Source organism: Burkholderia sp. BC1, from assembly GCF_052683555.1.
The window spans coordinates 55,953-113,623 of sequence record NZ_JBQYLP010000017.1 but is presented as its reverse complement, the minus strand read 5'-3'; the positions used below and the strand labels follow the sequence as shown (position 1 = coordinate 113,623).

At 68.3% G+C, this 57,671-nt stretch carries 48 protein-coding genes and 2 riboswitches (2 of these 50 cut by a window edge); of the genes, 17 read left to right on the top strand and 31 right to left on the bottom strand.

Annotated elements, in window-relative coordinates:
• Window positions 1-58, bottom strand: the start of a protein-coding gene (locus ACSHSS_RS11595; protein ID WP_012467743.1) for a UvrD-helicase domain-containing protein. The gene continues 2,030 nt to the left of window position 1, outside the view; only the first 58 of its 2,088 coding nucleotides appear in the window; it begins with the start codon at window positions 56-58; its stop codon lies off the left edge, out of view.
• Window positions 59-380: 322 nt separating this feature from the next.
• Here ACSHSS_RS11595 and ACSHSS_RS11590 point away from each other — a divergent pair, with 322 nt between their 5' ends.
• The 9 genes from ACSHSS_RS11590 to ACSHSS_RS11550 all read left to right on the top strand — a co-directional run bounded on the left by ACSHSS_RS11590 (window position 381) and on the right by ACSHSS_RS11550 (window position 12,936).
• Entirely contained in the window at window positions 381-1,433 is a 1,053-nt protein-coding gene (locus ACSHSS_RS11590) for an oxidoreductase (RefSeq protein ID WP_006401418.1), read from the top strand.
• Window positions 1,434-1,679: 246 nt separating this feature from the next.
• On the top strand, window positions 1,680-2,057 hold the full coding sequence (locus tag ACSHSS_RS11585) for a hypothetical protein (protein WP_006415625.1): 378 nt from the start codon (window positions 1,680-1,682) through the stop codon (window positions 2,055-2,057).
• Between the two features lie 111 nt (window positions 2,058-2,168).
• A riboswitch (glycine riboswitch) is annotated at window positions 2,169-2,271 on the top strand.
• 35 nt (window positions 2,272-2,306) lie between these two features.
• Window positions 2,307-2,438, top strand: a riboswitch (glycine riboswitch).
• 84 nt (window positions 2,439-2,522) lie between these two features.
• On the top strand, window positions 2,523-3,641 hold the full coding sequence (gcvT, locus tag ACSHSS_RS11580; RefSeq protein WP_253578497.1) for a glycine cleavage system aminomethyltransferase GcvT: 1,119 nt from the start codon (window positions 2,523-2,525) through the stop codon (window positions 3,639-3,641).
• 114 nt (window positions 3,642-3,755) lie between these two features.
• Complete coding sequence (gcvH, locus tag ACSHSS_RS11575; RefSeq protein ID WP_006401422.1) at window positions 3,756-4,136, top strand: glycine cleavage system protein GcvH; 381 nt, start codon at window positions 3,756-3,758, stop codon at window positions 4,134-4,136.
• Between the two features lie 141 nt (window positions 4,137-4,277).
• Window positions 4,278-7,205 (top strand): aminomethyl-transferring glycine dehydrogenase, encoded by a 2,928-nt coding sequence (gene gcvP, locus ACSHSS_RS11570; protein WP_105809802.1) that lies wholly within the window; start codon window positions 4,278-4,280, stop codon window positions 7,203-7,205.
• Between the two features lie 146 nt (window positions 7,206-7,351).
• Window positions 7,352-8,494 (top strand): alginate lyase family protein, encoded by a 1,143-nt coding sequence (locus ACSHSS_RS11565; protein WP_212161092.1) that lies wholly within the window; start codon window positions 7,352-7,354, stop codon window positions 8,492-8,494.
• A gap of 26 nt (window positions 8,495-8,520) precedes the next feature.
• Window positions 8,521-9,909, top strand: a complete 1,389-nt coding sequence (locus ACSHSS_RS11560; protein ID WP_006401425.1) for an L-serine ammonia-lyase — start codon at window positions 8,521-8,523, stop codon at window positions 9,907-9,909.
• Between the two features lie 238 nt (window positions 9,910-10,147).
• On the top strand, window positions 10,148-11,851 hold the full coding sequence (locus tag ACSHSS_RS11555; protein ID WP_105765206.1) for a thiamine pyrophosphate-binding protein: 1,704 nt from the start codon (window positions 10,148-10,150) through the stop codon (window positions 11,849-11,851).
• Complete coding sequence (locus ACSHSS_RS11550) at window positions 11,848-12,936, top strand: ADP-heptose--LPS heptosyltransferase (protein WP_212161089.1); 1,089 nt, start codon at window positions 11,848-11,850, stop codon at window positions 12,934-12,936. Before ACSHSS_RS11555 ends, ACSHSS_RS11550 begins: the two co-directional genes overlap by 4 nt.
• A gap of 118 nt (window positions 12,937-13,054) precedes the next feature.
• On the opposite strand, the gene ACSHSS_RS11545 is transcribed toward ACSHSS_RS11550, so the two are convergent.
• The 3 genes from ACSHSS_RS11545 to exaC form a co-directional block, all read right to left on the bottom strand.
• On the bottom strand, window positions 13,055-14,086 hold the full coding sequence (locus ACSHSS_RS11545) for a helix-turn-helix domain-containing protein (RefSeq protein ID WP_212161084.1): 1,032 nt from the start codon (window positions 14,084-14,086) through the stop codon (window positions 13,055-13,057).
• Between the two features lie 163 nt (window positions 14,087-14,249).
• Complete coding sequence (locus tag ACSHSS_RS11540) at window positions 14,250-14,792, bottom strand: hypothetical protein (protein ID WP_212161074.1); 543 nt, start codon at window positions 14,790-14,792, stop codon at window positions 14,250-14,252.
• Window positions 14,793-14,967: 175 nt separating this feature from the next.
• Window positions 14,968-16,494, bottom strand: coding sequence for an acetaldehyde dehydrogenase ExaC (gene exaC / locus ACSHSS_RS11535; protein WP_006401434.1), 1,527 nt, complete (start codon window positions 16,492-16,494; stop codon window positions 14,968-14,970).
• Window positions 16,495-16,632: 138 nt separating this feature from the next.
• Between exaC and ACSHSS_RS11530 the strand changes: the two genes are divergently transcribed.
• Window positions 16,633-17,229 carry a pyridoxamine 5'-phosphate oxidase family protein gene (locus ACSHSS_RS11530; RefSeq protein WP_212161137.1) on the top strand — a complete coding sequence of 199 codons (597 nt, stop codon included), beginning with the start codon at window positions 16,633-16,635 and terminating at the stop codon, window positions 17,227-17,229.
• A 45-nt stretch (window positions 17,230-17,274) separates the two neighbouring features.
• Here the strand turns inward: ACSHSS_RS11530 and ACSHSS_RS11525 are convergent, their stop codons facing one another.
• Window positions 17,275-18,867 (bottom strand): MFS transporter, encoded by a 1,593-nt coding sequence (locus ACSHSS_RS11525; protein WP_212161070.1) that lies wholly within the window; start codon window positions 18,865-18,867, stop codon window positions 17,275-17,277.
• Between the two features lie 143 nt (window positions 18,868-19,010).
• On the opposite strand from ACSHSS_RS11525, the gene ACSHSS_RS11520 reads away from it, so the two are divergent.
• A complete protein-coding gene (locus ACSHSS_RS11520) occupies window positions 19,011-19,895 on the top strand; it encodes a LysR family transcriptional regulator (protein ID WP_212161066.1) in 885 nt (294 codons plus the stop codon).
• On the opposite strand, the gene eutC is transcribed toward ACSHSS_RS11520, so the two are convergent.
• The 4 genes from eutC to ACSHSS_RS11500 form a co-directional block, all read right to left on the bottom strand.
• Window positions 19,888-20,694: an ethanolamine ammonia-lyase subunit EutC gene (gene eutC / locus ACSHSS_RS11515; protein ID WP_059784627.1), complete on the bottom strand. Its 807-nt coding sequence runs from the start codon at window positions 20,692-20,694 to the stop codon at window positions 19,888-19,890. The genes ACSHSS_RS11520 and eutC overlap by 8 nt on opposite strands.
• Entirely contained in the window at window positions 20,691-22,088 is a 1,398-nt protein-coding gene (locus ACSHSS_RS11510) for an ethanolamine ammonia-lyase subunit EutB (protein WP_006414705.1), read from the bottom strand. Before ACSHSS_RS11510 ends, eutC begins: the two co-directional genes overlap by 4 nt.
• Window positions 22,089-22,178: 90 nt before the next feature.
• Window positions 22,179-23,564 carry an ethanolamine permease gene (gene eat / locus ACSHSS_RS11505; protein WP_006401441.1) on the bottom strand — a complete coding sequence of 462 codons (1,386 nt, stop codon included), beginning with the start codon at window positions 23,562-23,564 and terminating at the stop codon, window positions 22,179-22,181.
• 207 nt (window positions 23,565-23,771) lie between these two features.
• The gene (locus ACSHSS_RS11500) at window positions 23,772-25,235 is read right to left on the bottom strand and encodes a mechanosensitive ion channel (protein ID WP_006401442.1); all 1,464 of its coding nucleotides are present in this window, start codon (window positions 25,233-25,235) and stop codon (window positions 23,772-23,774) included.
• Between the two features lie 317 nt (window positions 25,236-25,552).
• Between ACSHSS_RS11500 and ACSHSS_RS11495 the strand changes: the two genes are divergently transcribed.
• Window positions 25,553-26,032, top strand: a complete 480-nt coding sequence (locus ACSHSS_RS11495; protein ID WP_088924998.1) for an AraC family transcriptional regulator — start codon at window positions 25,553-25,555, stop codon at window positions 26,030-26,032.
• Window positions 26,033-26,056: 24 nt separating this feature from the next.
• Here the strand turns inward: ACSHSS_RS11495 and ACSHSS_RS11490 are convergent, their stop codons facing one another.
• Window positions 26,057-26,401, bottom strand: coding sequence for a zinc ribbon domain-containing protein (locus ACSHSS_RS11490; RefSeq protein ID WP_206380833.1), 345 nt, complete (start codon window positions 26,399-26,401; stop codon window positions 26,057-26,059).
• Window positions 26,402-26,415: 14 nt separating this feature from the next.
• Window positions 26,416-28,944, bottom strand: coding sequence for a heavy metal translocating P-type ATPase (locus tag ACSHSS_RS11485; protein WP_212160881.1), 2,529 nt, complete (start codon window positions 28,942-28,944; stop codon window positions 26,416-26,418).
• An 83-nt stretch (window positions 28,945-29,027) separates the two neighbouring features.
• Here ACSHSS_RS11485 and cadR point away from each other — a divergent pair, with 83 nt between their 5' ends.
• Entirely contained in the window at window positions 29,028-29,459 is a 432-nt protein-coding gene (gene cadR, locus ACSHSS_RS11480) for a Cd(II)/Pb(II)-responsive transcriptional regulator (RefSeq protein ID WP_105779327.1), read from the top strand.
• Between the two features lie 68 nt (window positions 29,460-29,527).
• Window positions 29,528-30,100 carry a PadR family transcriptional regulator gene (locus ACSHSS_RS11475; RefSeq protein ID WP_212160876.1) on the top strand — a complete coding sequence of 191 codons (573 nt, stop codon included), beginning with the start codon at window positions 29,528-29,530 and terminating at the stop codon, window positions 30,098-30,100.
• Window positions 30,101-30,128: 28 nt separating this feature from the next.
• On the opposite strand, the gene ACSHSS_RS11470 is transcribed toward ACSHSS_RS11475, so the two are convergent.
• The 4 genes from ACSHSS_RS11470 to ACSHSS_RS11455 form a co-directional block, all read right to left on the bottom strand.
• Window positions 30,129-31,553, bottom strand: coding sequence for an FAD-binding oxidoreductase (locus ACSHSS_RS11470; RefSeq protein WP_394853697.1), 1,425 nt, complete (start codon window positions 31,551-31,553; stop codon window positions 30,129-30,131).
• A gap of 19 nt (window positions 31,554-31,572) precedes the next feature.
• Window positions 31,573-32,361: an ABC transporter substrate-binding protein gene (locus ACSHSS_RS11465; protein ID WP_059784610.1), complete on the bottom strand. Its 789-nt coding sequence runs from the start codon at window positions 32,359-32,361 to the stop codon at window positions 31,573-31,575.
• A gap of 42 nt (window positions 32,362-32,403) precedes the next feature.
• On the bottom strand, window positions 32,404-33,558 hold the full coding sequence (locus tag ACSHSS_RS11460; RefSeq protein ID WP_006401450.1) for a pyridoxal phosphate-dependent aminotransferase: 1,155 nt from the start codon (window positions 33,556-33,558) through the stop codon (window positions 32,404-32,406).
• 215 nt (window positions 33,559-33,773) lie between these two features.
• Complete coding sequence (locus ACSHSS_RS11455) at window positions 33,774-34,442, bottom strand: TetR/AcrR family transcriptional regulator (RefSeq protein WP_212160868.1); 669 nt, start codon at window positions 34,440-34,442, stop codon at window positions 33,774-33,776.
• A gap of 89 nt (window positions 34,443-34,531) precedes the next feature.
• Here ACSHSS_RS11455 and ACSHSS_RS11450 point away from each other — a divergent pair, with 89 nt between their 5' ends.
• On the top strand, window positions 34,532-36,184 hold the full coding sequence (locus ACSHSS_RS11450; RefSeq protein ID WP_060039198.1) for an acyl-CoA dehydrogenase family protein: 1,653 nt from the start codon (window positions 34,532-34,534) through the stop codon (window positions 36,182-36,184).
• 217 nt (window positions 36,185-36,401) lie between these two features.
• On the opposite strand, the gene ACSHSS_RS11445 is transcribed toward ACSHSS_RS11450, so the two are convergent.
• The 4 genes from ACSHSS_RS11445 to hemE all read right to left on the bottom strand — a co-directional run bounded on the left by ACSHSS_RS11445 (window position 36,402) and on the right by hemE (window position 45,710).
• Window positions 36,402-37,541, bottom strand: coding sequence for a branched-chain amino acid ABC transporter substrate-binding protein (locus tag ACSHSS_RS11445; protein ID WP_006401453.1), 1,140 nt, complete (start codon window positions 37,539-37,541; stop codon window positions 36,402-36,404).
• 84 nt (window positions 37,542-37,625) lie between these two features.
• A complete protein-coding gene (putA, locus tag ACSHSS_RS11440) occupies window positions 37,626-41,558 on the bottom strand; it encodes a trifunctional transcriptional regulator/proline dehydrogenase/L-glutamate gamma-semialdehyde dehydrogenase (protein WP_212160864.1) in 3,933 nt (1,310 codons plus the stop codon).
• Window positions 41,559-41,889: 331 nt separating this feature from the next.
• Window positions 41,890-44,163 carry a primosomal protein N' gene (locus ACSHSS_RS11435; RefSeq protein ID WP_212160860.1) on the bottom strand — a complete coding sequence of 758 codons (2,274 nt, stop codon included), beginning with the start codon at window positions 44,161-44,163 and terminating at the stop codon, window positions 41,890-41,892.
• A 452-nt stretch (window positions 44,164-44,615) separates the two neighbouring features.
• Window positions 44,616-45,710, bottom strand: a complete 1,095-nt coding sequence (gene hemE, locus ACSHSS_RS11430) for a uroporphyrinogen decarboxylase (RefSeq protein WP_012467748.1) — start codon at window positions 45,708-45,710, stop codon at window positions 44,616-44,618.
• Window positions 45,711-45,859: 149 nt separating this feature from the next.
• Between hemE and ACSHSS_RS11425 the strand changes: the two genes are divergently transcribed.
• A complete protein-coding gene (locus ACSHSS_RS11425) occupies window positions 45,860-46,636 on the top strand; it encodes a transporter substrate-binding domain-containing protein (RefSeq protein WP_212160850.1) in 777 nt (258 codons plus the stop codon).
• 4 nt (window positions 46,637-46,640) lie between these two features.
• A complete protein-coding gene (locus ACSHSS_RS11420; protein WP_212160845.1) occupies window positions 46,641-46,916 on the top strand; it encodes a hypothetical protein in 276 nt (91 codons plus the stop codon).
• Between the two features lie 412 nt (window positions 46,917-47,328).
• On the opposite strand, the gene ACSHSS_RS11415 is transcribed toward ACSHSS_RS11420, so the two are convergent.
• The 12 genes from ACSHSS_RS11415 to ACSHSS_RS11360 all read right to left on the bottom strand — a co-directional run.
• Entirely contained in the window at window positions 47,329-49,056 is a 1,728-nt protein-coding gene (locus ACSHSS_RS11415) for an AMP-binding protein (RefSeq protein ID WP_060110990.1), read from the bottom strand.
• A 241-nt stretch (window positions 49,057-49,297) separates the two neighbouring features.
• Window positions 49,298-49,723, bottom strand: a complete 426-nt coding sequence (locus ACSHSS_RS11410) for a F0F1 ATP synthase subunit epsilon (protein WP_006401461.1) — start codon at window positions 49,721-49,723, stop codon at window positions 49,298-49,300.
• Between the two features lie 246 nt (window positions 49,724-49,969).
• Window positions 49,970-51,364, bottom strand: coding sequence for a F0F1 ATP synthase subunit beta (atpD, locus tag ACSHSS_RS11405; RefSeq protein ID WP_006401462.1), 1,395 nt, complete (start codon window positions 51,362-51,364; stop codon window positions 49,970-49,972).
• 66 nt (window positions 51,365-51,430) lie between these two features.
• Complete coding sequence (gene atpG / locus ACSHSS_RS11400; RefSeq protein ID WP_006401463.1) at window positions 51,431-52,306, bottom strand: F0F1 ATP synthase subunit gamma; 876 nt, start codon at window positions 52,304-52,306, stop codon at window positions 51,431-51,433.
• 119 nt (window positions 52,307-52,425) lie between these two features.
• Window positions 52,426-53,967 carry a F0F1 ATP synthase subunit alpha gene (gene atpA, locus ACSHSS_RS11395; protein WP_006401464.1) on the bottom strand — a complete coding sequence of 514 codons (1,542 nt, stop codon included), beginning with the start codon at window positions 53,965-53,967 and terminating at the stop codon, window positions 52,426-52,428.
• Between the two features lie 44 nt (window positions 53,968-54,011).
• Window positions 54,012-54,551, bottom strand: coding sequence for a F0F1 ATP synthase subunit delta (locus ACSHSS_RS11390; RefSeq protein WP_006401465.1), 540 nt, complete (start codon window positions 54,549-54,551; stop codon window positions 54,012-54,014).
• A gap of 2 nt (window positions 54,552-54,553) precedes the next feature.
• Window positions 54,554-55,024, bottom strand: a complete 471-nt coding sequence (locus ACSHSS_RS11385) for a F0F1 ATP synthase subunit B (protein ID WP_006401466.1) — start codon at window positions 55,022-55,024, stop codon at window positions 54,554-54,556.
• A gap of 129 nt (window positions 55,025-55,153) precedes the next feature.
• Entirely contained in the window at window positions 55,154-55,423 is a 270-nt protein-coding gene (gene atpE / locus ACSHSS_RS11380) for a F0F1 ATP synthase subunit C (protein WP_004195828.1), read from the bottom strand.
• A 76-nt stretch (window positions 55,424-55,499) separates the two neighbouring features.
• Window positions 55,500-56,351: a F0F1 ATP synthase subunit A gene (atpB, locus tag ACSHSS_RS11375; RefSeq protein WP_006411132.1), complete on the bottom strand. Its 852-nt coding sequence runs from the start codon at window positions 56,349-56,351 to the stop codon at window positions 55,500-55,502.
• Window positions 56,352-56,461: 110 nt separating this feature from the next.
• Window positions 56,462-56,986 (bottom strand): ATP synthase subunit I, encoded by a 525-nt coding sequence (locus ACSHSS_RS11370; protein ID WP_006401468.1) that lies wholly within the window; start codon window positions 56,984-56,986, stop codon window positions 56,462-56,464.
• 214 nt (window positions 56,987-57,200) lie between these two features.
• Complete coding sequence (locus ACSHSS_RS11365; protein ID WP_212160839.1) at window positions 57,201-57,431, bottom strand: hypothetical protein; 231 nt, start codon at window positions 57,429-57,431, stop codon at window positions 57,201-57,203.
• Between the two features lie 140 nt (window positions 57,432-57,571).
• On the bottom strand, window positions 57,572-57,671 hold the end of the coding sequence (locus tag ACSHSS_RS11360) for an SLC13 family permease (RefSeq protein WP_212160834.1). 1,037 nt of this gene lie beyond the right edge of the window; the window shows 100 of its 1,137 coding nt (coding positions 1,038-1,137); the start codon falls outside the window, past its right edge — the gene reads right to left on this strand; it ends in the stop codon at window positions 57,572-57,574.

Below are 57,671 nucleotides of genomic sequence, written 5' to 3'. Positions count from 1 at the left end.
AGGGACCGTCGAGGTAGCGCACCGCTTCGTTCTGAGCGGGGTTCAGGCCTGCGGACATGATGTCGGATGATGTTGCGGTTGACGGCGATGGGCCGGGAGGATGCCGCGCGCGCCGGGGGCTGCGAAGCACGCGCATGCGCGGACAGGACGCGCATGTTAACACGTCGGCGGCGCGCGTTTCGCGAAGCCCGCCGCCGACCGCCGGCACGGCGCGCCCACGATCGCGCGGTGGGCCGAGCGCCGGCGCGCGTCGCCGTCGCCGTCTCACCTCGGCCGAACGGCCGATCGCGCCCCACCGCGGCGTCATGCCAAAATAGCCGGTCGTCATCGCGCCGCCCAGGCGCGCGATCCTTCCGTTTCATTCGTCGCCAGGAATTGCCATGTCGTCATTGCTCAGGATTGGTCTGATGGGTTTCGGTTTCGCGGGCGCCACGTTTCACGCGCCGGTGATCGCCGCGAGCGGCCGCACGGAGGTCGCCGCGATCGCGACGGGTCAGCCCGATCGCGCGCGCGCCGCGTATCCGGGCGCGCGCATCGTCGCCGATCTCGACGCGCTGCTCGCACTCGACGACATCGATTGCGTCGTGATCGCCACGCCGAACGACACGCACTTCGCGCTCGCGCGCCGCGTGCTCGAGGCGGGCCGCCACGTCGTCGTCGACAAGCCGGTCACGCTGACCGCCGACGAAGCGCTCGCGCTCGCCCGGCTCGCGAATGCGCGCAGCCGCCTGTTCGCGCCGTTCCACAACCGCCGCTGGGACGGCGATTTCCTCACGGTGCGGCGACTCGTCGAATCGGGCGAGCTCGGCCGCCTCACCTATTTCGCATCGCACTTCGACCGCTTCCGGCCCACGCCGCGCACGCGCTGGCGCGAGGAGCCGGCCCGCGGCGGCGGCCTGCTGCTCGACCTCGGCCCGCACCTGATCGATCAGGCGCTTGCGCTGTTCGGGCTGCCCGAGACGGTGAGCGCGACCGTCAAGACGCGCCGCGACAACGGCACCGCGCCGGATTTCGTACATCTGCTGCTCGGCTATCCGGACAAGGACGTCGCGCTGCACGCGAGCGCGCTGTCGGCGATCGAGCCGGCGCGCTTCACGCTGCACGGCACGCGCGGCAGCTATCAGAAATACGGCCTCGACACGCAGGAAGACCAGCTGAAGGCCGGCCTTACGCCCGACGACGTCGAATTCGGCGGCGGCAACCGCCCGGGCGTGCTGCGCGTGCTCGAGGGCGAGATCGAAGTCGAGCGGCCGGTGCCGACGCTCGACGGCCAGTACGCGGAGTTCTACCGCGCGCTCGCCGCGGCGGTGCAAGACGCGGCGCCGTTCCCGGTCACGCCGCAGGACGCGGTCGACGTGATGACGATCATCGAGCTCGCCGCACAGAGCGAACACGACGGGCGACGGCTGCCGTTCGTGCGGCGCACGATCTGACGGCGCGCGGCGCGGCAGCGCGGCTCGGGCGTCGCTGCTCGCACGCTTGCGGCGGCCGCTTTCCCGCGGCCGCCTGCGCGCCGCCGCGCGAGCGCGAGCCGCTATCGGCGGCCGTCCCGCTCGCGCCGCCCCGCCGCCCCGGCCCAACATTCCGTTACAACTGGCGCGGGAACGAAAGTCAGCGGTGCGCCGGTCTGACGCGTTTCCCAAAAAGCCGATCCGACACCCTATCCTCAGGAGAATTCGATGCAACGGTTGGTTCGCGCAGCGCTCTGCTGCGTCCTGATTTCCTCGCTCGCTGCGTGCGTCGTCGAGCGGCCGCGGCCCGTGCGTCCGGCGCCCGCCCCTGCGGCGCCCGCGCCGCGCCCGAATCCGCAGGCGGCCGCCAACGAGCGGATGCAGCAGGTGCTCGGCCGCATCGACATCCTTCACCGCCGCATCGACACGCGCGTGAACGGCGGCGCGTATCCGCCGCCGTACGGCGCCCAGCTGCACCATCGTCTCGACGTGATCCGGCAGGAATCGAGCGACATGGCCGGCCAGCACGGCGGCGGGCTGTCGGCCGACGAACAGCGCGTGCTGAATCAGGAACTGGACACGGTCGCGCGCGCGATCGGCGAGTGATCCGGCACCCGTCGCGGCTGAAAAACGGGGCGGTGTCGGGCACCGCCGCTTGTCGCGAAGCGACATTCTTTTGCTCAAATTGACAAGGCTCGACCGCTCGCGTACAGTCGCCCGCACGCGTCGGGAGAGCGCGTGACCGCAGCGTTTCAGCATCGGTCGCGCCGCCGAAGGGGCACACCCGCAAACTCTCAGGCAAAAGGACCGACCGCGTCGGGGAATCCCGTCCGCGCTTCGCGCGGGCCGCACCACTCCCCGCACTCTGGAGAGCGGCAGTAGCCGGTTGCGCATGCAGCGCCGGCAGGCTGCCCACCGAAGGGGCGCGCGTTTGCCGGGTCAATCCCGCAGCGCAATCTCTCAGGTATCGAGGACAGAGGGGCATGTACAGGATCGCTCGCCGGCCCATCGCCGCAGCGGTCGGCACATGGCCGTTCTGATCCGCGCGCAAGCGCCTTGCCTGAGGCCTCGATGACTGCACTGAAACATACCCCGCTCAACGCCGCGCATCGCGCACTCAATGCCCGCATGGTCGACTTCGGCGGCTGGGACATGCCCGTCAACTACGGCTCGCAGATCGAAGAGCACGAAGCGGTGCGCACCGACGCCGGCATGTTCGACGTGTCGCACATGTGCGTCGTCGATTTCACCGGCAGCCGCGCGCGCGCCTTCTTCGAGCACGCGATCGCGAACAACGTCGGCAAGCTCAAGACGCCCGGCAAGGCGCTCTACTCGTGCCTGCTCAATCCGCAAGGCGGCGTCATCGATGATCTGATCGTCTATTACTTCACCGAAGACTTCTTCCGCGTGGTCGTCAACGCCGGCACCGCCGACAAGGACATCGCCTGGTTCAACCAGCTCAACGAGCAAGGCGGCTACGGGCTCACGATCGCGCCGCGCCGCGATTTCGCGATCGTCGCCGTACAGGGTCCGAACGCGCGCGAAAAGGTCTGGGCGACCGTGCCGGCCGCGCGTGCCGCGACGAGCGAGCTGAAGCCGTTCAATGCCGCGCAGGTCGCCGGCACGCCGTTCGGCGATCTGACGGTCGCCCGCACCGGCTACACGGGCGAGGACGGCTTCGAAGTGATCGTCCCGGCCGTGCACGTCGAGGCGCTGTGGAACGCGCTGCAGCAGCACGGCGTGCGTCCGTGCGGGCTCGGCGCGCGCGACACGCTGCGGCTCGAAGCCGGCATGAACCTGTACGGCCAGGACATGGACGACACCGTCTCGCCGCTCGACGCGGGCCTCGCCTGGACGGTCGACCTGTCGACGCCGCGCGCGTTCGTCGGCCGCGAAGCGCTCGAGCGTAACGGCACGCGCGCCGCATTCGTCGGCCTGATCCTGCAGAAGGAAAACGGCAAGGCGGGCGGCGTGTTGCGCGCGCACCAGAAGGTCGTCACGCCGCACGGCGAAGGCGAGATCACGAGCGGCACGTTCTCGCCGTCGATGCAGGAATCGATCGCGTTCGCCCGCGTGCCGACGGCCGTTCAGGTCGGCGACACGGTTCACGTGCAGATTCGTGACAAGCAACTTCCCGCGCGCGTGGTAAAACTGCCGTTCGTGCGCAACGGCAAGGTCCTCGCTGCGTAACGACCGGGAGTGCCTCCCGGTTCGCCGGGATATGGCGCCCGGCAAAACAACCGCATCGGTGCGCCCGCCCGGCGCGCCGGCACAACGAATCACACTTTTATCCAGGAGCATCCGATGAGCAACGTCCCGGCCGATCTGAAGTACACCGAGGAACACGAGTGGATCCGTACCGAAGCAGACGGCACGCTGACGGTCGGCATCACCGATCACGCGCAGAGCACGCTCGGCGACATCGTCTTCCTCGAACTGCCGGAAGTCGGCAAGCAGGTGACGGCCGGCGACGCGGTGGGCGTCGTCGAGTCGGTGAAGGCCGCGTCCGACATCTATTCGCCGGTGTCGGGCGAAATCGTCGAGATCAACTCGGCGATCGTCGACACGCCGGACTCGGTCAACAGCGACGCATACGCGAGCTGGCTGTTCAAGATCAAGCTCGCCGACGGCGCATCGACCGACAAGCTGATCGACGCGGCCGCCTACGGCAAGCTGATCGACTGATTTTTCCGACCCGAAACGCGCGGGGCCGGCAGCCATCCGGCGCCGCGCAAGCCGGAAGCGGTCGCCGCGCCGCTTCCGGTCGACCGCCCAGCATGGGGCCGGACCGGCGCCGATACGCCGCTCCGTCCCGATAGGAACGCCATGAAGCTCGAACACCCGGACCGCCTGATGAACCGCACGCCCCTCTCGCTCGCCGCGCTCGAAACGCACGACGCGTTCGCCGAACGCCACATCGGCCCCGATGCCGCCAGCCAGCAGGCCATGCTCGACACGCTCGGCTTTGCGTCGCGCGCCGCGCTGATCGAGGCCGTGATCCCGGCCTCGATCCGCCGCAACGAAACGCTGCCGCTCGGGCCGTTCTCGCAGCCGAAGAGCGAAGCCGAAGCGCTCGCCGCGCTGCGTGCGCTCGCGGACAAAAACCAGGTGTTCCGCTCGTATATCGGCCAGGGCTATTACGACACGCATACGCCGGCCGTGATCCTGCGCAACGTGCTCGAGAATCCGGCGTGGTACACGGCCTACACGCCGTACCAGCCCGAAATTTCGCAGGGCCGTCTCGAGGCGCTGCTGAACTTCCAGCAGATGGTGACCGACCTGACGGGGCTGGCGATCTCGAACGCATCGCTGCTCGACGAAGCAACCGCCGCGGCTGAAGCGATGACGCTGCTGCAGCGCGTCGGCAAGCCGAAGTCGAACGTGTTCTACGTCGCCGACGACGTGCTGCCGCAAACGCTCGAAGTGATCCGCACGCGCGCGCTGCCGATCGGCATCGAAGTGAAGACGGGCCCGGCCGCCGACGCCGCGCAGTCGAACGCGTTCGGCGTGCTGCTGCAGTATCCGGGCGTGAACGGCGACGTGCGCGACTACCGCGCGCTGACCGATGCGATCCATGCGGCCGGCGGCCACGTCGTCGTCGCGGCCGACCTGCTCGCGCTGACCGTCCTGACGCCGCCCGGCGAATGGGGCGCGGACGTCGCGGTCGGCAATACGCAGCGCTTCGGCGTGCCGATGGGCTTCGGCGGCCCGCACGCCGCGTATCTCGCGGTGCGCGACGAATTCAAGCGCCAGATGCCGGGCCGCCTCGTCGGCGTGACGGTCGACGCGCAAGGCAAACCGGCGCTGCGCCTCGCGCTGCAGACGCGCGAACAGCACATCCGCCGCGAAAAGGCGACGTCGAACGTCTGTACCGCGCAGGCGCTGCTCGCGATCATGGCGAGCATGTACGCCGTCTATCACGGCCCGCACGGTCTGAAGACGATCGCGCTGCGCGTGAACCGCATCGCCGCGCTGTTCGCGGCCGGCGTGAAGCAGCTCGGCTTCGCGACGGTCAACGACACGTTCTTCGACACGGTCACCGTCGACACCGGCGCACGCACCGCGCAGGTCCACGCATTCGCGAACGCGAAGCGCATCAACCTGCGCCGCGTCGGCGACACGCGCGTCGGCGTATCGATCGACGAAACGACGACGCGCGACGATCTCGCCGATCTGCTCGCCGTGTTCGCGCAGGCGGCCGGCGGCACCGCGCCGTCCGTCGACGCATTGGACGCGGGCCTCGGCGGCGAAGCTGCGCTGCCGGCCTCGCTCGTGCGTACGAGCGCGTACCTGACGCACCACGTGTTCAACCGCCACCATTCCGAAACGGAAATGCTGCGTTACCTGCGCAGCCTGTCGGACAAGGATCTCGCGCTCGACCGCTCGATGATCCCGCTCGGCTCCTGCACGATGAAGCTGAACGCGACGTCCGAGATGCTGCCGGTCACGTGGCCCGAATTCGGCCGCATTCACCCGTTTGCGCCGGCCGAGCAGACCGTCGGCTATCGCGAGATGATCGACCAGCTCGAGCAGATGCTCGTCGCGGCCACCGGCTACGCGGCCGTGTCGCTGCAGCCGAATGCGGGCTCGCAGGGCGAGTACGCGGGCCTGCTGATCATCCACGCATACCATGCGTCGCGCGGCGAAGGCCACCGCGATGTATGCCTGATCCCGGCGTCCGCGCACGGCACGAACCCGGCGTCGGCGCACATGGCCGGCATGAAGGTCGTGGTCGTCGCGTGCGACGCGCAGGGCAACGTCGACATCGCCGATCTGAAGGCGAAGGCCGAGCAGCATTCGGCGAACCTCGCGGCGATCATGATCACCTATCCGTCGACGCACGGCGTGTTCGAGCAGAACGTGCGCGAGATCTGCGAGATCGTGCATGCGCACGGCGGCCAGGTGTACGTCGACGGCGCGAACATGAACGCGATGGTCGGCCTGACCGCGCCGGGCCAGTTCGGCGGCGACGTGTCGCACCTGAACCTGCACAAGACGTTCTGCATCCCGCACGGCGGCGGCGGCCCGGGCGTCGGCCCGGTCGCGGTCGGCGCGCACCTCGCGAAGTTCCTGCCGAACCAGCGTTCGACGGGCTACACGCGCGGCGAAGACGGCATCGGCGCCGTGTCGGCCGCGCCGTACGGCTCCGCGTCGATCCTGCCGATCTCGTGGATGTACATCGCGATGATGGGCGCGAAGAACCTGACGGCCGCCACGGAAACCGCGATCCTCAACGCGAACTACATCGCCAAGCGGCTCGCGCCGCACTATCCGGTGCTGTATTCGGGCCCGGGCGGCCTCGTCGCGCACGAGTGCATTCTCGATCTGCGTCCGATCAAGGACTCGAGCGGGATCACCGTCGACGACGTCGCGAAGCGCCTGATGGACTACGGCTTCCATGCGCCGACGATGAGCTTCCCGGTGCCGGGCACGCTGATGGTCGAGCCGACCGAATCGGAGTCGAAGGAAGAACTCGACCGCTTCATCGACGCGATGATCGCGATCCGCGACGAAATCCGCGCGGTGGAGGAAGGCCGCGCCGATCGCGAGGACAACCCGCTGCGTCACGCGCCGCACACGGCCGCGGTCGTCACCGCGAACGAATGGCCGCATGCGTACTCGCGCGAGCAGGCTGCGTACCCGGTTGCATCGCTCGGCACGAACAAGTACTGGCCGCCGGTCGGCCGCGCCGACAACGCGTACGGCGACCGCAACCTGTTCTGCGCGTGCGTGCCGATGTCGGACTACGCATAACGCAGCGCCGGCCCGATCGTCCGGCGCGCCTTGCCCCGCACGCCGCCGCGCGCAGCGTGCGGGGCGCGTGCCGCAGGCCGATCCGCCTCACATTCGTCCGCCAATCCGGCTAACATCACGCGATCCAGCCAAACGAGGAGTTCCGTATGGTGCGTCCGATGTTTCCGGGCCACGACGCGACGCAGACTCGGCGCCGCACGCGCGCCGGCCGCTTCGTGCCGACGCTCGCCGCGTCGCTGTCGTTTGCCGCTGCCGGCTTCGGCGCGGCCGGCAGCGCGCACGCGGCGATGAATTTTTGCGCGGCGCCCGCCCTGCAGGCGAGCGAGACGACGCATGCCGAGCCGGGCGTGCAGGCGCTGATCCGCAGCGTCGACGCGCGCATCGGCGAGCAGCCGCACGCGATGGCGCGCGTGCACACCGAAGGCACGCTGCCGCACGAGGGGATCTACGATCAAAGCGTCGAAGCGCTGAAGGACATGGATCTGATGCGCGACGCCGCGCTCGCGTGGCGCGTGACGAATGCGCCGCGCTATCTGCAGCTCGTCGACCGGTTCCTGTCCGTGTGGGTTTCGACGTATCAACCGAGTTTCAATCCGATCGACGAGACGCGCTTCGAGAGTCTGATCCTTGCGTACGACATGACCGCGAGCGCGCTGCCGGTGAAGACGCGCAACGCGACGTCGGCGTTCATCGCGAAGCTCGGCGCCGGCTATGTCGCGCAGATCGACGCGCAGAAGCGGCCGCTCACCGGCATCTGGCGCAACAACTGGCAGAGTCATCGGATCAAGCTGATCGCGCTCTCGGCGTTCACGCTCGGCGACCGCAAGATGATGAACGCCGCGCAGCGGCTGTTCGTCGAGCATCTGGCCGACAACATCGGCCCGGACGGCGCGACCTCGGATTTCGATGAACGCGATGCGCTGCACTATGCGGTCTACGATTTGCAGCCGCTCGTCACGGCCGCGCTGGCCGCGCGCCGCTTCAACCGCAACTGGCTGCGCGAGCGCGGAACGAACGGCGCGACGCTCGCCGCGGCGCTCGACTGGCTCGTACCGTACGCGCTCGGCGAGAAGACGCACGAAGAATTCGTGCATTCGACGGTACCGTTCGATGCGAAGCGTCGCGAGGCCGGCTTGCCGGGCTATACGGGGCAGTGGGACCCGAAAAACGCCACCGAACTGTTTCATCTCGCTGCGCGGCTCGACGGGCGCTACGCCCGCGTCGCGCAGCAGCTTTCTCCAACGCCGCCCGCATGGCTCGCCGCGTGCCTGCCGTTGCAGGCGCGCTAGTTTTTTATCGCAAGGCAGGAATTCAAATGGCAGTCAGCGTGTTTGACCTTTTCAAGATCGGCATCGGGCCGTCCAGTTCGCATACGGTCGGACCGATGCGCGCAGCGCTGATGTTCGTCCAGGGCCTCGAGCGCGACGGGCTGCTCGACGCGACTGCGCACGTGAAGGTCGAGCTGTACGGTTCGCTCGGCGCGACCGGCAAGGGTCACGGCACCGACCGCGGCGTGATGCTCGGCCTGCTCGGCGACGCGCCCGACACGGTCGATCCCGACACGATCGGCGCACGGCTCGAACAGGTGCGCACGTCGAAGCAGCTCGCGCTGCTCGGCAAGCACGCGGTGCCGTTCGTGCTGAAGGAAAACATCGCGTTCTACCGGCAGGCGCTACCCGAGCACCCGAACGGGATGAAGCTGCGCGCGTCCGACGCGAACGGCGCGGTGCTCGCCGAGCGCACGTATCTGTCGGTCGGCGGCGGCTTCGTCGTGACGGCCGGCGCACCGAACACGAAGGTGCTGAGCGCAGCCGAACAGATGACGCATCCGTTCCGCACCGGCGCCGAGCTGCTCGCGCTGACCGAGTCGACCGGCAAGTCGATCGCGCAGCTGATGTGGGAAAACGAGCGTGCGTGGCATACCGAGCAGGAGACGCGCGACGGCCTGCTGAAGATCTGGGCCGTGATGCAGTCGTGCGTGTCGCGCGGCTGCGGCATCGGCAACCCGGACGCCGAAGGCAACCTGCCGGGCCCGTTCCAGGTGAAGCGCCGCGCGCCGCAGCTGTACCGCGCGCTGACGGGCAACCCGGAGCGTGCGCTGCAGGATCCGCTGTCGATGGTCGACTGGATCAATCTGTATGCGATCGCGGTGAACGAGGAAAACGCGGCAGGCGGGCGCGTCGTCACCGCCCCGACCAACGGCGCGGCCGGCATCATCCCCGCCGTGCTGCATTACTACACGCGCTTCACGCCGGGCGCGAACGAACAGGGCGTGATCGACTTCCTGCTGACGGCCGCCGCGATCGGCATTCTGTACAAGCTCAACGCGTCGATTTCGGGCGCGGAAGTCGGCTGTCAGGGCGAAGTCGGCGTCGCCTGCTCGATGGCGGCCGGCGCGCTCGCGGCGGTGCTCGGCGGCACGCCGCGCCAGGTCGAGAATGCGGCCGAGATCGGCATGGAGCACAACCTCGGCCTCACGTGCGACCCGGTCGGCGGGATGGTGCAGATTCCGTGCATCGAGCGCAACGCGATGGCGTCGGTGAAGGCCGTCAACGCGGCGCGCATGGCGCTGCGCGGCGACGGCTCGCACTACGTGTCGCTCGACTCGGTGATCAAGACGATGCGCGAAACCGGCGCCGACATGAAGACGAAGTACAAGGAAACGTCGCGCGGCGGGCTGGCCGTGAACATCGTCGAGTGCTGAGCGGCGGCCGTCATGGCCGCTCGCCCCGACCGCGCGATACGCACCCGCCTTCCATCGGCGGGCCGTCGCGCGCCGGCCGCCCTCGCGGCCGTTCGAACCGGCCGGCCGCGGTGTCCGTCGCCGACATGACGACGCAGCTCGCGCGCCCTGCGTTCCGACACTTTTCATCGGCCGGCATACCGAAGCCCCGCCAACGAGCGTAATCTGTACGTCCCGCTACCCAGGGAGACGGCAGCCCATGTCGCATTCCAAGGATCTCGAGCAGCCCGCCACCACCGGCGCCCGACTGCTCGTCGACGCGTTGCTCGCCAATCACGTCGAACGCGTGTTCTGCGTGCCGGGCGAGAGTTTTCTCGCCGTACTCGATGCGCTCGCGGACGACACCGCGCGCATTCAGACGGTCGTCTGCCGCCACGAGGCGGCCGCCGCGAACATGGCGGAAGCGGTCGGCAAGCTGACCGGCCGCCCCGGCATCGCGTTCGTCACGCGCGGGCCCGGCGCGACGCACGCGTCGATCGGCGTGCATACCGCATTCCAGGATTCGACGCCGATGATCCTGTTCGTCGGCCAGTGCGCACGCGAGCACCTCGATCGCGAGGCGTTCCAGGAAATCGACTACCGGCGGATGTTCGGCCAGATGGCGAAATGGGTCGCGCAGATCGACGATCCGCGCCGCATCCCCGAATATCTGAGCCACGCCTTTCACGTCGCGACATCCGGGCGGCCGGGGCCGGTCGTGCTCGCGCTGCCGGAAGACGTGCTGTCCGACGCATGCGCGCCGCAGCCGCCGGTGCCCGCCGCGAAACGCGTCGCGGCCGCGCCGTCGCCGGCCCAGATCGACGAGCTGCGCGAGCGGCTCGCGCGCGCGGAACGCCCGTTCGCGATCGTCGGCGGCAGCGGCTGGACGCCCGAGGCCTGCGCGAATCTGCGCACCTTCGCCGAACGCTGGCAGTTGCCGGTGGGCTGCGCATTCCGGTATCAGGACACGTTCGACAACGCGCATCCGAACTACGCGGGCGACGTCGGGCTCGGCATCAATCCGGCGCTCGCGAAGCGCATCCGCGACGCCGACTTGCTGCTCGTGCTCGGCCCGCGCCTCGGCGAAGCGACGACCGGCGGCTATACGCTGCTCGACATCCCGAAGACGCGGCAGACGCTGATCCACGTGCATCAGGGCGCGGACGAGCTGGGCCGCGTCTATGCGGCCGACCTGCCGATCGTCTCGGGGATGCCGGAGATCGCCGCGCCGCTCGCCGCGCTCGAGCCGCCCGCCCCGCTTCCGTGGGCCGGCACGGCCGCCGACGCGCACCGCGCCTACCGCGAGTGGCATGCGCCGCTGCCGATGCCGGGCGACGTGCAGCTCGGCGACGTGATGGTGCAGCTGCGCGAGCGGCTGCCGCACGATGCGATCGTGACGAACGGCGCCGGCAACTATGCGATCTGGCTGCATCGTCATTTCGCGTACCGGCACTTCCGCTCGCAGCTCGCGCCGACGAGCGGCGCGATGGGCTACGGCGTGCCGGCCGCGCTCGCCGCGAAGTCGCTCTATCCCTCGCGCGCGGTGGTCGCGCTGGCCGGCGACGGCTGCTTCATGATGGCCGGCAACGAACTGGCGACCGCGATGCAGTACGGGCTGAACATCGTCGTGATCGTCGTCAACAACGGGCATTTCGGCACGATCCGCATGCATCAGGAGCGCAACTATCCGGGCCGCGTGCACGGCACGGGCCTCACGAACCCCGACTTCGCCGCGTATGCGCGCGCGTTCGGTGCGCATGGCGAGACGGTCGTGCGCACGGCAGAATTCGCGCCGGCGCTCGACCGCGCGCTGACCTGCGGGCTGCCCGCGCTGATCGAGATCCGCATTCCGCAGGACGCGAGCACGCCGGCCGCGACGCTCGAACAGATCCGCGAGCAAGGCCGTCGCGCGCGCGGCGCATGACGGTGGCCACGCTCGCCGCGCCGGCCGCCGCCGCACTGTCGCACGACGCGGCGCTCGCGTTTCCCGGCACGCTGCTCGCGCCCGACCGCATGCTCGTCGCGCCGTACGACCTCGAGCACGGCCCGGCGCGCGCGGCCGGCTACGTGCCGGCCGCGCCGGCGCTGCAGCTGCTGCATGCCGCGCAGCGCCCGTTCCGGCTCGACTACAGTCGCGCGACGCAGGTGCACGTGATCAACGGGATGGGCGTCGCGCTCGGCGATTCGGTGATCGGGCTGACCGCGCTCGCCGCGCTGCGCGACGCGCATCCGGACCTGCGCTTCACGCTGTATCGGCCCGCGCGTGCGCCGCGCTACGTCGAGGCGCTCTATGCGCTCGCGGCCGACGTCGTCGCGCCGACGCGCGCGCTGCCGTGCGCAGCCGACGCGCTACCCGCGCACGCACCGTGCATCGACATCGGCAATCACCTGTACTGGCCGGCGTTCGCGCATATGCCGATGATCGATTTCTTCCTCGATGCGCTCGGTGCGGACCCTGCCGCCGTGCCGGCATCGGCGAAGCGCAACGGCTGGCTCGCGCGGCTGGAGCTTCCTGCGCTGCCGGCGGCATGGCGGCGGCCTTACGTCCTGTTCTGCGCGGACGCGAGCACCGCGGTGCGCAGCGTCCCGCGGGCCCGGCGCGCGATGCTCGTCGACCGGCTCGCGCAGCGCTACGGGCTGCCCGTGGTCGGGGTCGGGCCGGTCGCACATCCGGCCTACGTCGACGTGAGCGAGGAGGCAGCCGGCGACACCGCGCGCTTCATCGCCTGGGTGAAAGGCGCGAGCCTGCTGTTCGCACCGGACACGGCCGCGCTGCACGTCGCAGCCGGCTTCGATGTGCCGAGCGTCGCGTGCTTCACGACGATCGAGCCGGCACTGCGCGTGCGCGACTACCCGCATTGCGTGTCGATCGAACTCGAGGTGCCGGCCGAACTGCGCGGCCTGCATCGCAGCGAGCAGCCCGACGACATCGCGGCGATCGATGCGGCCTACGGCGCGCTCGACTGGGATGCGGTGCCGTGGCCGGCTGCGCGGACGGCTGCGCCATAGCGCGCGCCGGCAGCGGCCGGATGCATGCGCAACGCGATCGGCAGCACGCGCGACGGCGACGCTGCGCGCGATTCGCGCGACGTGACCGAGGCGGCCGATACGCGCGCCCGCGCGTGCATCACCCCGCGGCGAGCGCGTCGCGCTCGCGCAGCGTATCGGAGGGCCGCTTGCCGAACAGCCGTCGGTAATCGGTCGCGAACTGGCTCAGATGCCAGAATCCCCACGCTTCCGCGACATCCTGCACCGAGCCGGCCGCGCGGCCGCACAGATCGCGCCGCGCGCCGTTCAGCCGCAGTGCGCGCAGATACGACGCGGGCGCCATGCCGAGCACGTCCTGGAAGCAGTACTGCAGCGTGCGGCGGCTCACGTGGAGCTGCTCGCACAGTTCCGGCACGCCGACCGGCCGCGTGCGATGCGCCAGCACGTAGTCGCGCGCCTGCTCGACGATCCAGCGCCGCGTCGAGGGCGCAGCGCCGCTGCCATCGTCGCCCGGCTGCGCGCAGGCGTCGAACAGCGCGGCCAGCACCTCGGCCTGCAGCGCATCGCGCTGCGCGCCGGGCAACTGGCCGCCGCCGGCCGCCGCGCCGTCGAGCCGGCGGCCGAGCAGCGCGCACAGGCGCGCGAGCCGCGCATCGCCGATCCGGATCACGCGCTGGGCGAACAGCCGCTCGTCGAGCGCGCGATGTTCGACCTGCTCGGCATAGCGGCGCAGCACCTCGCCGCGCACGACGACGCCGTAGATCGAAAACTGCGCGGGCGTCAGCAATTCGAATTCGACGTTGCCGGGCCGGAACGCGAGCGCGCCGGGGCCGATCCGGCATGCGTCGACGCGCGCGGTGCCGTCGCCGGCGAGCGGAATGCCGAACCAGTACGCGTCGCCGCGCACTTCGCACGCCTGGCGCAGCACATGGCTCGTCGATTCGCGAAACAGTTTCATCGTGTCGAGCGGCAGCTCGGTCAGCGTGCCGACGAAGCGGCCCGCCGCGAGCTGGTCGTAGGTCTGTCGCCAGCCGATCAGGTTGCGCGCCTGCTCGTCCGCGTCGTGCGCGACGCTGACGACCGCCTGCCCGGCCGACGCATCGTCGCCGTGCGCGCTGCGCTGCGTGTCTTCGGCCGTCGGTTCGTCGTGACGTGTCTGTCGTGCATCCATCGTGCTTCTCCTTCACCTGCCGGAACCGCGTCGGTCACGCAAGTCCCGTGCCGAACCGCGCGCGAGGCGGCCACGCCCGAGATTCAACGCTGCGCGCGGCGTACGCCCGCCCGGAGCACGCGTCGGCCGCACCGCCACGGTGCGCGCGTGCATCGCGGCGCGCTCACCGGCTGGCGGCCGGCTGCAGTCGCACGACGCGCGTGCTGCAGTTACCGTACGCCTGCGCGACGGCGAGTTCGACGATCGGGCTGCCGGCCGCCCAAGGGGCGGCGTCCGCGTCGGACAGATCGGTGCGCAGCGTCGCGCGGCCGTTGATCCGGTAGCGGATCGCGCGCACGAAATCGACGAACAGCAGCCCGATCCCGCTGCCGTTACATCGCGCCGCATCGATCCGGCACGCGCCGCTCTGGGCGGGCAGCGCGAACCGCAGCGTCTTCGTATCGATCACGCGAACGACGGGCAGCAGCTCGCCGTCCGGATCGCGGCCGCCCTGCACGATGTCGCAGACGAGCGACGCGCCGCCGCCGCTGCTCGTGCCGACGAACATGAACGGCTGCGTCTCGACGAATTGCCGCACGCCGATGCTGAGCCGCGTCGTCACGACGTCGCTCATCCGTTCGGCTTCGTCGGCGACGCCGAACCGGCGATGCGCGTCGAGCTCGCCTGCATGAAATACCGGATGTCGCGAACGGGGCGTGTCTGTCATGTCGGATGGGACCGCCGCGCGCAGGCGGCGGCCGAAGTCGTGGCCGGCGCAGGCTGCAACGCGTTGCGGTGCGGCCTGCGCCGGGTTTTCGGATAGGCGGCGCGATCGCGAGACGGCCGGGCGCGCCGCCGGCTGCCCGACGTGCGCCCGCGCGTCCGCGCCCGCGTGGCGGCGATCAGAAGAAGCCGAGCGCTTCCGCCTGATAGCTGACCAGCAGGCACTTCGTCTGCTGATAGTTCGACAGCGCCATCTTGTGCGTCTCGCGGCCGATGCCCGACTGCTTGTAGCCGCCGAACGCCGCGTGCGCCGGATACAGGTGATAGCAGTTCGTCCAGACGCGGCCCGCCTCGATCTCGCGGCCCATGCGGTACGCGCGCGTGCCGTTGCGCGTCCACACGCCGGCGCCGAGCCCGTAGAACGTGTCGTTCGCGAGTTCGATCGCTTCCTGCTCGTCCTTGAACGTCATCACCGACGCGACCGGCCCGAAGATCTCCTCCTGGAACACGCGCATCTTGTTGTTGCCGAGCAGCATCGTCGGCTTCACGTAATAGCCGGTGTTCAGTTCGGCGGCCGGCGCCGTGCGTTCGCCGCCCGTCAGGCACTGCGCGCCTTCGCCGCGGCCGATGTCGATGTACGAGAGGATCTTGTCGAGCTGCTGCTGCGACGCCTGCGCGCCGATCATCGTCTGCATGTCGAGCGGATGGCCGGCCTTGATGCGCTCGACGCGCGCGACGGCCTTCTCGATGAAGCGGTCGTAGATCGATTCCTGGATCAGGATCCGCGACGGACACGTGCACACCTCGCCCTGGTTCAGCGCGAACATCGCGAGCCCTTCGAGCGCCTTGTCGAGGAACGCGTCGTCCTGGTCGAGCACGTCGGCGAAGAACACGTTCGGGCTCTTGCCGCCCAGTTCGACCGTCGACGGGATCAGGCTGTCGGCCGCCGCATGCAGGATGTGCTTGCCGACCGGCGTCGAGCCCGTGAACGCGATCTTCGCGATCCGCTTGCTCGTTGCGAGCGCTTCGCCCGCTTCCTTGCCGAAGCCGTTCACGATGTTGACCGCGCCCGGCGGGAACAGATCGCCGATCAGCTCCATCAGCACGAGCACCGACGCGGGCGTCTGCTCGGCCGGCTTCATCACGACACAGCAGCCGGCCGCGAGCGCCGGCGCGAGCTTCCATGCGGCCATCAGCAACGGGAAGTTCCACGGAATGATCTGGCCGACGACACCGGCCGGCTCGTGGAAGTGATACGCGACCGTGTTGTCGTCGATCTCGGAGATCCCGCCTTCCTGCGCGCGGATGCAGCCCGCGAAATAGCGGAAGTGGTCGATCGCGAGCGGCAGGTCGGCCGCCATCGTCTCGCGCAGCGGCTTGCCGTTGTCGATCGTTTCCGCGACGGCGAGCAGCTTCAGGTTCTTTTCCATGCGGTCGGCGGCCGCGAGCAGCAGGTTCGCGCGCTCGGCCACGGACGTCTTGCCCCACTTGCGGCGCGCGGCGTGCGCGGCGTCGAGCGCGAGCTCGATGTCGTCGGCGCCCGAGCGCGGCACGCGGCAGAACGGCTGGCCGTTGATCGGCGACACGTTCTCGAAATACTCGCCCTTCACGGGCGGAACCCACTTGCCGCCGATGTAGTTGTCGTACTGCTGACGATACGGATACTCGACGTCGAGGCCCAGTTGCTTCAGGTCAAACGGGTTCATACATGTCTCCTGTTCATCGTGCTTGTGAGTGCAGCGCCGGTTGGATTGCGCGTCGACGTTTACGCAACATGCATGCCATCCGATCGCGGCGTCGCGCCGGCACGTGCGCGCAATGCGGCGCGCGGCGCGCCGCCGCGCATGCGCTACGCGACTGTGTCGAAACTGAACACCGCGGCTGCGCAGCACGGGCGCGCGGTGTTCGGAATTTTCACAACGCGCGCCTGCGTGCCGGCCGCGATCGCGTGGCATGCGGCTTGCGTATGCATCGCGCATCGTCCTTCTCCGGCCGCCGCGCCGATTCGTTCCATGCATGCACCCGCCCCGCTGACCGACGACGCGATCGCGTTCATCCACGAACAGGCGTTCCTGATCGTCGCGACCTCCGACGACGCCGGCAACAGCGACTGCTCGTATCGCGGCCGGCAGCCGCGCGCCGACGGCAGCCCCACGCCGCTCGTCACGTGCGTCGACGCACGCACGCTCGTGCTGCCCGACTTCGCGGGCAACAACCTGTTCAATACGATCGGGAATTTACTGGTGAACCCGGCGATCGCGCTGCTGTTCGTCGATTTCGTCCGGCAGACGACGTGGCTCGTGCAGGGACGCGCGACGATCGACGAAGACGCGGGACGCTTCTCCGCGCTGTGGCCGGATGCGCGGCGCTATGTGATCGTCGACGTCGAGTGCGCGCAGCCGCGCACCGACGCGACGCTGCCGCCGCTCGTACTCGCGTGACGCGCCGCACGCGCGTGCGCGGCGCCGCGCAACGGGCCGCGCCGCTCAGCGGCCGTTCGTGTCCGCACACGCCGGCCGCCGCGCGCGGCGATTCGGCGGCAGGCTCGCGTGCGTGTCGGCGTGCGTGCCGTCGGCGGTCTGCCGCGCACCGAGAAACGCGAACACGATCGCCGCGCACAGCACGGTGACGATCGCGAGCGCGATCAGCAGGCGGTCGAACGCATGCGTGTAGCTCGCGAGCAGCACCGCGCGGTCGACGCCCGGCAGCGCGGCCGCCGCGCCGGCGAGATCGCCGGTCGCGAGCCGCGCGGCGGCGTGCAGCACGGCGTCGGACGGCGCGCCGGGCGCCGCGCGTTGCAGCCCGCCATGCGCGAGTGCCGCGAGCAGCGCGCCGACGATCGCGAGCGCGATACCCTCGCCGGCCACGCGCGTCGTGCTGAAAATGCCGGTCGCCATCCCCGCGCGCTCCTTCGGCACGACGCTCACCGAGAGCCCGTCCATCAGTCCCCACGGCATCCCGGCCCCGATGCCGATCGCGACCATCGGCGCGATCGCGGCCGGGCCCGCGCCGCCGCGCAGCGCAACGTCGAGCCACATGAGGCCGGCCGCCGCGACGAGCAGCCCGAGCCCCGAGACGATGCCGGCCGGCCACCAGCGCGTGAGCGTCGCGGCCGCGATCGGCACGACGAGCATCGGCGCGGAGATCGCGAGCATCAGCCAGCCCGCGTCGATCTCGCTGAAGCCGTCGATCCCGATGAAGCGCAGCGGCAGCACGACGAGCAGCACGATGTAGCAGCAACACGTCGAGATCGGCAGCGCCTGCACGCCGACGAAACGCGGAATCCGGAACAGCGACAGATCGAGCATCGGCCGCGCGACGCGCGTCTCGATCGCGACGAACGCCGCCGCGCCCAGTGCCGCACCGGCCAACAGTGCGACGACGAGCGGCGCCGTCCAGCCGCGTGCGGGCGCTTCGATCACGCCGAACGTGAACAGCGTCAGCGCGGCCGTGAACGCGACCGTGCCCGGCCAGTCGAGCCCCGTCGCGTGCGGGTCGCGCGACTCCTGCATGCGCGGCAGCCCGAACGCGAGCGACAGCGCGCCGGCCAGCGCGCCCGTCACGAAGATCGCGCGCCAGCCGTAGTGCTCGATCAGCCAGCCCGCCGTCACCGGCCCGAACGCGAGCCCGATCCCGAAGGTCGTGCCGAGCAGGCTGAACGCGCGCGTGCGTTCGGCGCCGTCGAACGTCTGCGCGAGCGCGGCCGTGCCGCCGGCCAGCGCGGCCGCCGCCGCGAGCCCTTGCGCCGCGCGCAGCAGGTCGACGGCGAGCATCGACGGCGCGAACGCGAGCGCGACCGACATCAGCGTGAAGCCGCCGACGCCGGCCGCGAACACGCGCTTGCGGCCGAACTGGTCGGCCAGCGCGCCGGCCGCCATCAGGAAACTGCCGAACGCGAGCATGAACGCGTTCGTGATCCAGTTCATCGCGACCGCGCTGCCGTGCAGGTCGCGGCCGATCGCCGGCGTCGCGACGGCGCCGCCGGAAAACGACAGCGGCAACGCGACGGCGGCCGCGCAGACCGCGAACAGCACGAGCGCGCGCCGACGCGGCGATACCGCGGAAAACGGTTGATCCATCATCGCTCCTCGAAAAGCCGGCGCATCGGCGCCGGCAACGCGACACAAGATAAATCCGATCCAATCCGCGAAAAACCACGCGAAGCTCCGCATATAACGGACTAGAATTCCGCAATCTGCCTTCACTGGAGCGTGCTTCGTCGATGGACAACCTGAACGGCATCGTCGCCTTCGTGCGCGCCGCCGACGCGCTGAGCTTCGTCGCGGCCGGCCGTACGCTCGGCATCTCGGCGTCGGCGGTCGGCAAGACGATCGCGCGGCTCGAGCAGTCGCTCGGCGTGCGGCTGTTCAACCGCACCACGCGCCGCATCACGCTGACCGACGAAGGGCGGCATTTCTACGAGCGCTGCCAGCGCATCCTCGAGGATCTTCGCGACGCGGAGGCGACCGTGACGGCATCCACGCAGCGCCCGCGCGGCAAGCTGCGCGTGAGCCTGCCGGTGATCGGCTACCGGTTCCTGCTGCCGGTGCTGCCGGAATTCAGGCAGCGCTATCCGGACGTCGAGCTCGATCTGGATTTCAACGACCGGATGGTCGACGTCGTCGAAGGCGGGTTCGATGCGGTGATCCGTAGCGGGCCGCTATCCGATTCGAGCCTGATGTCGCGGCGGCTCGGCCCGTTCGCGTTCGTGCTGTGCGCGACGCCCGCGTATCTCGCGCGGGCCGGCACGCCGCGCGCGCCGTGCGATCTCGAAACGCACGACTGCGTGCGCTACTGCTTCCCGACCACGGGCAAGCTGCAGGACTGGGCGCTCGCCGCGGACGACGGCACGCCGCTGAAGCTGCGCACCGCGATGACGTGCAACAACATGGAAGCGCTGCGCGGCGCGGTGCTCGCGGGGCTCGGCATCGGCTACATGCCGGACTTTCTTGCGCGCGATGCGCTCGAGCGCGGCGCACTCGTCACCGTGCTCGACGACTACCGGATCGCGCCGGGCCAGTTCTCGATCGTCTGGCCGTCGAGCCGGCAGTTGTCGCCGAAGCTGCGCGTGTTCGTCGACTTTCTCTGCGAGCGGCTGTTCAAGTAGCGGGATCGCAGGCCGCGCCGATGCGCTCCGGCTGCGCGGCAGGCAGCAGCGCGTCGCTGTCGTCCTTGAGCCCGACGCCCGTCAGCCCGAGCCGGCGCGCATGCGTGACGAGGTAGTGCAGCTTGTGCGCGGCCGCGTCGTACGACAGCCCTTCGGGCCGCACGTTGGAGATGCAATTGCGCTGCGCGTCGTGGCAGCCGACCTTCGGCGCCCACGTCAGATACACGCCGAGACTGTCCGGCGAACTGAGGCCCGGCCGCTCGCCGATCAGCACCGCGACCAGTTTCGCGCGCAGCAGCTCGCCGATTTCGTCACCGAGCGCGACGCGCGCCTGCGTCGCGACGATCACGGGCCCGATCTGCCAGCCGTCGGCCTCGAGCCGCGGGCGCACCGCGCGCAGCAGCGGCACCGCCTGCTTCGCGGCCGCGAACGCCGACAGCCCGTCTCCGACGACGAACACGATATCGGGCGCATCGTCGAGCGCGGCGCCGTAGCCGGCGAGCAGCGCACGGCCGTCGTCGGACAGCTTGCGGCCGAGATCGGGCCGGCGCAGGTAATGCTGGCGATCGGGCGCCGCGCTTTGCACGCCGAGCGTCGCGAAGCCGGCCGCGTCGAGCTCGCGCCGCAGCGCATCGGCGTCGAGCGGCTGATGCACGGCGTCGCGCGCCTGCGCATGCGAGAGGTTGAAGGCGAGCAGCGGCGCGGTCGGCAGGCTGCTGCCCGCGCGGCCGAGCGCGATCCGCGCATTCGTGAACGACTTCAGCTCGCTCCACGGATTCTTTTCGACGGCATCGCTCATGCGGATAGCCCCATCCAGTCGTTCGCGCCCGCGAGCAGCGGCACGCGCGACGTCGCCGTGCGCAGCACGCCGTGCGCATCGGCGATCTCCATCGTCTCCAGCCACTCCTCGAATTCGGGCGCGCGGCGCAAGCCCAGCACCTCGCGCACGTACAGCTGATCGTGAAACGACGTGCTCTGATAGTTCAGCATCACGTCGTCCGCGCCGGGAATCCCCATGATGAAGTTGATGCCGGCCGCGCCGAGCAGCGTGAGCAGGTTGTCCATGTCGTCCTGATCGGCTTCCGCATGGTTCGTGTAGCAGATGTCGCAGCCCATCGGCACGCCGAGCAGCTTGCCGCAGAAGTGGTCCTCGAGCCCCGCGCGGATGATCTGCTTGCCGTCGTACAGGTATTCGGGCCCGATGAACCCGACGACCGTGTTGACGAGGAACGGCTCGAACTTGCGCGCGACCGCGTACGCGCGCACTTCGCAGGTCTGCTGGTCGACGCCGTGATGGGCGTTCGCCGACAGCGCGCTGCCCTGCCCGGTCTCGAAATACATCAGGTTGTCGCCGACCGTGCCGCGCTTGAGCGACAGCGCCGCTTCGCGCGCCTCGGCAAGCAGCGCGAGCGAGATCCCGAAGCTCGCATTGGCCTGTTCGGTGCCCGCGATCGACTGGAACACGAGATCGACCGGCGCGCCCTTCTCGATCGCCGCGATCGTGTTCGTCACGTGCGTGAGCACGCACGATTGCGTCGGCACGCGGTAGCGCTCGCGAAACGCGTCGATCATCGCGAGCAGCTTCACGATCGCCGCGAGGCTGTCGGTGGCCGGGTTGATGCCGATCATCGCATCGCCGCAGCCGTACATCAGCCCGTCGAGCATCGACGCGGCGATCCCCTTCACGTCGTCGGTCGGATGATTTGGCTGCAGCCGCACCGACATGCGGCCCGGCAGCCCGACCGTGTTGCGAAAGCGCGTGACGACGCGGCGCTTGCGCGCGGCCGCGATCAGATCCTGGTTGCGCATCAGCTTCGACACCGCCGCGACCATCTCGGGCGTGAGGCCCGGCGCGATCCGTTCGAGTGCCGCGCCGTCGGCGGCGGGCGAGAGTAGCCAGTTGCGGAAATCGCCGACCGTCAGGTGCGCAATCTCGGCGAACGCGTGCGCATCGTGATCGTCGACGATCAGCCGCGTGACTTCGTCGGCCTCGTACGGAATCACGGCTTCGTTGAGAAACGCGCGCAGCGGCACGCCGGCAAGTGCGATCTTCGCGGCGACGCGCTCCTCCTCGCTCGCCGCCGCGACGCCCGCGAGCTGATCGCCGGAACGCAGCGGGCTTGCCTTGGCGAGCAGCGTCTTCAGGTCCGCGAAGCGGTAGGTGCGCGAACCGATCGTCTCCGTATAGGACATCGTGCGTGTCTCCTTGCAAAAACCGGCGGCGCGCCCGCTGCGGCCGGGCGCGCCGATGCCGTCAGAAACGGCCGTTCAGCTTCGTCATGCTCAATCCTCCAGCAGCGCGTCGGCCGGTGCGTTCGCGGCGCGCTGCGCGCGCGTCGCGAGGAAGTACGCGTAGCCGAGCGCGAGGAACACGACGAACACCAGCGCGACGAGGCCGTTGAAGTACACCATCGTACCGAGACAGACGAGCGCCGCCACGATCGCGAACGCCGGAAACAGCGGATACAGCGGCGCACGGAACGGCCGCGCGAGGTTCGGCTGCGAACGGCGCAGCTTGAACAGCGCGGCCATGCTGACGATATACATCACGATCGCACCGAACACCGACATCGTCACGATATTCGCGGTCAGCGTCTGCCCGCCGAACTGGATCAGTTCATCGCTGTAGATCGCCGCGATGCCGACCACGCCGCCGGCGAGAATCGCGCGGTAAGGCGTGCGAAAGCGCGGATGGACCTTCGCGAGCCATTCCGGCAGGTAGCCTTCGCGAGCAAGCGCGAAGATCTGGCGCGAATAGCCGAGGATGATCCCGTGGAACGACGCAACGAGCCCGAACAGCCCGAGCCAGACGAGCATGTGCATCCAGCCGCTGTTCGCGCCGACGATGTACTTCATCGCCTGCGGCAGCGGGTCGTTGATGTTCGCGAGCTTGGTCCAGTCGCCGGCGCCGCCCGCGAACACCATCACGCCGATCGCGAGCGCGACGAGCGTGAGGATCCCCGCGACGTACGCGACCGGAATCGAGCGCTTCGGATTCTTCGCTTCCTCGGCCGCCATCGCGACGCCTTCGATCGCGAGAAAGAACCAGATCGCGAACGGGATCGCCGCGAACATCCCGTGGAATGCGCCGACGCTGAAATGGTCGGCGCCCGCCCAGCCGCCCTTCGTGAAATTGCTCCACGCGAAGCCCGGCGACACGACGCCCATGAACACGAGCAATTCGAAGATCGCGAGCAGCGTGACGACCAGTTCGAAGGTGGCGGCGATCTGCACGCCGACGATGTTCAGCGCCATGAACACGAGATAGGCGCCCATCGCCGCGTGTTTCGGTTCGAGCCCCGGAAACTGCACATGCAGATACGCGCCGATCGCGAGCGCGATCGCGGGCGGCGCGAACACGAACTCGACGAGCGTCGCGGCGCCGGCCAGATAGCCGCCGGTCGGGCCGAACGCGCGGCGCGCGTACGCGAACGGGCCGCCCGCATGCGGGATCGACGTCGTCAGTTCGGTGAAGCTGAAGATGAAGGTCGTATACATCGCCGCGACGAACAGCGCGGTGATCACGAAACCCAGCGTGCCGGCGCTGGCCCAGCCGTAGCTCCAGCCGAAGTATTCGCCGGAGATCACGAGGCCGACCGCGATGCCCCACAGTTGCCAGGTGCCGAGCGTCTGCTGCAGCGCGGGCTGGCCTTTCGACTCTGCTTTCATCGGACTCTCCTCAAAAGCGCGAGGCGTGCGGCCCGCGCAACTGAGAATCGATGCTAGAGAGTCATTATTCGACGTGTTATCGAAATTCGGCAAAGACGGCGGCCGACGTTTCGCTGACGGAAACGCCGGCCGCGCCGCGCGACTGGTGGCCCGACCAACCGTGCCCGACCGCGCCCGACCGGGCGCGGCCGCACGCGATCGACGCGCTTACTGACCGCCGCCGCGCTGGTTGAACCAGCGATCGAGCAGCTTGCCGGCCGCCTCGCGGCCGCCGAGGCCGAACGACAGCGCGACGGCCACCGCGATCGCGCCGAGCACGAGGCCGAACGCGAGCTGCACGATCTCGTTCGCGATCCCCATCGCGCGCAGCCCCATCGCGAACACGAGGCCGAGAATCGCGAACTGTGCGATGCGCGCGAACAGCACGCTGTGCTCGCGGTCGGCCTGCTCGATCACGCGGCGCGCGAGGCCCGCGAGCCACACGCCGATCACGAGGATCACGCCGCCCGTCAGCACGTGGCCGCCGAATTCGATGAACAGCGTGACGACGTCGCGCACCTGCGTGAAGCCGAGCCGGTTCGCCGCTTCGACCGCCGCGAACAGCATCGCGAAGAACACGATCAGCCGCGCGACGAGCACCGACGGCTGCAGCATGCCGCTGAACACGCGCTCGACGCCGAGCACGGCCGGCAGCCCGTCCGCGCCGGCCGCCTCGAGCAGCCGCTGCGCGAGCGCCGCGACGAAGCGCGCGAAATAGAACGTGACGAGCACGATCACGATCGCCGCGACGATGTCCGGCACCGCGCTCAGGAACTCGTTCAGCATGTTCGTCGCGGGCACCGAGATCGCGTCGATCTTCAGCGCGTCGAGCGCCGAGATCAGCGTCGGCACGAACACGAACACATAGACGATCGTGCCGACGAGGCTCGACACGCGGACGGGCGCAGGGCTGTCGAGGCGCTGCGTGAGGCGGTCGGCGCCGGCCGCGACGAGCAGGTTCGTCACAAGGCCGCGCAGCACGCGCGCGACGATCCAGCCGACCACGCCGATCACCGCGGCCGCGAACAGGTTCGGCACGATCGCGAGCAGCCGGTCGATCATTCCCTGCACCGGCGACAGCAGCCCCGACAGCGCGAACGCCGACAGGATCGCGGGCAGGAACATCAGGATCACGAGCCAGAACAGCACGTCGCCGAGATAGCCGCTCATCGGCTGCATGCCGGCGCTGCCGGACAGCTTGTCGTCGACCTTGCTCGCCTTCAGCGCACGATTCGCGATGCTACGCAGCAGCGACGCGATCAGCCACGCGACGAGCGTCAGCGCCGCGCCGCCGATCAGGTTCGGCAGATAGTCGACGATGTGCGTGACGAGCAGCGAGAACGGGTTGGACACCGCATAGAGGTTGAGCACGTTGAAGATGCCCACCGCGGTGACGAGCAGCACGAGCCAGAACAGCCCGCCGGCGACGATGCGCTCGACGCACGCGCCCTGCCCGGTGCTTTCGGTGATTCGCTGATCGACCTTCAGCGCACCGAGCAGGCGCAGCGCACCGGCCCGCACGATGACCGCGATCAGCCAGCCGATCACCAGAATGCCGATCGCACCGGCGATCTTCGGCAGATATCCCCCTAGCGTGGTCTGCAGCGACGTAATGAAGCTGGAAGCATCCATTTCTTGTTCTCCCGAAAACGTGCGTTGTGATTGGACTTCGACACACTCCCTGCGGACTCCGACAAGATGCGCTTTCCCGCTCAAGCAACTTACTCGAGAAAAATGACGGCTTCACCCGATTTCACCGTCTTTAACTTTAATCATAGATCGGTGGGGACGTGACCCTTTTCGCCGAAATATAAAAAGGGGCGGAATATCGGCGGCGACTACGCGTTGGCATGCGCGCGGCGACGGTGCGTCGTGCTACCGTGGCGCGCGGATACAGGCGTACAGACGAGCGCGCGCGGTGCGCGTCGCGATGAAAAGGAGTACAGCGGATGTTCAAGCACGAAGTCGAAATCCGTCGGCTGCCGGCGCAGCACGGTTATGCAGTCGCGCATGTCGGCGCGTACATGAAGATCGGCGACGCGTTCGCGCAGATCGGCGCGTGGGCCGCACGTCAGGGGCTCATCGGGCGCGGCGCGAAGATGGTCGGGATCTACTACGACGATCCCGATACGGTTCCGGAGGCGCAGCTGCGCGCGCAGGCGTGCATCGTGCCGCCCGACGGCGCGCCGGCCGTCGAACCCGATGCGCCCGTGGAGCGCGTGACGATCGCGGGCGGCGATTATGCCGTGCTGCTGCATACGGGGCCGTATGCGGAGCTGAAGGCGGCATACCAATGGCTATACGGCGAGGGGCTGCGGCAAGCGGGTCGCGCGCCGGCCGCCGCGCCGCCGTTCGAACGCTATCTGAATACGCCGCTCGATACCGCGCCGGCGGATCTGCTGACGGAAATTCACGTGCCGGTGCGTTGAGGCGGCCGCGCCGGCGCCTCGGCGTCAGCTCGCATCTGCGCGCGTGCCGCATGCGGGGCAAAAGCGCGCATCGGCGGGCAGCGTTGCCTCGCAGCGCACGCAGGCGCGACCGCGCTGCACGCTGCCGCAGCGGATGCAGTAGCGCGCGCCGGCGGCATTCGTTGCGCCGCACGTCGCGCAGATGACGTCGCGCGGCGACGCGTGCGTATCCGCGCGATGCGCGGCCCCGCGACCCCAGCCGTGATGTTCGTCCGGAGCGCGATGGCCGCCGTGCTCGCCGCGCCCATTGCGACCGTGATGGCCGCCATCGGCGTGGGTAGCGCGATGGCCGTCGCCGTGCCCGCGCAATAGTCGTTTGAGCCAGTCCATCGTCGCCGCCGCGCTCAGCGTGCGGCCGGCGCGCCGCCGAACGCGCGTGCGTTCGACAACAGCCGCAGCCCGTTGCCGACGACGATCAGGCTCGCGCCCGCATCGGCGAACACGGCCATCCACATCGTGCCGAGCCCCGCGACCGTCAGCCCGAGAAACACGAGCTTCACGCCGAGCGCGAAGCCGATGTTCTGCACGAGCACGCGGTGTGTCGCGCGCGACAACCGGACGAACGCGGGAATCTTGCGCAGGTCGTCGTCCATCAGCGCGACGTCGGCCGTCTCGATCGCGGTGTCGGTGCCCATCGCGCCCATCGCGAAGCCGATATCGGCGCGTGCGAGCGCCGGCGCGTCGTTGATCCCGTCGCCGACCATCCCGACCGCACCCGCGCCGCCGCGCGCGAGCTCGTCGACGGCCGCGAGCTTGTCCTCCGGCAACTGGTTGCCGCGTGCGTCGTCGATGCCGGCCTGCGCGGCGATCGCCTGCGCGGTATGCGGGTTGTCGCCCGTCAGCATCGCGGTGCGGATACCGAGCGCGTGCAGATCGGCAATCGCCGCGCGGCTCGTGTCCTTGATCGTGTCGGCCACGGCGAAGATCGCGAGCACGCGCGCATCGTCGATCAGCATCACGACGCTCTTGCCCTGCCGCTCGAGCGCATCGAGCTTCGCCTCGAGTGCCGGCGAGCAGCGCTCGAGCTCCTCGACGAGCCGGTGATTGCCGAGCCAGTAGCGCACACCGTCGATCGTGCCGCGCACGCCGCGACCGAGCAGCGCTTCGAAATCCTGCACATCGGCGAACGCCGGCGCGTTCGCGTCGCGCGCGGCCGCCGCGATTGCCTGCGACACCGGATGATCCGATCGCGCGGCGAGGCTCGCGGCGAGGTGCCGCGCGCGAGAGAGATCGATGTCGGCCGCGTGCGCGTCGACATCGGTCTGCACCGGCTTGCCGTGCGTGATCGTGCCGGTCTTGTCGAGCGCGAGCCATGCAAGCTTGCGCCCTTCTTCCAGATAGACGCCGCCCTTGACCAGAATTCCGCGCCGCGCGGCAGCGGCGAGCCCCGACACGATCGTCACCGGCGTCGAGATCACGAGCGCGCACGGGCAGGCGATCACGAGCAGCACGAGCGCGCGATAGATCCAGTCGTGCCATGCGCCGCCGACGACGAGCGGCGGCGCGATGGCGACCAGCAGCGCGACCGCGAACACGATCGGCGTATAGATGCGCGCGAAGCGGTCGACGAAGCGCTGCGTCGGCGCCTTCGCGCCCTGCGCTTCCTCGACCGCGTGGATGATGCGCGCGAGCGTCGAGTTCGACGCCAGCGCGGTGACGCGATAGTCGAACGAGCCCGACTCGTTGATCGTGCCCGCGTACACGGCGTCGCCGACCGCCTTCTCGACCGGCAGACTCTCGCCGGTGATCGGCGCCTGGTTCACCGTCGAGCGGCCGGACACCACTTCGCCGTCCAGCCCGATCCGCTCGCCGGGCTTCACGCGCACGATCGCGCCGAGCACGACGCGCGCGGCATCGATCGTGCGCCACGTGCCGTCCGCGTCCTGCACGGTCGCGGTATCCGGCGCGAGCCGCATCAGCCCCTGGATCGCGTTGCGCGCTCGGTCGAGCGACTTCGCCTCGATCAGCTCGGCGATCGTGAACAGCACCATCACCATTGCCGCTTCCGGCCACTGGCCGATCGCCATCGCGCCCGTCACCGCGATGCTCATCAGCGCGTTGATGTTCAGGTTGCCGTTGCGCAGCGCGATCCAGCCCTTGCGGTACGTGGTGAGCCCGCAGCTCAGCACCGCCGCGATCGCGAGCAGCGCCGACAACCACGCGGGCAGGCCGGCCCAGCTCGCCGCCTCGGACGCGATCGCGGCCGCGCCGGCCAGCCCGAGCGGCCACCACGGTTTCGCGGGCGCTTCGGCGGGCGCCGCCGAGGCCGGCGCGCCGGCCGATGCGGCCTCGGGCGTCATCCCGAGCGTGCGGATCGCGCGCTCGATCGCGGGCTGCGCGCCCGGCACGTGTTCGACCGTCAGCATCCGCTGCATCAGGTTGAATTCGAGCGCGGACACCTCGTCCATTCCGCCGAGCTTCTTGCGGATCAGCGTTTCCTCGGTCGGACAGTCCATCTGCATGATGCGGAACGCAGAGCGCACGTTGCCGGCTGCGGTCGCCTCGGCGGCCGGCAGCGGGGCGAGCGTCGGCGCGGGCGGCGCGCAGCAGCTGTCCTCGTGGTCGTGCCGGTGCTCATGGCTGTGGTCGTGCGGATGAGCGTGGTTGTGCTCGTGCCCGGCCTCGTCATGCTCGTGCCCGTGCGCGGCGTGATGCTCGTGCTTGCGATGCGCCTCCGTACCGACGGCCGGCGCGGCGTCATGATCGCGACTGCTCGCATGCGACGACGCGCCGCCCGACGCTGCATCGCCATGCGCGCAGCGCGCTGCGCCGGCCGTGCGTTGCGCGGGCGCGCTGCGGGCCGGGCCGGTGCAGCATGCGCCGCTGCCGTCCGTGTCGTCGCGCGGGTCGCGCAGACGCTGGGCGTCGCTCATGACGCTCTCCTTTCAATGACTTGACGGTGTACAGTTAACACCCTGTAGCCACTACAAGGTCAACCGTTGACCGGGAGAGCGACATGAAGATCGGCGAACTGGCCAAAGCGGCCCGCTGCACGCCGGAGACGATCCGCTTCTACGAGAAGGAGGGTCTGATGCCGGATGCGCAGCGTACCGACTCGAACTATCGCAACTACACCGACGTGCACCTCGAGCGGCTGCGCTTCATCCGCAACTGCCGCGCGCTCGACATGGCGCACGACGAAATCCGCGCGCTGCTGCGCCTCACCGACACGCCGAGCGACCGCTGCGACTCGATCAATGCGCTGCTCGACGAACACATCGGACACGTCGATGCGCGCCTCGCGGAACTCACGCATCTGCGCGATCAGCTCACCGAACTGCGGCGGCAATGCGTCGGCGAGCATTCGGTGGAAGACTGCGGCATCGTGCACGGGCTCGCGACGATGGAAACCGTCGCGCCGGCCGCGAAGCGCACGCATCTCGGCTGAAACCCTTGTCAAACAATATAGTCGATCCGATACTAGTCATAATTTGACTAGATATATCAAGACTATTCATGCCCGCTGCCCGCCCGTCCCCGCTCGCGCTCGCAGTCCTCGCGATGTTGACCGAAGCACCGATGCATCCGTACGGGATGCTCCAGCAGCTGAAAGCGCGCGGCTACGACGAAGTCGTCAACGTGCGGCAGCGCACGAGCCTCTACCAGACGATCGAGCGGCTGCTGCGCGACGGGCTCATCGTCGTGCACGACACCGAGCGCGACGGGGCGTTTCCGGAGCGCACGCTCTACACGCTGACCGAAGCCGGGCACACGGCCGGGCAGGCCTGGCTGTACGCGCTGCTCGCGGAGCCGGTGCGCGAATTTCCGGCGTTCGGCGCGGGTCTCGCGTTCCTGCCGCTGCTCGACGCCGACGATGCGCGCCAGCAGCTCGAGCGCCGCATCGCCGCGCTCGAAGCCGAGCGCGCGCGCGTCGAAACGCTGCGCCACGCCGCGCAGGCCGATCAGGTTCCGCGCCTGTTCCTGCTGCACAACGAGCACGCGCTCGTGCTGCTCGATGCCGAGCTCGACTGGACACGCAGCGTCGTCGAGCATCTGAAGATCGGCGCGCTGCGCTGGGTCGACGCCTGACGCGCGCCGCGCGCGCGGCCGCCGCCGCTCACAGCACCTTGCCGGGATTCAGGATGCCGCCGGGGTCGAGCGCGGCCTTCAACGTGCGCATCAGCGCGATTTCCGCATCGCTGCGCGTGTGCGCGAGATAGTCGCGCTTCAGCACACCGATTCCGTGTTCGGCCGAGACCGAGCCGCCCATCTCGCGCACGATCGCGTAGACGCGGCGATCGATCTCGTCGGCGTCCGCGTCGGTCGTCGCGGCGCGCGACACGCCGATATGCACGTTGCCGTCGCCGACATGGCCGAAGAACAGACACACGATATCGGGCCAGCGCGCACGCAGCGCCGCGTCGCAACGTGCGGCGAATGCGCCGAGGTCTCCCGTCGGCAGACTGACGTCGAAATTCACGAGATTCGGCAGCGCATCGATGGCGAGCCCCTCGCGCAGCGTCCACAGATCGCGCGCCTGCCGCTCCGACGTCGCGAGCACCGCATCGTCGGCAAGCCCGGCGTCGATCGCGTCGGCAAGCGCCGTTTCGAGCGCCGCGCGCGCGTCGCGCCCCGGCGCACTCGTCGCGCATTCGATCAACACTGCAAAGCCGCCGTCGGCCGCGAACGGTGCCGCGACACCCGGCGTATGACGCGCCACGTAGTCGTAGAAGGCCGGCCACATCGCTTCGAAGCTGACGAGTTCCGGCAACGTGCGCATCCGGTTCCACAGCGCGACGACGGCCTCGTAATCGCGCACGCGGCACAGCGCCGTGGCCGGCGCGGCGAGCTGCGGATGCAGCCGCAGCACCGCACGCGTGACGACGCCGAGCGTGCCCTCGCTGCCGATGAACAGCTGCTTGAGGTCGTAGCCCGCATTGTTCTTCAGCATCCGGTTCATCGACGAGACGACCGTGCCGTCCGCGAGCACCGCTTCGAGCCCGAGCACCTGCTCGCGCATCGTGCCGTAGCGGATCGCGCGCGTGCCGCCCGCATTCGTCGCGAGCATCCCGCCGATCTGGCACGAGCCGCGTGCGCCGAGATCGACGCCCAACGTGAAGCCGGCCGCATCGGCCGCTTCCTGCACGACCTGCAGCGGCGTGCCGGCGCGCACGGTGAGCGTGCCCGCCGCCGCGTCGAGCGCGTCGATACCCGCAAAGCGCTCCATCGACAGCACGACTTCGCCGCCGAGCGCGACCGCGCCGCGCGCGAGGCCGGTCAGCCCGCCTTGCGGCACGACGGGCTGCGCAAGCCGCGCACAGAGCGCCAGCGCGCGCGACACCTCGTCGACGCTGCGCGGGCGCACCAGCGCACGCGGCCGCACACCGGGCCGCTCGTTGTACGCGGTGAAGTAGCGCGGCTCGATGTCGGCCGCGCGCGTCACGCATGCGTCGCCGAGCTCGGCGACGAGCGCCGCTTCGAGCGCGGCATCCGACAACCGCGCCTCGCGTGACGTGCCGCACGCGGCGGCCGTATCCGGCATCGGCATCGTGCGGTCCCGCTTACTTCGCCGAGATGTCGATGTCGCCGAAGTACTTGCGGCCGAGCGACTTCACGGTGCCGTCCGCCTTCAGCTTGTCGATCGCCGCGTCGAGCTTCGCCTTCAGCGCGTCGTCGCCCTTGCGCAAGCCGAACGCGATGCCGCTGCCGAGGATCCGGTCGTCGCGCACCGGCTGGCCGACGAACGAGAAGCCCTTGCCGTCCGGACGCGACAGGAAGCCGCGCTGGCCGGCCGGCGCGAGCACGAGCGTCGCATCGAGGCGGCCCGCGACGAGATCGGCATAGGCCTGGTTCTGATCCTGATACGCGACGATCGCGACGCCGGCCGGCTCCCAGTGCGCCTTCGCATAGGTTTCCTGAATCGACGCCTGCAGCACGCCGACGCGCTTGCCCTTCAGCGATTCGGGCGTCGGCAGCAGCCCGCTGCCGGTGCGCGCGATCAGCTGCGTCGGCACGCGGTAGATGATCGTCGTGAAGTCGATCGCCTGACGGCGCTGCTCGGTCGCGTTCATCGCCGAGTTGATCGCGTCGAACTTGCGGCCCTTCAGCGCCGGAATCAGCCCGTCGAACGAGGTCTCGACCCATTTGCACGTCAGCTTCGCGGTTTCGCACACCGCATTGCCGACGTCGATGTCGAAGCCCTGCAGTTCGCCGTTCGGCGCTTTCGATTCGAACGGCGGATATTGCGCCTCGAGGCCGAAGCGCAGCGTCTGCGCGTCGGCGACGGCCGCGGCGGAACCGAGCGCGCATGCGAGCGCGATCGCCAGTTTCAGGGAGTGCGTGGGTTTCATCGTGATCTCCTGTTGTCGATTGCAGCGGCGGGGGCGCCGCGCCTACAGCGAACGCAAGCGCCGCGCGCCTTCGATCAGCGTCGCGTCGTCCTTCGAGAAACTGAGCCGGATCAGGCCCGCATCGGTGCCGTCGGTATAGAACGCCGACAGCGGAATCGTCGCGACGCGCGCATCGCGAATCAGCCGCAGCACGAAATCGCTGTCGCGCTCGTCCGAGAAATGCCGGAACCGCGCGAGCATGAAGAACGAGCCCGCGCTCGGCAGCAGCTCGAACCGTGAACCGGCGAGCTCGCGCGCGAGCAGGTCGCGCTTGGCCTGATAGAACGCCGACAGCCCGAGGTAGCTGTCCGGGCGCGCGAGGATGTCGGCGAACGCGATCTGCATCGGCGTGTCGGCCGAGAACACCATGAACTGATGCACCTTGCGGATCTCGTCCATCAGCGCGGCCGGCGCGAGACAGTAGCCGACGCGCCAGCCCGTCACATGGAACGACTTGCCGAACGACGACACGATCACGCTGCGCTCGGCCAGCTCGCGGTGCCGCGCCATGCTCTGATGCAGCGCGCCGTCGAACACGACGTGCTCGTACACCTCGTCGGACAGGATCACGATGTCGGTGCCGCGCGTGAGCTGCGCGAGCCGCGCGAGATCGTCGCCCGACAGCACGGTCGCGGTCGGGTTGTGCGGCGTGTTGACGATGATCATGCGCGTGCGCGGCGTGATCGCGGCCGCGACCTCGTCCCAGTTCACGCGGAAATCCTCGGGCGACAGCTTGATCGCGACCGGCGTCGCGCCCTGCATGCGCACGATCGGCGCGTAGCTGTCGAACGACGGCTCGAAATAGATGACCTCGTCGCCCGGATGCACGAGCGCGCTGATCGCCGCATAGAGCCCTTCGCTCGCGCTCGCGATGACGGTGATCTCGGTCGCCGGATCGTAACGGGTGCCGTACAGCGTCTCGGTCTTCTCCGCGAGCCGCTCGCGCAGCGCCGCGACACCGGCCATCGGCGCGTACTGGTTGTGGCCGTCGCGCATCGCGCGCGCGACGCCCTCGACGAGCGCCGGATCCGGCGCGAAATTCGGCGCGCCCTGCGACAGGTTCAGCGCGTCGTGCTGCGCGGCGAGCTGGCCGATCACGGTAAAGATCGTCGTGCCGACGTCGGGCAGTTTCGAACGGGGCGCAGTGGCGCTTCGCATGTCTCCTCCTCCTTCCGGTGTCTGTCGGGCCGGCCGCACGCTCGCGCGGCCGGCGCGTTCCGCATGATTTAGCCCGAGCCAATATCGGCGGACAACCGAAAGTTCGTCATGGCGGCCATGCGTTTTGCTCATGGCGAACGGAAGAAACGGTTCGGCAGCCGAGCACACCGGTGCCGCCGGTATGCGCGGCAGGCATCCGACTGCGGCCGGCGCGCTCAGGCGGGCAGCACGGCCAGATACGCGCGCAGCGCCGCGTGCAGCTCGCCGCGCAACGCGGCGACGTCCCACGCTGGACCGAGCGTCAGCAGCGCCTGCGAGATGCCGCCGTAGCAGATCGAATGGGCCATGCGCGCCACGGCATCGAGACGTGCGGCCGGCGGCGGGTCGGCCGTGCCCGCGAGCGCGTCGCGCCACAGCGCGACATACGCGTCGTAATGCCGGCGATACGCAGTCAGCGACGACACCTGCCGTTCGAGCGCGAACAGCAGGCTCCACAGCGCGGCGTCGCCGGCAACCGCATCGACCTGCAGATCGACGAAGGCGGCGCCCAGCGCGGCGCGCGACTCGCCGCGCAGCGCGTGCGCCGCCTCGCGCAGCCGCTGGGCCAGCGCAAGCACGTGACGGTGGATGCAGAAGGCCGCGAGGCTCTGCTTGTCGCCGAAGTATTCGTAGAACGTGCCGACGCTGACGCCGGCCACCGCCGCGATCTCGCGGATCGTCGTCTTCGCGTAGCCGTGCTCGCGCAAAAGCTGAACGAACGCCTGCTGCAGCGCGTCCGAACTCGCGCGTGCACGCGGCTGCCGCGGCCGGCGGCGCAGCACCGGCGCGGATGGCGCCGCGGGCGAGCCGGACGGCGCGGGAACCTGAACATGTCGCGGCGGCATATTTGCTACCCTCGAATTCGAGACGAACGCGCTGCGTCGCGCGGCCCCACGCGGGCCGAACGCGCGGCCGCGCCGACAGGAGACATTCGATGAGCGAACCGACCCACGTCGTCACGAACCAGTTCGACGAACTGGTCGACTATAACCCGTTCGCGACCGACATCGCGCTGCGCGACGCGCTCGCGCGCGCCGGCGCGGACTGGGCCGTGCCGCAGCTCGACGCCTACGGCGCGCGGCTCGGCAGCGCCGATACCGCGCGGCTCGCCGACGAAGCGAATCGCCATACGCCGGAACTGAACGTGTTCGACCGGCGCGGCCGCCGGATCGACCGCGTCGAGTTCCATCCGGCGTGGCACGCGCTGCTCGGCCTGTACCGGAACGAAGGCTTCGTGTCGCTCGCGTTTCGCGACACGCGGCGCGGCCGCTGGGCCGCGACCGCCGCCGGCTTCTATCTGCACGGGCAGATCGAGGCCGGCACGCTGTGCCCGGCGACGATGACGCAGGCCGCGATTCCGGTGCTGCAGAAGGAACCCGCGCTCTGGGAAGCGCTGCGCGACAAGCTGTACAGCGACGACTACGATGCGCGCGACGTGCCGATCGCCGACAAGCGCTCGATCTGGTTCGGCATGGGGATGACCGAGAAACAGGGCGGCTCCGACGTGCGCGCGAACACGACGCTCGCGACGCCGGTCGGCGCGGGCGGACGCGGCGGCGAATACCGGCTGCGCGGCCACAAGTGGTTCTTCTCGGCGCCGATGTGCGACGCGCACCTCGTCGTCGCGCGCACCGAGGCCGGCAGCCCGTCGTGCTTCTACGTGCCGCGCTGGCGGCCGGACGGCACGAAGAACGCGGTCGAGATCCAGCGTCTGAAGAACAAGGTCGGCAACCGCAGCAATTCGAGCAGCGAGATCGAGCTCGACGACGCGTGGGGCATCATGCTCGGCGACGAAGGGCGCGGGATCCCGACCATCATCGACATGGCGACCTACACGCGGCTCAACTGCGTGCTCGGCAGCGCGGCGATGCTGCGTCAGGGCGTCGTGCAGGCGATCGCGTACACGCGCCAGCGCCACGCGTTCGGCCGCGCACTCGCCGAGCAGCCGCTGATGCGCACGGTGCTCGCCGATCTCGCGCTCGAAAGCGAAGCCGCGCTCGTGCTCGCGATGCGGCTCGCCGATGCGTTCGAGCACGACGACTCGCCGCGCGAGCGCGCATGGAAGCGGATCGTCACGCCGGCCGCGAAGTTCTGGGTCTGCAAGCGTGCGGTCGAGCTGACCGGCGAGGTCATGGAAGTGTTCGGCGGCAACGGTTACGTCGACGACGGCCCGATCGCGCGGCTGTTCCGCGAGGCGCCCGTCAATTCGATCTGGGAAGGCTCGGGCAACGTGATGTGCCTCGACGTGCTGCGCGCGGTATCGCGCGAGCCCGATTCGGCTGCCGCGCTGTTCGCCGAACTGAGCGAACTCGGCGCCGGCGAACCGCGCATCCGCGCGGCGCTCGACGCGCTGCGCGCGATGCTGGCCGCGCCGGCCGACACGCTGGAGGCGTCGGCGCGCCTGTTCGCCCAGCGGCTCGCGCTGGCGGCCCAGGCCTGCCTGCTGCGACGCGATGCGCCGGCGGCCGTGTCCGATGCGTTCATCGCGACGCGGCTCGGCGAAGCGTCGTGGGGTCGCGTGGCCGGCGCGTTCGACCCGCATGCGATCGACGTCGGCGCGTTGCTCGAGCGCGCGTATCCGCAGTGACGGTGCGCGTGATTCGCGAATTCGCGCGCGTGTAACCGGTACCGGTCGATGCAGCGATGCGGCGCTCGACGAAGTCAAATCGCTGCCGCATCGCCCGGCCGCCGAAAAACAAAACCCGCCGCGAGCGTCGAGCGCTCGCGACGGGTTCCGAATGCCGGACCGGCGCCGCGCGATCCCGCGGCCCGGCCGTCATGCTGCTGCAGCTACACCGTGCGGCTTACTTGCCGCCGATGCTCTTCAGCGGCTTCCACTCGCCCTTCTCGACCTTGTACATCGTGATGCCGCCGTTCTTCAGGTCGCCCTTCGCGTCGTACGCGACGTGCGTCGACGTGACGCCGGCCATGTCGGTCTTCGCGAGCACCGGCAGGTACTTCGCCGGATCCGTCGAATCGGCCTTCTTCATCGCGTTCAGCATCGCCATCGCGCCGTCGTACGAGTACGGCGAGTAGGTCTGCACGTCTTCGCCGAAGCGCTTCTTGTACTTCTCCGCGTACGTCTTGCCGCCGGGCATCTCGTCGAGCGGCAGACCGGCCAGCGACGCAATCGTGCCTTCGGCCGCGTTGCCCGCGATCTTCAGGAACGTCGGCGTCTTCACCATTTCGCCGCTCATCAGCGGCGCCGTGATGCCGAGCGCCTTCATCTGCTTGACCATCGGCGCTGCCTGCGAATCCGCGCCGCCGTAGTAGATCAGGTCCGGCTTCGCGGCCTTCAGCTTGGTCAGGATCGCCTTGAAGTCGACGGCCTTGTCGTTCGTGAACTCGCGGTCGACGATCGTCGCGCCGCCGGCCTTGGCGGCCTTCTCGAACTGGTCGGCGAGACCCTGGCCGTACGCGGTGCGGTCGTCGACGATCGCGATGCGCTTCATGCCGAGATCCTTCGACGCGAACGTGCCCGCCACCGAACCCTGCTGCGTGTCGGACGTCATCATCCGGAACGTCGTCTTGTAGCCCTGCTGCGTGTATTCCGGCGCCGTCGCCATCGCGATTTCCGGAATGCCCGCGTTCGCGTAGATGCGCGAAGCCGGGATCGTCGTACCCGAGTTGAAGTGGCCGAGCATGCCCTTGATGCCGTCGTCGACGAGCTTCTGCGCGACCGTCGTGCCGGTGCGCGGGTCAGCCTGGTCGTCCGCCGTTTCGAGCACGAACTTGACCGGCTTGCCGCCGATCTTCGGGTTCGTCGCGTTGAAATCCTCCAGCGCGAGCACGATCCCGTTCTGCATATCCTTGCCGTAGTGCGCCTGCGCGCCCGTCATCGGCCCTGCGTAACCGATTTTCACGTCGTCCGCGTGAGCCGTCCCCGCCAGCGACATGACAGCGACGAACGTCGCGCCTGCCAGCTTTTTCATCGTGTGTTGCATAGCATCTCCTAGGTACCAGGGTAAGTGGAGCGGCTTCGGGATCGCCTTGCCGCTTCCATTGTTTGAGCCGAGCGGCAAGGATGGTCAGCCGATCGTCATCAAATTCGCATTGCCGCCCGCCGCGGCCGTATTCACGCTGACCGAGCGCTCGGTCAGCAGCCGCTCGAGCGCGTAGTCCTCCGCGTCGCCGTGCTCGAACGCGCCCGCGGACACGCCCTGCACCGACACGATCGGGCCCGGCCGCTGCGCGACTTCCTTCACGAGCGTCAGCAGTTCGTCGCTGTCGCCTTCGAACAGCACCGCGTCGAACGCCGCGTCGGCCTGCTTGCGCACCGTCGCATGCGCCTTCAGCGAGGCGGGCAGCGCGGCGACCAGCGCCTCGCCGGCCGCGCCCGAGAACAGCGCCCGATTGCCGGTCGCGAGCACCGCCGCGAGCTGCGCACGTGCGCCGGACGGCGTCGCCGCGACGCACAGCACCGTGCCGCGCGGGCCGAGTGTATACGTGTTTCGCTCGCCCGTCGGCCCCGTCAGCACGGCGGTCGCGCCGGCCGGCACCTGGGCGAGGTAGCCGTCGCAGCGTGCGGCCAGCGCCGGCTCGTGTTGCTCGATCAGCCAGTCGCGCAGCGCCGTGAGCGCCGCCGCCGGGTGCGCACGCTCGCCGCCTTCGGCCGCGCCGTCCGCGACGAGCGACTGCGCGAGCGAACGCGGCAGGCCCGACGGACGCGTCGCGAGCAGACGCTGCAGATACAGCGCGCCGCCGGCCTTCGGCCCGGTACCGGACAGCCCTTCGCCGCCGAACGGCTGCACGCCGACCACCGCGCCGATCACGTTGCGGTTCACGTAGATGTTGCCGACGTGCGCGCGCGAGATCACGTGCGCGATCGTCTCGTCGATCCGCGTATGGATGCCGAGCGTGAGGCCGTAGCCCGTCGCGCGGATCTGCTCGAGCAGCTTGTCGAGCTGGCTGCGGCGATAGCGCACGACGTGCAGCACGGGGCCGAACACTTCGCGCTTCAGTTCGTCGATGCTGCCGATCTCGATCAGCGTCGGCGGCACGAACGTGCCGTGCGCGCACGCGTCCGGCATCGCGAGCTGCGTGACCGCATGACCCTTGTCCTTCATCGTCGCGATATGCGCGTCGATCGTGCGCTTCGCGTCCGCGTCGATCACCGGGCCGACGTCGGTCGACAGACGGTCCGGGTTGCCGAGCGACAGTTCCTGCATCGCGCCCTTGAGCATCGTCAGCGTGCGGTCGGCGACGTCGTCCTGCAGACACAGAACGCGCAGCGCCGAACAGCGTTGACCGGCCGAGTCGAACGACGACTGCATCACGTCCGCGACGACCTGTTCCGCGAGCGCCGACGAGTCGACGATCATCGCGTTCTGGCCGCCCGTCTCGGCGATCAGCGGAATCGGCTTGCCGTCCGGATCGAGGCGCGTGGACAGCGTCTTGTTGATCAGGCGCGCGACCTCGGTCGAACCCGTGAACATCACCGCGCGCGTGCGCGGATCGGCGACGAGCGCGGCGCCGACCGTCTCGCCGTCGCCCGGCAGCAGCTGCACCGCGCCGGCCGGCACGCCGGCCTCGCGCAGCAGGCGCACGGCCTGCGCCGCGATCAGCGGCGTCTGCTCCGCGGGCTTCGCGAGCACCGTGTTGCCGGCCGCGAGCGCGGCGGCGACCTGGCCCATGAAGATCGCGAGCGGGAAGTTCCACGGGCTGATGCAGACGACCGGGCCGAGCGGACGATGCGTATCGTTCGAGAATTCGCCGCGGATCTGCGCCGCGTAGTAGCGCAGGAAGTCGACCGCTTCGCGGATTTCCGCGATCGCGTTCGGCAGCGACTTGCCGGCTTCGCGCACGATCAGGCCCATCAGCGTGTGCATCTGCGCTTCGAGCAGATCGGCCGCGCGCACGAGGCAGTCGGCGCGTGCATCGACCGGCGTCGCCTGCCAGATCGGCGCGGCCGTGACCGCATGCGCGAGCGCCGCGCTCACATGCTCGGCCGTCGCTTCGCTGACCGTGCCGACGATGTCGCGCTGGTCGGCCGGATTGCGTACGTCGCGCGCCGGCGCGTCGGCGAGCGCGTCGTCGGCGAGCATCGGCGCTGCGCGCCACGGATGATGCGCGCTTGCGAGCAGCGCGGACGACAGCGACGCGAGACGATGCTCGTTCGACAGGTCGAGGCCCATCGAGTTGGGACGCTCGTCGCCGTACAGGTTGCGCGGCAGCGGAATCTTCGGATGCGGCGCGCCGAGCGGCACGACCTTCGATGCCTCGTCGACCGGATCGGCGACCAGTTCCTTCACCGAGACCGATTTGTCGGCGATGCGGTTCACGAACGACGTGTTCGCGCCGTTTTCGAGCAGACGGCGCACGAGGTAGGCGAGCAGCGTCTCGTGCGTGCCGACCGGCGCGTACACGCGGCACGGACGGTTCAGCTTGTCGCGGCCCGTGACTTCCTCGTACAGCGGCTCGCCCATGCCGTGCAGGCACTGGAATTCGTACTGGCCCGGGTAGTAGTTCTGACCGGCCAGGTGATAGATCGCGGCGAGCGTGTACGCGTTGTGCGTCGCGAACTGCGGGTACACGGCATCGGGCGCCGCGAGCAGCTTCTTCGCGCATGCGAGATACGACACGTCCGTGTAGATCTTGCGCGTGTAGACCGGATAGCCTTCGAGGCCGTCGACCTGCGCGCGCTTGATTTCGGTATCCCAGTACGCGCCCTTCACGAGGCGGATCATCAGACGATGGCGGCTGCGGCGCGCGAGGTCGATCAGATAGTCGATCACGAACGGGCAGCGCTTCTGGTAGCCCTGCACGACGAAACCGATTCCGTTCCAGCCCGCGAGATCGGGATCGAAGCACAGCGCCTCGAGCAGATCGAGCGACAGTTCGAGGCGATCGGCCTCTTCCGCGTCGATGTTCAGGCCGATGTCGTAGCGGCGCGCGAGCAGCGCCAGTGCGCGCACGCGCGGCAGCAGCTCGGTCATCGTGCGTTCCTGCTGCGAACGCGAATAGCGCGGATGCAGCGCGGACAGCTTGATCGAGATGCCCGGCCCTTCGTAGATGCCGCGGCCGCCGGCCGCCTTGCCGATCGCGTGGATCGCCTGCTCGTACGACGCGTAGTAGCGCTGCGCATCCTCTTCGGTCGTCGCCGCTTCGCCGAGCATGTCGTATGAGTAGCGAAAGCCGCGCGCTTCGTACTTGCGGCTGTTCGCGAGCGCCTCGGAAATCGTCTCGCCGGTGACGAACTGCTCGCCCATCAGGCGCATCGCCATGTCGACGCCCTTGCGGATCAGCGGCTCGCCGCCGCGGCCGATCAGGCGCGTGAGCGCGGACGACAGCCCCGCTTCGCTGTTCGTCGTCACGAGCTTGCCGGTGATCATCAGCCCCCACGTCGCCGCGTTCACGAACAGCGACGGCGCATGGCCGACGTGCGAGCGCCAGTCGCCCTTGCTGATCTTGTCGCGGATCAGCGCGTCGCGCGTCGCGCGATCGGGAATGCGCAGCAGCGCTTCGGCGAGGCACATCAGCGCGACGCCTTCCTGGCTCGACAGCGAGAACTCGTGGATCAGCCCTTCGACGCCGCCGCCCGAGCTCTTCTCGCGCAGCGCCTCGACGAGCCGGGTCGCGAGCGACTGCACGTCGGCCTGCAGATTCGCGGGCAGACGCGCCTGGCCGATCAGGAACGGCACGCACTCCGGCTCGGGCCGGCGATACGCGGCCGTGATCGCCGCGCGCAGCACCGACTGCGGCTGCACGTTCTGCGCGAACTCGAGGAACGGGTGCGGCGAGTTGTCGTCCTCGCCGTCCGTCGCGTGGCCGTCGGCAAGATCCGCGACGCCGCTGTGGCCCGACAGCTCGGGCGGCAGCTGGCCGTGCTCGATCCGCTCCAGATACGCGAAGATCGCCTGCTTGATGAGCCAGTGAGGCGTGCGTTCGAGACGCGTGGCCGCATCTTTCAGACGTGAGCGGAGAAGGTCGTCGACTTTGACGCCGAGGGTCGTGCTTGCCATGGTGGGTTCATGCGCCGGCGCAAGGCCGGCAATGTGGTGTGAGAGGATGCGCGAAATCCTACGGCACGCAATAAAAAGGTGCAACCGAATTTCAAGACGGGTTGCACCATCGATTTGATCAATATAATCAGACACTTATCCGGTCGCAACCTAGGGGTTGCCCGTGGTCGGCGGATCGGTGTTTTCCCTGATCGGGCGCATTCGCGCGCCGCCGCGCCGTCCGGCGTGCATGGACGGGCGACGAAAACGGGTTGCACTGGGATGGCCGCGTGGCCGCGGCCCGTGTGAGGAAGAAGCGGCGCCGGCAGCAAGCGCGCGCCGCTGCGGCGCGTCAGATGTCGAGCGGATCGACCTCGACGCTCCACCGTAGCACGCCCTTCAGCGCGCGCAGTTCCGGCTGCCATGCGCGCAGCGCATGCTGGAGCGCCGCACGCGACGCGCTTTCGAGCAGCAGTTGCGCACGATGGACGTTCGCGACCTTCACGATCGTCATCGGCACCGCATCGTAGACGGTTACGCGATCGGCGCCCGGCAGCCCCGGCAGCGCGGCCGCGGCCTGCTGCAGAAACGCGAGCGCGGCATCGAGCGTGCGCGCTTCCGCGCGCAGCAGCGCCTGATAGACGAACGGCGGCAGATGCGCGTCGCGACGCTCGCCGAGCGTCGAATTCGCGAAGCCGACGTAATCCTGCCGCGCGAGCGCGTGATAGAGCGCGTGACGCGGATAGCGCGTCTGCACGAGCACCTCGCCCGGCAGCCCCGCGCGCCCCGCGCGGCCGCTGACCTGCATCAGCTGCGCGAACAGCCGCTCGCTCGCGCGGAAGTCGTGCGAGAACAGTGCGGTATCGGCGTTGAGCACGCCGACGAGCGACACGCGCTGGAAGTCGTGCCCCTTCGCGATCATCTGCGTGCCGACCAGGATGTCGACTTCGCCCGCGTGCACGTCGGAAAACAGCGCCTGGGCGCTGCCCTTGCGGCGTGTGCTGTCCGCGTCGATGCGCAGCACGCGCGCGCCCGGCACGGCTTCGGCGAGCGTCTCCTCGATACGCTGCGTGCCGCGTCCGAGCGGCGCGATGTCGACGTTGCCGCATTCGGGGCACGAGCGCGGAATGCGCGCTTCCCAGCCGCAGTGATGGCAGCGCAGCGCATGCTCGGGTTTGTGCAGCACGACATAGGCGCTGCAGCGCGGACATCCTGCGACCCAGCCGCACGCGTCGCAGGCGAGCTGCGGCGCGTAGCCGCGCCGGTTCAGGAACACGAGGCTTTGCTCGCCGCGCTCGAGCCGCGTCTTCAGCGCGGCGATCAGCGGCCCAGACAGCCCGCCCGTCGATGCGCGCCCGCGCCGCCGCTCCTCTTCGAGGTCGATCAGCCGCACCGTCGGCAGCACCGCGTCGGCCACCGCGCGACGCGACAGCGTGAGCCGCGTGTAGCGTCCCTGCTCGGCCTGCCACCAGCTCTCGAGCGAAGGCGTCGCGGAGCCGAGCACGACCGGAATGTCGAGGTGCTTCGCGCGCCAGACCGCGAGATCGCGCGCCGAATAGCGCAACCCTTCCTGCTGCTTGTACGCCGGTTCGTGTTCCTCGTCGACGACGATCAGCGCGAGCGTCGGCAGCGACGCGAGCACCGCGAGCCGCGTGCCGAGCACGATCCGCGCGCGGCCCGTGTGCGCGGCGAGCCAGTTGCGCGCGCGTTCGCCTTCCGCCAGGCCGCTGTGGAGCGTGACGATCGCGTCGTCCGCGAGCGTGCCCGCGAAGCGTGCGCGGAACGCGGCCTCGAACTGCGGGGTGAGGTTGATTTCGGGGACGAGCACGAGCGCCTGCGCATCGGGGCGCGTGTCGAGCAGCGACGCGAGCGCGTGCAGATAGACCTCGGTCTTGCCGCTGCCGGTCACGCCGTGCAGCAGGAACGGCGCGAAACCCCGCGCCGCGCGGATCGCGTCGAGCGCTTCCGCCTGTTGGTCGGTCAGCGCCGGCGGCACAGTTCTTCCACCGCTTGTCGACAGGTTATCCACACCGTTGGGCACAGGATTGCCCACAGCCGCGTCCGACCAGCCGATCTCCTGCACATCGACCCAGCCGCGCGCCGCCCAGTCGTCGAGCGTCGCGGCTGCCTTCGGATGCAGCGCGCGCGCGTCGGGCAGCGTGAGCGCGTCCGCGTCGGCGAGCGCCTGCGCGAGCCGCCGCAACGCCGCGGCGCGCGCCTGCAATGCGTCGGGCAGTGCCGCGCGGCCGGCGTCGGTGAGCCGGTATCGCACTTCGGGCGCGAGCAGCCGCCCCCAGCGCTCCGCGTCGCGCAGCGCCTGCGGCAGCGCCGGCAGCGCGACTTCGCCGCGGCCGCGCTGATAGTAGTCGGCTGCGAACGACACGAGCGCGAGCCAGTCGGCCGACAGCGGCGGCAGCTCGGTGCAGACCGCGTCGATCGCGCGCAGCCGCGACGGCGGCACGTCGGTGTGAGTCGTCACTTCGCAGACGAGGCCCACCGCGCGGCGCTTGCCGAACGGCACCTGCACGAGCGTGCCGGGGCCCGGCGGCGGGTCGACGTCGCATCGGTAGTCGAACAGCGTCGCGAGCGGGTGGTCGAGCGCGACGCGCAGATACGTGCCGCTCATCGCGGCGCTCCGGCGGCCGCTGCGGCGGTGGCACAGACGGTATAGGCGCGCGTCCGCATCGCGTCTGCGAACTTAAAGTAAAACTTCAGATTCGGCGCTAAGTTTTGGATTCTCATTAGGAATCGCCGTATACCCTGCCACAGCCTGTGGATAACTTTGTTGAGAACTTGCGGTCCTTTACGCGCGCCGCGCGCCGTGTCGCGCTTGCCGCTGCGTCGCCCCCGCCTTCGGCGGCCCCCGCGAAGCCTTATCCCACAAGGCTGCTATTCAAATTCCCGAATCATAGCGGGACGGATGGACCGACATCGGACTCTACCGCGGTGCAACGAGGAAAATGTGTATAAGTCAAGTCTTGACAAGCATCGAATCGGCAGCCGGTGCGGGGTTGCGCCCTGTTTAGCGCCGGCCGCGCAACGCCGTCACGCCGCACTGCAGCATGACGGCGCTTGCGTTCAGCGCGCGGCTCCGCTACGGATCGCGCGGCTGTGGCGATGCACTTCGTCGACGAGTTCGGCGACGTGCTCGGGCGGCGTGAACTGCGAGATGCCGTGGCCGAGGTTGAACACGTGGCCAGGATGGTTGCCGTAGCTGTCGAGCACCGCACGCGCCTGCTCGCGCACGACGGCCGGCGGCGCAAACAGGATCGTCGGATCGAGGTTGCCCTGCAGCGCGACGCGGCCGCCGACACGCTCGCGCGCGGCGCCGACGTTGACCGTCCAGTCGAGCCCGACCGCGTCGACGCCGGTCGCCGCGATTTCCTCGAGCCACAGCCCGCCGCCCTTCGTGAACGTGATGACCGGCACGCGCTGGCCGTCATGCTCGCGCTTGAGCTGCGCGACGACGCGCCGAATGTAGTCGAGCGAATAGCGCTGGTACGCGCCGTCGGCGAGCGCGCCGCCCCACGTGTCGAAAATCATCACCGCCTGCGCGCCCGCCTCGATCTGCGCGTTCAGATACGCGGCCACGGCCTGCGCGTTCACGTCGAGAATCCGGTGCATCAGGTCGGGACGTGCATACGCCATCGACTTCACGGTGCGGAAATCGTCCGAGCCGCCGCCCTCGACCATGTAGCACGCGAGCGTCCACGGACTGCCGGAGAAGCCGATCAGCGGCACGCGCTGGCGGCCCTGACCGTCGGTGAGCGCGCGCCGGATCTCGCGTACCGCATCGGTCACGTAGCCGAGCGTCGCGCCGATGTCGGGCACCGCGAGCTTCGCGACGTCGGCCTCGGTGCGCACCGGATGCGCGAACTTCGGCCCTTCGCCGACCTGGAAGTCGAGGCCGAGGCCCATGGCGTCGGGAATCGTCAGGATGTCGGAGAACAGGATCGCGGCGTCGAGCGGAAAGCGCTCGAGCGGCTGCAGCGTCACTTCGGTCGCGTAATCGGGATTCTTCGCGAGGCCGAGGAAGCTGCCGGCGCGCGCGCGCGTCGCGTTGTATTCCGGCAGATAGCGGCCCGCCTGGCGCATCAGCCAGATCGGCGTGTAGTCGGTCGGCTCGCGCAGAAGCGCACGCAGGAAGGTGTCGTTGAGCAGGGTATGGGCCACGGTGTGAGCGACGGTGCGTAGGCAAACCGGCATTTTACCGGACAGCCGCGCTCGGACTGCGCGTGCCCGTGCGATGGCGGCCATATGACGCGCGCGATGGCTCCGTTATGATCGGACGCTCATATCGAACCGAACCCAGGAGGAGACAGATGAAGACACTCGCCACGATCGCCGCGGCCGCGATGCTGTGCTGCGCCGGCGCCGCGCAGGCGGAAGGCGCCGGCGCTTCCCGGCTCGACGACGTGCTCGCGCGCGGCACGCTGCGCGTCTGCACGACCGGCGACTACAAGCCGTATTCGTACTACCGCACGGATGGCCGCTTCGAGGGCATCGACATCGACATGGCCGAATCGCTCGCGAAATCGCTCGGCGTCAAGCCCGACTACGTGAAGACGAGCTGGTCGAACCTGACCGCCGACTTCGTCGCGAAGTGCGACATCGCGGTCGGCGGCGTATCGACGACGCTCGAGCGGCAGAAGCGCGCGTTCTTCACGCAGCCGTACGTCGTCGACGGGAAGACGCCGATCGTGCGCTGCGGCGACGTCGACAAGTATCAGACGGTCGCGCAGATCGACCGGCCCGAAACGCGCGTGATCGTGAACCCCGGCGGCACGAACGAGCGTTTCGCGAAGCAGTATTTCACGCACGCGAACCTGACCGTCTACCCCGACAACGTGACGATCTTCAAGCAGATCCTCGCGGGCAAGGCCGACGTGATGGTGACGGATGCGTCCGAGACACTGCTGCAGCAAAAGCTGAATCCGGGGCTCTGCTCGGTGCACCCCGACAAGCCGTTCCAGTTCGGCGAGAAGGCGTACATGGTGCCGCGCGGCGACGTCGTGTTCCAGCAGTACGTCGATCGGTGGCTGCACCTCGCGCTGTCGACGGGCGAATACCAGGCGATCTCCGATAAATGGCTCAAGTAACGGCATGATCGACGGCGATGCGCGCGCTTCGATTCACGCGCTTCGCTTCGCGCGTCGGCCGCCGCGCGCGCGTTCGGACTCGCCTCGCCGATCGCCGCGCGTCGAACCGGCCGAACGGCCGACTGTTTTCGTCGACGATCACGTTTCAAAATCTTTCCAACGGATGAATCGGCGATGGTCGCGGTTTGCACGGCGCGCATTTTCCGGCGTGCAAATCGACATTTCATCGAGCGTCATGCGCCTGAAAATCGCGTTGCATGCACGCGATGAAAACGCATGAGAAAAGGTGGGTAAAAATGACCTTTTTCAGGACGCCGAAAACAGCAAATAATCCCGGAAAGCCTTATCTGACGGGCGTTACAACCTGAAACACTTTGTTACCGCGACAGTCCATCAATTCGCCCACAATGGCCTCAACGGTTTCAACACGGATGCGGTCTCGTGTGCCAAGTGTGAGCGGACGCGAAGCGCTGCGAGCCAGTCGGTTACGTACCGAAGCCCTTCCGAGGGGCATCCTTGTTGGAGTCGTTTCCGGCCCCCGCCGGATCCGGTTTCATCTTTGGTCTCCTCGCGCTAACCCCGTAGCGTGTGGTTTTTAGCGGGCTAATAAGCCCGCTTTTTTTCGTCCATCGAAAACGCAACGGCCCGTAGCAGGCCGCCGCGTTTCCCGTCTCTCCCGTTCAGCCGAATCGTCACGCGGTCTTCTGCACGTCGAGTTTCAGCTCGTCGATCATCCGTTCGCGCATCACGAACTTCTGCACCTTGCCCGTCACCGTCATCGGCAGCTCGTCGACGAAGCGGATATAGCGCGGAATCTTGTAGTGCGCGATCTGCCCTTGGCAAAACGCGCGCACGTCGTCCTCGGTCATCTGCTCGTCCGCGCGCAGCACGATCCACGCACACAGCTCTTCGCCGTACTTCGGATCGGGCACGCCGAACACCTGCGCGCTCTGAATCTTCGGATGCCGGAACAGGAATTCCTCGATCTCGCGCGGATACACGTTCTCGCCGCCGCGAATCACCATGTCCTTCAGGCGGCCGACGATGTTGCAATAGCCTTCCGCGTCGAGCGTCGCGAGATCGCCCGTGTGCATCCAGCCGTCGATCAGCACTTCGCGCGTCTTCGCGTCGTCGTCCCAGTAGCCGAGCATCACCGAGTAGCCCTTCGTGCAGAGCTCGCCCGTCACGCCGACCGGTACGATCTCGCCGCCCGGATCGACGATCTTCACCTCGAGATGCGGCTGCACGCGTCCGACCGTCGTCGTGCGTTTCTCGAGCGGATCGTCGGTCGAGCTCTGGAACGACACGGGGCTCGTCTCCGTCATCCCGTAGGCGATCGTGATCTCCGACAAGTGCATCTGCGACACCACACGCTTCATCGTCTCGATCGGACACGGCGAGCCGGCCATGATGCCGGTGCGCAGCGTCGAGAGGTCGAACTTCGCGAACTCGGGATGATCGAGCTCCGCGATGAACATCGTCGGCACGCCGTGCAGCGCGGTACAGCGCTCTTCGGCGACGGCCGCGAGTGTCGCGACGGGGTCGAACGCCTCGCCGGGAAACACCATCGCCGCGCCGGTCGACACGCACGCGAGCACCGCGAGCACCATCCCGAAGCAGTGATACAACGGCACCGGAATGCAGAGCGCGTCCTGCTCGCTGAAGCGCATCGCCCTCGCGATGAAGCGCGCGTTGTTGACGACGTTGCGGTGCGTGAGCGTCGCGCCCTTCGGGCTGCCGGTCGTGCCGCTCGTGAACTGGATATTGATCGGATCGGTCGCTGCGAGCGTCGCGCCGAGCGCGTCGAGCGCCGCCGAATCGACGCTGGCGCGCCCGCGCGCGATCACGTCGGCGAAGCGGAACATGCCGGGCGGCGCGACGTCGCCCATCGACACGACCGTGCGCAGGCTCGGCACGCGCGCCGCGCGCAGTTCGCCGGGCGCCGCGTTCGCCAGCTCGGGCGCAATCGTCTGCAGCATCTCGACGTACGCGGACGACTTGAAGCGTTCGGCCGCGATCACCGCCGTGCAGCCGACCTTGTTCAGCGCGTATTCGAGTTCGGCGAGCCGGTATGCGGGATTGATGTTCACGAGGATCGCGCCGATGCGCGCGGTCGCGAACTGCGTGAGCAGCCATTCACTGCGGTTCGGCGACCAGATGCCGACGCGGTCGCCCTTGCCGATGCCGAGCGCCGCGAGGCCCGCGGCAAGCACGTCGATTTCGGCCGCGAATTCGCGCCAGGTCCAGCGCACCTGCTGCTCGCGGAACACGACCGCGGGCCGCTCGGGAAAGCGCTCGGCCGTGTCGCGCAGGAAGCGGCCGATCGTCGCCTCCGACAGCGGCACGTCGGTCGCGCCGCGCACGTACGACAGTCCGTTCTCGGGCGCGATCAGCGCCCGTACGCCAAGGTCTGCTGCCATGAGTGTCTCCGTCCGTTTTTTGTCTGAGCGGCGCGGGCCGGCCGGCTGCGCGCGCCCGGGCGCACGGCGGCGAGCCGCAACGCGGATGATGCCGCGTTCCGCTGACGACACTCTGACATCAAATCGCGGCGCCGGGATGAAATAGCACGACCGGACGCAACGCAGCGCGCGCGGACCGAAACCGCAGACGAAAAAAAAGCAGCCCGAAGGCTGCTCTCTTTTCGCGCGATACGCGGCAGGCTCAGTGCCGGCTGCGGATCTTCGCGAGACGCTGGATCGCCTCGAGCTGCGCCATCGCGGTCGCGAGCTCGGACTGCGCCTTCGCGAGGTCGAGGTCCGACTTCGCGTTCTGCAGCGTTTCCTCGGCACGCTTGCGCGCTTCCTCGGCCTTCGCCGCGTCGAGGTCCTTGCCGCGGATCGCGGTATCGGCGAGCACCGTCACGGCGCCCGGCTGCACTTCGAGAATGCCGCCGGCGACGAACACGAATTCGTCGCTGCCGCCCTCGACTTCGATGCGCACCGCACCCGGACGAATCCGCGTGATCAGCGGCGTGTGGCCCGGCAGAATACCCAGCTCACCCGTTTCGCCCGGCAGCGCGACGAATTTCGCCTCGCCCGAGAAGATCTGCTCTTCCGCGCTGACGACGTCTACTTTGATGGTTGCCATATCGACTCCTGTCGATCGGTGCGAGCGCTTCGGCGCGACCTCCGACCGATGCCGCGGCGGGCCTGCGTTCGCGCTTGCGCGCGGAATGCGGCCCGTCGGCCATCGACCGGAACGGGCACTTCGGCCTCGCTCCAATCTCATGCACGGCGGGTTGAGCGTGTTGCGATCGGCGCGGCCGGCCACGGCGATAAATCAGCGATGATTTATGCGCGGCCGCACGCGCCGGCGTGCGACTCACTCGAACCCTTACTGGATCTTCTTGGCCTTCTCGAAGGCTTCGTCGATCGTGCCGACCATGTAGAACGCCTGTTCCGGCAGGTGGTCGCACTCGCCGTCGACGATCATCTTGAAGCCGCGGATCGTTTCCTTCAGCGGCACGTACTTGCCCGGCGAGCCCGTGAACACTTCAGCGACATGGAACGGCTGCGACAGGAAACGCTGGATCTTACGCGCACGGGCGACCGACAGCTTGTCTTCCGGCGACAGTTCGTCCATGCCCAGAATCGCGATGATGTCGCGCAGTTCCTTGTAGCGCTGCAGCGTCTGCTGAACGCGGCGCGTGATCGAGTAGTGCTCTTCGCCGATCACGTTCGGGTCGATCTGGCGCGACGTCGAGTCGAGCGGGTCGACCGCCGGGTAGATACCCAGCGACGCGATGTCACGCGACAGCACGACGGTTGCGTCCAGGTGGCCGAAGGTCGTGGCCGGCGACGGGTCGGTCAAGTCGTCCGCAGGGACGTACACGGCCTGAACCGACGTAATCGAGCCCTTCTTGGTCGACGTGATGCGTTCCTGCAGCTTGCCCATTTCTTCAGCCAGCGTCGGCTGATAGCCCACGGCCGACGGCATACGGCCGAGCAGTGCCGACACTTCGGTACCGGCCAGCGTGAAACGGTAGATGTTGTCGACGAAGAACAGCACGTCGAGGCCTTCGTCACGGAAGAACTCGGCCATCGTCAGGCCGGTCAGCGCGACGCGCAGACGGTTGCCCGGCGGCTCGTTCATCTGGCCGTACACGAGCGCGACCTTGTCGAGAACGTTCGAGTCCTTCATTTCGTGGTAGAAGTCGTTCCCTTCACGGGTACGCTCGCCCACGCCCGCGAACACGGAGTAACCGCCGTGCTCCTTCGCGATGTTGTTGATGAGCTCCATCATGTTGACGGTCTTGCCCACGCCTGCACCGCCGAACAGACCGACCTTGCCGCCCTTTGCGAACGGGCAGATCAGGTCGATGACCTTGATGCCCGTTTCGAGCAGTTCGGTCGACGGCGACAGTTCGTCGAACGCCGGCGCCTTCTGGTGGATCGAACGCTTCGTTTCGCTTTCGATCGGGCCCGCTTCGTCGATCGGACGGCCGAGCACGTCCATGATGCGGCCGAGGGTCGGCTTGCCGACCGGCACCGAGATCGGATTGCCCGTGTTCTTCACGGTCAGACCGCGGCGCAGGCCGTCGGATGCACCCAGACAGATGGTACGGACCACGCCGTCGCCCAGCTGCTGCTGGACTTCGAGCGTCAGTTCCGAGCCATCGAGAATGAGCGCGTCGTAGATCTTCGGCATGCTGTCGCGCGGGAATTCCACGTCGATAACGGCGCCGATGCACTGTACGATCTTGCCTTCTACCAAAGCAGCAGTACTCATCGCTTTTCCTTTAAATACCTGATTCTTTACTCGCGCAAAGGCGCAGTTGTCGTCCCGGACGCGCGCTTAAACAGCGGCTGCGCCGCCGACGATCTCCGACAGTTCCTTCGTGATCGCGGCCTGACGGCTCTTGTTGTAGACGAGCTGCAGTTCGCTGATCACCGTCTTCGCGTTGTCGGACGCGGCCTTCATCGCGACCATGCGCGCCGATTGCTCGGACGCCATGTTCTCCGCGACGGCCTGGTACACCAGCGCCTCGACGTAACGCACGAGCAGTTCGTCGACGACTGCCTGCGCGTCCGGCTCGTAGATGTAGTCCCACGACGTGGCCGGCGTACCGTCGTCGGCCTCGAAGTGCTCCGACGACAGCGGCAGCAGCTGCTCGATCACGGCTTCCTGCTTCATCGTGTTGATGAAGCGCGTGTAAGCGAGATAGACCGCCGACAGCTTGCCTTCCGAGTACAGATCGAGCTGCGTCTTGACCGCGCCGATCAGCTTGTCGAGATGCGGGGTGTCGCCGAGATGCACGACCTGCGACAGCACCTTCGCGCCGAAGCGGTTCAGGAAGCCGAGACCCTTGCCGCCGATCGCGGTGGCTTCGACCTTCTGGCCCTTCTCTTCGAGCTCCTTGAACTTCTGCACCGACGCACGCAGCACGTTCGTGTTCAGACCGCCGCACAGACCCTTGTCCGTCGTGACGAGGATGATGCCGGCCGTCTTCGCGCCTTCGTTCGCCACCATGAACGGGTGGCGGTACTCCGGGTTCGCACGGCTCATGTGCGCGGCGATGGCACGGACCTTGTCCGCGTACGGACGAGCGGCGCGCATGCGTTCCTGCGCGCGGCGCATCTTCGATGCGGCCACCATCTCCATCGCCTTCGTGATCTTGCGCGTGTTCTGCACGCTCTTGATCTTGCCGCGAATTTCCTTCATTCCAGCCATAGCTTGCTCCTTTGCGCCCCGGGTTAGCGCGTCAGCGCTCGACTCGGGGCTCATGCACCGCTCACCGAAGCGGCGCGGGCGCCTCAGCTCCCGCGCGGCCTCGGTGTGTCACTCGCGGATCAATAGGCACCCGACTTCTTGAAGGATTCGATCGCCGCGCGCAGCGCGCCTTCGTCGTCCTTCGAGAGATCCTTGGTGTCTTCGATGCGCTTGATGAGGTCAGCGTGGCTCGTCTTCAGGAATTCGCGCAGGCCCTTCTCGAACGGCAGCACCTGCTTCACGTCGAGATCGTCGAGGTAGCCGTTGTTCGCGGAGAACAGCGACACGGCCAGTTCCCACACCTGCAGCGGCTGGTACTGCGGCTGCTTCAGCAGTTCCGTCACGCGGCGGCCGCGCTCGAGCTGCTTGCGGGTCGCTTCGTCGAGGTCCGATGCGAACTGCGCGAATGCGGCCAGTTCACGGTACTGCGCGAGGTCGGTACGGATACCGCCCGACAGCTTCTTCACGACCTTCGTCTGCGCGGCGCCACCGACACGCGACACCGACACGCCGGCGTTGATTGCCGGGCGGATGCCTGCGTTGAACAGGTCGGTTTCCAGGAAGATCTGGCCGTCGGTAATCGAGATCACGTTCGTCGGAACGAACGCCGTCACGTCGCCTGCCTGCGTTTCGATGACCGGCAGTGCCGTCAGCGAGCCGCTCTTGCCCTTCACTTCGCCGTTCGTGAACTTCTCGACGTACTCTTCCGAGACGCGCGCCGCGCGCTCGAGCAGACGCGAGTGCAGATAGAACACGTCGCCCGGGTACGCTTCGCGGCCCGGCGGACGGCGCAGCAGCAGCGAGATCTGACGGTATGCCCAAGCCTGCTTGGTCAAGTCGTCGTAAATGATCAGCGCGTCCTGGCCACGATCGCGGAAGTATTCGCCCATCGTGCAGCCCGCGTACGGTGCGAGGTACTGCATCGCGGCGGAATCCGATGCCGAAGCGGCGACGACGATGGTGTACGCCATCGCGCCCGTTTCTTCGAGCTTGCGCACCACGTTCATGATCGACGAAGCCTTCTGGCCGATCGCGACGTAGATACAGATCAGGTCCTTGCCCTTCTGGTTGATGATCGCGTCGAGCGCCACCGCGGTCTTGCCGGTCTGGCGGTCGCCGATGATCAGCTCGCGCTGGCCGCGGCCGATCGGCACCATCGCGTCGATCGACTTGATGCCCGTCTGCACCGGCTGCGACACCGACTTACGCCAGATCACGCCCGGGGCGATCTTTTCGATCGCGTCGGTCAGCTTCGCGTTGACCGGGCCCTTGCCGTCGATCGGGTTGCCGAGCGCGTCGACCACGCGGCCGATGAGTTCCGGACCGACCGGGACTTCGAGAATGCGGCCCGTCGTCTTGACGACGTCGCCTTCCGAGATGTGTTCGTATTCGCCGAGAATCACCGCGCCGACCGAGTCGCGCTCGAGGTTCAGCGCGAGGCCGAACGTGTTGCCCGGAAACTCGAGCATTTCGCCCTGCATCACGTCCGACAGGCCGTGGATGCGCACGATACCGTCGGTCACGGAGATCACGGTGCCCTGGTTGCGAACGTCTGCGCTCGCTTCAAGGCCCTGGATCCGGCTCTTGATCAGCTCGCTGATCTCAGAGGGATTGAGTTGCATTATTCGCTCCTGATAGTCAATTCTGTTGCGTGCCGGCGTGGCGCTCAGGCGGTCAAGGCAGCCTGCATCGATGCGAGGCGCGCGCGAACCGAGGTGTCGAGCACTTCGTCGCCGACCGTCACGCGCACGCCGCCGATCAGCGACGAATCGACTTCGACCGTCGGCTTCAGCTTGCGCTTGAACTTGCGTTCGAGGCTCGCGACGAGACTGTCGAGATCCGCGCCGTCCAGCGGGAACGCGCTCACGATCTCGGCGTCCGCTGCGCCTTCACGTTCGTTCTTGAGCGCCTCGAACTGCTCGGCGATTTCCGGCAGCAGCGCGATGCGATGATTGTCGACCAGCATCTGCACGAAGTTCTTCGCTTCGGCGCCGGCCGCGAGCGGCGACTTCAGCGCGGCAAGCAGCAGCTCGGCCACTTGCGCACGCGTCACCTTCGGGCTCGACGCGACCGACAGCACTTCCGGCAGACGCGCAACCTGGGCCAGCTCTTGCACGAGCGTGGACCAGGCGGCGATGTCACCGCCCTCGGCCACGCGGAACAGCGCTTCTGCGTAAGGGCGGGCGATGGTTGCAAGTTCGGCCATGATCAGAGCTCGGCTTTCAGTTGATTCAGCAGTTGGGCGTGGGCCGTTTGATCGACTTCGCGCTTCAGGATCTGCTCGGCGCCCTTCACGGCCAGCGCAGCGACTTCGCCGCGCAGCGCTTCGCGCGCCTTCACGATTTGCTGTTCTGCTTCCGCTTTCGCCTGCGCGACGATGCGGGCGGCTTCAGCCTGGGCGTTGGCCTTGATTTCCTCGGCGACCGCCTGGGCACGCTTTTCGGCGTCGGCGATGCGCTGCTGGCCGTCGTTGCGGGCCTGCGCGAGTTCCTGGTCCACGCGCTTGTGCGCTGCTTCGAGTTCCGCCTTGCCCTTTTCCGCGGCGGCGAGGCCGTCGGCGATCTTCTTCGAACGTTCGTCGAGGGCGTTGATCAACGGCGGCCACACGAACTTCATCGTGAACCACGCGAGGACCAGGAACACGACCATTTGCGCAAACAGAGTTGCGTTGAGATTCACGGTGTTTCCTTATCTGCTATTCCGGAAAAATGAAACGGTAAGGCGCTCATCGAGTTGCATTCGATCAGCGCCCCAAGTCTCCGTTCCGCCCTGCGCCGGCTCACGCCGGGCGCATATTTCCGAGGAACCTTAGCCTGCGAGCTTCGACAGGAGCGGGTTCGCGAACGCGAACAGCATTGCGACACCCACGCCGATCAGGAATGCCGCGTCGATCAGGCCGGCCAGCAGGAACATCTTCGTTTGCAGCGGGTTGATGAGTTCCGGCTGACGTGCGCACGCTTCGATGTACTTGCCGCCCATCAGCGCGATACCGATACAGGCGCCGATTGCACCCAGGCCGATGATGATGCCGATACCGATGGCGGTCAGACCCTGGATGTTGGCGATGAAAGCTTGCATGATCACTCCTTTGTGAAAAGACTTGGAACTAGAGATTTAAGAAAATAAAACGAAGACTCTTTTTTGCACGCCGTGCTTAATGCTTGTCGTGCGCCTGGCCGAGATACACCAGCGTCAGCATCATGAAAATGAATGCCTGCAACAGAACAATCAGGATGTGGAAGATTGCCCAGACGCTGCCCGCGATCACATGACCAACGAAGCCGAGGAACGTTGCGTCGCCACCGAAGCTCCACATGCTGCCGAGCAGGGCGATCAACAGGAACAACAGCTCACCCGCGTACATGTTGCCGAACAACCGCATGCCGAGCGAGACGGTCTTCGCGACGTATTCGACGACGTTGAGCGCGAGGTTCGGGATCCACAGCAGCGGGTGTGCGCCGAACGGCGCCGACAGCAGCTCATGCGCAAAACCGCCCGGGCCCTTGATCTTGATGCTGTAGTAGATCATCAGGACGAACACGCCGAGCGCGATGCCGAGCGTGCCGTTGAGGTCGGCCGTCGGAACGATGCGATGGTGGGAGATCACGTTCGACAGACCCAGCCAGCCGATCACGCGGCCCGGCAGGTCCACCGGAAGGAAGTCGAGCGAGTTCATCAGCGCGACCCACACGAACACGGTGAGCGCGAGCGGCGCGATGAACGTGCGGTTGCCGTGAACGATGGCCTTCGATTGGTCTTCGACCATCTCGACGAGCATCTCGATCGCGCACTGGAAGCGGCCCGGCACGCCCGGCGTCGCCTTACGGGCGGCCAGACGCAGCAGGACGATCGTCACGATGCCGCACACGATCGACCAGAACAGCGTGTCGAGATTCCAGACGTGGATGTCGAAAATCGACGTCTGATGCGAGGTGGAAAAATTCTGCAAGTGGTGCGCAATGTACTCGGACGGATCCGGACTGCGCGTGCCTTCGCTAGCTGCCATATCGTTAATGCCACCCAAATTGTCGAAAATCGTTTTGCCTGTTCCGCAACACGCTATTGCGGGAACGGGCCCGTGCGATTTCGTGTCGAAAACCGCACGCTGCTTGTTTCTTACCGCCAGGCCAGCGCGATCCAGTACGTCTTCAGCACGACGAGGTAGGTGACGAGGAGCGCCGGCCAGTGCACGCCGGCATAGCCGTACGCCACTGCGGCGAACATGCCGATCGTCACGCCGAGCTTCAGCGCTTCGCCGGCCACCCAGCTCATCACGGTGGCCGAGCCACCTGCCTTCAGTCGTGCCACGAACAACGCGCTTGGCACCCAGCCGATCGCTCCGCCCAGAAACGCGGATTGCGCAGCGGCGCCCGGCGACTTTGAAAACAGCCACCACGCCAGCGTTGCAACCAGGGACAGTGCCACCTGCGCGATCACCACTTTGTATGGGGTCACGCGCGACGGCTTGCTCACGTTCGGGCCGAAGAGCTTCTCGGCCTCCGCCCGTGTGAGCGGAACGATGTTGTTATCTTGCTGCTCGACATCCCAGTCGTCATCGGATTCGCGCCGCTCGCCGGCCGCTGAAGCGGTGCGTTGCGCGCGGTGATCATCGTGCCTATCGTTCGGCGCCTGACCCGCCATCGCAGTCTTCCGCAAAATCCTGAAACCGGCCCCAAGCTTTCCGAAAGCTTTCAGGGGTGCCGAGCTAACAAATCCGGGCGATTGTAAGCGATAGTTGCAACTGATTCAAGGCTTTAGACGCGACAAAAACCGGCGTGAAACGACGCGTCATGATGCGAGAAAACGCGCGATTCCGGGACGTACGATGACAGTTGTAAGGTCAACTTTTGCATCGTCATCGGTCGAAGAAAATGTGTGGTAATGCGATCGTCGCGGCGATCCGCACAGGCGTGCGGCGGGAGACGTCGATGGTCGAATGGTCGGCGTTTGTCGCCGTCGCGATGCGGTGGAAAGCGTGGCACACGATCGAACGGGTGAAGCGCGCGTCGCCGGACGCGAAAATTTGCCGTGAAGCTGCATGGCGGACTGCTCGGCCGGATTCGCGAATTCGAAGATTCGCACGCATCGGTTGCAGTCGCACCACAGCCGATTCACTGTGTCCGCCCCGCCGGGTCCGCCCGCATCCTCCGCACGGCGCGCGCGCCAGCACAGCGCAAGCTGTGCATCGCCACCGCCGAGACCAGCCGATATCCTGTGCAGCGATCGTCAGAGATGCGCGAGCAGCCATGCGCCCAGCACGGCGCTCACGAGCGCGAACGGAATCGACACGAGATGGAACGGCAGCCACATGCGCGGCTCCTTCGCG

Coding starts and splice junctions, on each gene's coding strand:
- ACSHSS_RS11445 (WP_006401453.1), bottom strand. CDS start 37,541: ATGCAACACACGATGAAAAAGCTGGCAGGCGCGACGTTCGTCGCTGTC.
- ACSHSS_RS11470 (WP_394853697.1), bottom strand. CDS start 31,553: ATGCCGGATACGGCCGCCGCGTGCGGCACGTCACGCGAGGCGCGGTTG.
- atpE (WP_004195828.1), bottom strand. CDS start 55,423: ATGCAAGCTTTCATCGCCAACATCCAGGGTCTGACCGCCATCGGTATC.
- ACSHSS_RS11410 (WP_006401461.1), bottom strand. CDS start 49,723: ATGGCAACCATCAAAGTAGACGTCGTCAGCGCGGAAGAGCAGATCTTC.
- exaC (WP_006401434.1), bottom strand. CDS start 16,494: ATGAACCCGTTTGACCTGAAGCAACTGGGCCTCGACGTCGAGTATCCG.
- ACSHSS_RS11390 (WP_006401465.1), bottom strand. CDS start 54,551: ATGGCCGAACTTGCAACCATCGCCCGCCCTTACGCAGAAGCGCTGTTC.
- ACSHSS_RS11370 (WP_006401468.1), bottom strand. CDS start 56,986: ATGGCGGGTCAGGCGCCGAACGATAGGCACGATGATCACCGCGCGCAA.
- eutC (WP_059784627.1), bottom strand. CDS start 20,694: ATGAGCGATGCCGTCGAAAAGAATCCGTGGAGCGAGCTGAAGTCGTTC.
- atpA (WP_006401464.1), bottom strand. CDS start 53,967: ATGCAACTCAATCCCTCTGAGATCAGCGAGCTGATCAAGAGCCGGATC.
- cadR (WP_105779327.1), top strand. CDS start 29,028: ATGAAGATCGGCGAACTGGCCAAAGCGGCCCGCTGCACGCCGGAGACG.
- ACSHSS_RS11510 (WP_006414705.1), bottom strand. CDS start 22,088: ATGTCCTATACGGAGACGATCGGTTCGCGCACCTACCGCTTCGCGGAC.
- gcvP (WP_105809802.1), top strand. CDS start 4,278: ATGAAGCTCGAACACCCGGACCGCCTGATGAACCGCACGCCCCTCTCG.
- ACSHSS_RS11520 (WP_212161066.1), top strand. CDS start 19,011: ATGGACAACCTGAACGGCATCGTCGCCTTCGTGCGCGCCGCCGACGCG.
- ACSHSS_RS11540 (WP_212161074.1), bottom strand. CDS start 14,792: ATGACAGACACGCCCCGTTCGCGACATCCGGTATTTCATGCAGGCGAG.
- ACSHSS_RS11550 (WP_212161089.1), top strand. CDS start 11,848: ATGACGGTGGCCACGCTCGCCGCGCCGGCCGCCGCCGCACTGTCGCAC.
- ACSHSS_RS11495 (WP_088924998.1), top strand. CDS start 25,553: ATGTTCAAGCACGAAGTCGAAATCCGTCGGCTGCCGGCGCAGCACGGT.
- ACSHSS_RS11530 (WP_212161137.1), top strand. CDS start 16,633: ATGCGCTACGCGACTGTGTCGAAACTGAACACCGCGGCTGCGCAGCAC.
- ACSHSS_RS11545 (WP_212161084.1), bottom strand. CDS start 14,086: ATGGATGCACGACAGACACGTCACGACGAACCGACGGCCGAAGACACG.
- ACSHSS_RS11450 (WP_060039198.1), top strand. CDS start 34,532: ATGAGCGAACCGACCCACGTCGTCACGAACCAGTTCGACGAACTGGTC.
- ACSHSS_RS11455 (WP_212160868.1), bottom strand. CDS start 34,442: ATGCCGCCGCGACATGTTCAGGTTCCCGCGCCGTCCGGCTCGCCCGCG.
- ACSHSS_RS11415 (WP_060110990.1), bottom strand. CDS start 49,056: ATGGCAGCAGACCTTGGCGTACGGGCGCTGATCGCGCCCGAGAACGGA.
- ACSHSS_RS11465 (WP_059784610.1), bottom strand. CDS start 32,361: ATGAAACCCACGCACTCCCTGAAACTGGCGATCGCGCTCGCATGCGCG.
- ACSHSS_RS11365 (WP_212160839.1), bottom strand. CDS start 57,431: ATGCGTGCGAATCTTCGAATTCGCGAATCCGGCCGAGCAGTCCGCCAT.
- ACSHSS_RS11555 (WP_105765206.1), top strand. CDS start 10,148: ATGTCGCATTCCAAGGATCTCGAGCAGCCCGCCACCACCGGCGCCCGA.
- ACSHSS_RS11525 (WP_212161070.1), bottom strand. CDS start 18,867: ATGGATCAACCGTTTTCCGCGGTATCGCCGCGTCGGCGCGCGCTCGTG.
- atpD (WP_006401462.1), bottom strand. CDS start 51,364: ATGAGTACTGCTGCTTTGGTAGAAGGCAAGATCGTACAGTGCATCGGC.
- ACSHSS_RS11560 (WP_006401425.1), top strand. CDS start 8,521: ATGGCAGTCAGCGTGTTTGACCTTTTCAAGATCGGCATCGGGCCGTCC.
- ACSHSS_RS11565 (WP_212161092.1), top strand. CDS start 7,352: ATGGTGCGTCCGATGTTTCCGGGCCACGACGCGACGCAGACTCGGCGC.
- atpG (WP_006401463.1), bottom strand. CDS start 52,306: ATGGCTGGAATGAAGGAAATTCGCGGCAAGATCAAGAGCGTGCAGAAC.
- eat (WP_006401441.1), bottom strand. CDS start 23,564: ATGAAAGCAGAGTCGAAAGGCCAGCCCGCGCTGCAGCAGACGCTCGGC.
- ACSHSS_RS11490 (WP_206380833.1), bottom strand. CDS start 26,401: ATGGACTGGCTCAAACGACTATTGCGCGGGCACGGCGACGGCCATCGC.
- ACSHSS_RS11420 (WP_212160845.1), top strand. CDS start 46,641: ATGATCGACGGCGATGCGCGCGCTTCGATTCACGCGCTTCGCTTCGCG.
- gcvH (WP_006401422.1), top strand. CDS start 3,756: ATGAGCAACGTCCCGGCCGATCTGAAGTACACCGAGGAACACGAGTGG.
- ACSHSS_RS11585 (WP_006415625.1), top strand. CDS start 1,680: ATGCAACGGTTGGTTCGCGCAGCGCTCTGCTGCGTCCTGATTTCCTCG.
- ACSHSS_RS11425 (WP_212160850.1), top strand. CDS start 45,860: ATGAAGACACTCGCCACGATCGCCGCGGCCGCGATGCTGTGCTGCGCC.
- ACSHSS_RS11475 (WP_212160876.1), top strand. CDS start 29,528: ATGCCCGCTGCCCGCCCGTCCCCGCTCGCGCTCGCAGTCCTCGCGATG.
- gcvT (WP_253578497.1), top strand. CDS start 2,523: ATGACTGCACTGAAACATACCCCGCTCAACGCCGCGCATCGCGCACTC.
- ACSHSS_RS11485 (WP_212160881.1), bottom strand. CDS start 28,944: ATGAGCGACGCCCAGCGTCTGCGCGACCCGCGCGACGACACGGACGGC.
- atpB (WP_006411132.1), bottom strand. CDS start 56,351: ATGGCAGCTAGCGAAGGCACGCGCAGTCCGGATCCGTCCGAGTACATT.
- ACSHSS_RS11460 (WP_006401450.1), bottom strand. CDS start 33,558: ATGCGAAGCGCCACTGCGCCCCGTTCGAAACTGCCCGACGTCGGCACG.
- ACSHSS_RS11500 (WP_006401442.1), bottom strand. CDS start 25,235: ATGGATGCTTCCAGCTTCATTACGTCGCTGCAGACCACGCTAGGGGGA.
- ACSHSS_RS11590 (WP_006401418.1), top strand. CDS start 381: ATGTCGTCATTGCTCAGGATTGGTCTGATGGGTTTCGGTTTCGCGGGC.
- putA (WP_212160864.1), bottom strand. CDS start 41,558: ATGGCAAGCACGACCCTCGGCGTCAAAGTCGACGACCTTCTCCGCTCA.
- ACSHSS_RS11435 (WP_212160860.1), bottom strand. CDS start 44,163: ATGAGCGGCACGTATCTGCGCGTCGCGCTCGACCACCCGCTCGCGACG.